The sequence below is a fragment of the Trinickia sp. Z7 genome (assembly GCF_056498045.1).
In genome coordinates, this window is the sequence record NZ_JAUEQW010000001.1 from 229,557 (window position 1) to 285,717 (window position 56,161).

Below are 56,161 nucleotides of genomic sequence, written 5' to 3' on the forward strand. Positions count from 1 at the left end.
CGCTGTCGACATGTTGGCTATAGTAGATTCGACATAAAGATTGTCAACAATTTATTTTGCCAAAGCGCACGCCCCGGGGTGCCTAAAAACCTCTGATTTATCCGCTACTTGGTGCATAGCGCAATGATTGAGTGCATTCTTCGGCGCCCGTTGCACCAACATCCAGCATCGAATGCGGCCGAAAATTGTCAACAATTCGGTCGTTCGGTGTCCGGAGCGCCTAGTCGCCGCGTCGCCTCAACTCAACGTGGGGTGTCCACTGACGGTTAGGGCGAAGCCGTCCCGCCCGGCTTGCAGCCTAGAGTGCGCACCAAAAGGAAGCGTGAGAATGTCCGCCCCATGGCCGAACCGTAGCCCCGTCACGATGGGCAATCCAGTGAGGCTACCGATCTGCTCGATCACCGATGACAAATCGAAACCGTTGTCATACGGCGAGAGCTTGCCTCCCGTGAAGTCGCCAAGCACGATGGCGTGCTGACGAGCGAGGATGCCGGCCAGATGCAGTTGATAAAGCATGCGCTCTACCCGGTAAGGATGCTCGTTCACGTCCTCGATGAATAAAATGCCGCCCTCGATGTGCGGCATATAAGGCGTGCCGACGAGGGCGGCGATCATCGCGAGATTGCCGCCCCAGAGCGTGCCGGTGACATCGACCTCCCGCGCTTGGGCAATCGCTTCTCGCACCGTGAACTCGGGGGATTCGAGCGCGCGCCAAAAATGCTCGAGGGTGAACTCGCTTTGTATCTGCGCACCGAAATTGGCGGTAAGCATGGGGCCGCCGAATGTCACCAGTCCCGAGCGTGCGAACAGCGCCAACTGAATCGCCGTGAAATCACTATGCCCGCAAATCGCAACGCGTTGGCCAGCGAGGCGGCGTGCGAGCCCAGCGTAATCGAGCGCATCGAGAAGGCGAACGGCGCCGTACCCGCCGCGCAGCGCCAAGACGATGTCCGGCAAGTCGCGGGCCGGATCGGCGAGACGATTCAAATCTTGGGCGCGCTCGGCGTCCGTGCCGCCGAAGCGCAAGTGGCGGCGCAACGCCGCCTCCCCGCCACGGACTTCGTGACCTTGCGCTCGCAGTCGATCCATGCCGCGTTCGGCGGCGAGGGCGTCGGGCGGGTAGCCGGAAGGAGCGACGATCTCTATCGTGCGGGAACGGGGCATGGTCGGTCTATTCGAGGGGAAAAATCGCGCACCGAGGACTCGCGTGACCTGGCGGCATCAGACGGGCTGCTGCGGCACACAGGCCTGGGCTCGGGCCGCCGCGGCCGCGCGTTCCGCTCGGATTGCCCGACGGCGATCGGCAAAAAACGACTTCAGCGTGTTGCCGCATTCGGTTGCGAGCACGCCGCCCGTGACCTGCGTATGGTGATTGAGCTGAGAATTGGCGAACGCATCGACGACGCTTCCGCACGCCCCGGTCTTAGGATCGCGCGCACCGAAAACGACGCGCGCAATGCGCGCATGCATGATCGCGCCGGCGCACATGAGGCACGGCTCGAGCGTCACATAGAGTTCGCACCCGGGCAAACGATAGTTTTGCAGCGATTGCGCAGCCGTGCGCAACGCGATCATTTCGGCGTGAGCGGATGGGTCGTGTGCGCCGATCGGATGATTGAAACCGGTTGCGATCACGTGGTCGCCGCGAACCAGCACCGCGCCGACGGGCACTTCCCCGGCTGCGCGGGCCGACTGAGCGGCATCGAGCGCCAACGACATATAACGCCGATCGCGCTCCGAATGCACCGGCCCCGCCTCTGCCGCGGTCAAGCCCCCGCTCGTGCCGATCGGGTCCTGCCGCTGCGGTAGCCCCGCGGCGGGCAGCGGCTCGTTCACGAAAGCCTCGCCGGCGGGGATGGGAGCGCCGCGGTTTCGCCGTCTTGCACCCGCTCCGACAAACGCTCGGCGATGCGGCGGCAATATTCGCGAGGAACGACCGTCGGCTCGCCGCGAAGCGACTCGAGGGCCATATCGAGCGCGAGCAGCTTCGCCTGCAGCCGACAGCGCGTAGCCCGATCTCCCGCCGCCTGCAATTCTTCTTGCAGGTGTCTGAGCGAGCGCAATTGTTCGACTGCCGGCGGCACGAAGCCGGCGTTCTTCAAAATGCGATTGGCGACACGAACCTCCTCGGGCACGAGCAAGTCGTCGTCGAGGTTCTGTGGCGCTCCGGCTCCCGGCAAGTCGTCGAACTCGCCACGGGCGGCGGCGGCGGCAATGCGCTGTTCGACCAAGGCATCAAGCAATTTCATCTGCGATCCACTACATTGCGGCGAGCGCATTTTAGCAGGGAGTCAATGCCCGCTTACTGGAGCAATCGCTCGGGAGCATCGTCGGCACTCGGCGTGGGCCGCTAAAAGCGTGTCGCAGGCCACCGCCGGAGACGGGCGCACTTGGCTGCCCGCTCGGCCGGCGCCCTGTAACCGGGCTACTTCCCGACTTTGGCGCGCAGCTCGCGCGCCGTCTCCAGCAAACCTTCGTAACCTGCGCGGCTATGCTCGGGCAGATCGGGATCGCCGACGAGTGCGCCGAGCGTCTCGATCAGGCTGTAGAGGATGCCCTTGGCTGCGCTTACGGCGATATTGCCCGAGGAGAGCAACGTATCGACGTGGTCGAGGGCGTCGTGGAGGTGGTCGAGTTCGGGAGAGGTGGGCTCTTGCTTCGGGTCGGTCGGATCGGGATTCGTCATGGCAGTCCTATGGGTCTATCGCGGTCGACGCCGCGACTTGCGTGCGGCGACCTCGCTCGACTCTTATATACCGGGCTGCGGGCATCGTCTACTGCCAATCGGCCGCCCCGCGGACGTCGCCTTGCACGGCTCGCTCGGGCGCTACGCGGCGGTCGGGCCGCAGGCATGAAGCGCGCGAAAACGAGGAGGCGGCGGCAACGGCCGCAGGCGGCGAGCTTGGGCGCTCAGCGCCACCCATGCGCGATCGCGATCTTGCCGAAATGTTGGCCACCCTGCGCAAGGTAAGCGTACGCCTCTTGCGTCTCGTCGCTTCCGAAAGTCTTGTCGATCACGGGCGTCATTTTGCTCGCCGCCACGGCGCGCGCGGCATCCCGCAAATCCGCAACCGAGCCGGTCGTGTTGCCCTGCACGTTGAGTTCCTTCCTCATGATCGCGAACAGATCGGCCGTTGCCGTGGTGCCGGTGACGAAGCCGATAACGAAGACGGTGGCGCCGAGCGCCGCGGCATTGATCGAGCGGCCGAACGTTTGCGTGCCGCCCGTTTCGATGATGAGATCCGCCCCGGCGCCGCCCGTCATCTCGAGAACCGCCTCGTCCCACGCCGGCGTGCGCCGGTAGTTGACGGTGAAGTCCGCGCCTAGCGCCCTTGCCCGCTCGAGCTTCTCGTCGGAGGACGACGTGATGATCACCGTCGCGCCTACCGCCTTTGCCAATTGCAAGGCCATGACGCTCACCCCGCCCGTACCGATTAGCGCAACGACCGACCCAGCGCGCGCGCCGGCCGCGCGCAGGCCGCGCCAAGCCGTCGTTGCGGCGATCGGGAGCGTGGCGGCCGCTTCGTCGGTCAGATGCGAGGGCGTCGGCACGAGCGCGCTCGCCGGCAAGACGACGTACTCGACCAACGAGCCGGGCAATACCACGCCCCGCGTGGCCGCGCTGATTTCGGCACGAGCGGGGCCGCCCGCCCAAAGCGGCTTCGAATGCGCAATCACGCGCTGGCCTACGACGAATTCCGTCACGCCTGCGCCGACGGCGGCCACCTCGCCCGCACCGTCGGCCACCGGAATCAAAGGAAATCGCGGAACGGGGTAGCCGCCGGTGGCGACGGCAAGGTCCACGAAATTCAGGCTCGCCGCCCGCATGGCGACCAACACTTCACCAGGGCCCGGCTCCGGCTGCGGCAATGTCACACGGCGGAAAGCATCGAGAGAAGGTGCGGAAAGTTCGACGGCATGCATGGTTTGTCTCCTCGGGTTGAATGGAAACAAGCTTACTGATGCATAGATATCCGATAAACTTACCAAACCACACGACAATCGTGCATACCATGCAGCAATGGCCCGATGGAAGTCATATTGCCGAGATGGCGGCGTTTGCCGCCGTAGCCGAGCTCGGTTCGTTCACGAAGGCCGCTTCGGCGCTGAGCCGCGACGCGACGGTTCTCTCACGCCGCGTGCAGTCGCTGGAGCGGCGGCTTGGCGTCAGGCTTCTGACGCGCACGACGCGCCACGTCGCAATGACCGAGGCCGGCGCGGGCTTCCTGGTTCAAGTGCAAGCGATCATGGCGGCATTGGCCGAAGCGCAGGAGGCGGCCTCGGCGCACGGAAGCGGCGAGGCGCGCGGCACGCTGCGCCTCGCACTGCCCGCCACGTTCGGGCGGATGTGGATCGCTCCATCGCTGCCCGACTTCATGGCCGCCAACCCGCAAGTGCGCATCGATGCGTCTTACGCAAATCGATTCGTCGACCTCGTGGCGGAAGGTTTCGACGCGGCCGTGCGCCTCGGGGAACTCGCCGATTCGCGGCTGGTGGCGCGGCGCATCGCGCCGCGGCGTCGCCTGCTGTGCGCGGCTCCCTCGTTTCTGGAGCGCTACGGTGCGCCCGAGCGCCCCGAAGATTTGGCGCGGCTGCCCTGCCTCGCCTTCACGGGGCTCGCCTCGCACCCTAATTGGACCTTCGGCAATGCCCATGGTGAGCGCGTGACGGTACGTGCCGACGGGCCGCTCGTCTCGGACGACGCCGAAGCGCTCGTTCACGCCGCCGTGCAAGGCTTGGGAATCATGCTCAGCACGGATTGGCTGGTCGGCCGGGAACTCGCGGCGGGCACGCTCGTGCCCACGCTTGCACAATGGCTGCCGCAAGACGAAGGCGCCATCTACGCCGTCGTGCCGTCGAACCGCCTGTTACCGGCAAAAACCCGCGCGTTCGTGGACTGGATCGCGCAGCGCTTTTCGCCGTCGCCGCCCTGGCGCGTCGAGTAGCACTCGAGTAGCATCTGCACGCACCAGGGCGAGCCGCATTTTTGCGACGTACGTGTAGCTCGGCGCCGGTCCGTCGTCGGTATGATTGGCAAGGCGCGCCTGCCGCGCTCGCGCATCACCCTCTTTCAACTTTGAAAAACCGCACCTGCATGGGCGGTGCGATCCCAAAGCCATGAACATCGACCCTTCTCTTGCAAGCGCGTTCGCGCCTACCGGCAGACTGCGCGCTTCGATCAATCTCGGCAACCCGATCCTCGCCAATCGGCACGCCGAGTCGGGCGAACCTTACGGCGTATCGATCGACCTCGCGCGGGCGCTCGCCCAAAGGCTGAGTGTCCCGCTCGAGTGGGTCATCTTCGACACGGCCGGAAAATCCGTCGAAGCCGTGAGCGAGGAACGCGCCGATTTCGGCTTTTTTGCCATTGATCCCGTTCGCGGCGAGAAAATCGCCTTCACCGCGCCGTATGTCTTGATCGAAGGCTTTTATCTCGTGCACAACGACTCCCCGATCCGGACGAACCAAGACGTCGATCGACCGCACAACCGGGTCGTCGTCGGCAAAGGCAGCGCATACGATCTATTCCTGACACGCGAACTCGAGCACGCGCAAATCGTTCGTGCGCCCAGTTCGTCCGCCGTCGTGCACACCTTCGTGGAGCATGGTCTGGAAGTGGCGGCAGGCGTAAAGCAACAACTCGAGGCAGATGCTCGCACGATCGAAGGTCTTCGCATGCTGGGCGAGCGATTCATGGTCATCCAGCAAGCCATGGGTATTCATAAAAGCCGAGGCGATGCCGCGGCCACGGCGCTCGGCGCCTTCGTCGAAGAAATGAAGGCATCCGGCTTCGTTGCGCAAGCCCTGAAGCGGCATGGGATCACCGGCGCGTCCGTGGCCCCGAGCGTTTGAGCGTTCGAGCGCGTTGAACCGCGCCTTGAACCTACTGGACGCGCACCTCCGTATGAACGACCTCGGGCGGCTTGGCAAAGAAGCCGCCAACCAAGCCTCGCCACACCTGAAAATCCTCCGATTGCCGGAAGTGGACCATGTGGTCCTCAACGGTCTCCCATCGCACGACCAACACATAGCGGGCATCGTGTTCGACGACACGATGCAATTGCGCTCCGCCGCAGCCTTTCGCGCGCGCAAAGAGCGGTAACGCCTGCTCGACGCGCGCCTCGAAGTCCGCGTTCGTCCCCGGCAGCACTTCGATGTGAGCCATTTCCAGTACCACGTTTCCTCCGTCAGTGTCTTGGTGACAAAGCGTTCGCCATCCAGCCAAGGCTCGGGCGCTCGCCTGGAACGCAACCTTACAACGCGCGCCGCCGCGAAGCCAGCGTCGCGCGGTGAACGCGGGTGTCTGCGCGTTTTTGAAATGAACGCATATGCACGTTTATGCACGTTTACATTCTCGTTTGTGCACGATATGCTACCCCCCATGAACGAAGACATCCCTCTTGCTCGACGCGATGCAATCGCAACCCGGCTTGCCCAGGGCCAGCCGGTGGTCGCGGCGGCGCTCGCGATCGAATTCGACGTGTCGGAAGACGCGATTCGGCGCGACTTGCGCGCGCTGGCGGCGCAAGGGCGCTGCCGCCGCGTCTACGGCGGCGCATTGCCGATTGCGCCGGGTTCGGCGCCGATGGCGGCGCGCCTCGATGAAGGCCGAGCGCGCAAGGCTGCATTGGCGCGCGCGGCCGTGCCGTTGATCGAGCCGGGCGAATTGCTGTTCCTCGATAGCGGCAGCACGAACGTGGCGCTCGTCGACTTGTTGCCGGAAGAGCGCGACCTCACGGTGGCGACCAATTCGATCGATATCGCAGCCGCTGTGCTGCGGCGATCCGATTTGCAATTGATCGTGATCGGCGGCACGGTCGATCACATGGTTGGAGGCTGCATCGATGCGAGCGCGGTCCAGGCCGTCGCGCAATTCGATTTCGATCGATGTTTCCTCGGTGCTTGCGCCCTGTCGCCGAAAACCGGCGTAGGGGCAACCAGCATTGCGGATGCGGTTTTCAAGCGCGCGGTTCTCGCGGCCAGCCGCAACAGCGTGACGCTTGCGACGGCCGACAAGTTTGCCGCGCGCGCGCCCTATCGCGTCGCGCCTATCAAGGCCATCGGTCATGTCGTCGTCGAATACGAGATCTCTGACATGCAGTGCGAAAGCCTATCGAAAGCGGGTACGTCGGTGGTCAAGGCCGAACGTCCCGAGCGCGAATGAGCGCGCCCGTTTCGCAAGCGCGCGGCGCCACGCCGGCCGACACGCCCGCCACGCGTCTGGCCACGCGCTTGGCCTTTCTCGTGGCCGGGTTCGGCGTGGCGTGCTGGGCGCCGCTCGTTCCCTTCGCCAAGCAGCGGCTCGGCGTCGACGAGGGCATGCTCGGTCTCTTGCTGCTTTGCCTCGGCCTGGGTTCCGTGATCGCGATGACGCTGACGGGCGCGCTTAGCGCGCGCTATGGCAGCAAGCCGATCATCGTGTCCGCCGGCATCGGGCTGGCGGTGTTCCTGCCTTTGTTGACCGTCGCCGACACCCCTCTTATGCTTGGTCTCGCGCTATTGGCATTCGGGGCATCGCTCGGCTCGCTCGACGTAGCGATGAATGTTCACGCCATCGAAGTCGAGCGTGCCGCCGGCCGGCCGTTGATGTCCGGATTTCACGGCCTATTCAGCGTCGGCGGATTCGCCGGATCGGGTTTGATGACGCTGCTGCTTTCCTTGCACATCGGGGCGCAGGCAAGCACCGTGCTGTGCGCGGTGCTGATGCTCGTCGCAATGGCGATCGCACAGCCACGCCTGCTCGAACGGGTTCAGCGCAACGGCGGCCCGCTGTTCGTCGCGCCGCGAGGGATCGTACTGCTGCTCGCGAGCCTCACCGCAATTACGTTCCTGGTCGAGGGTGCGCTGCTCGATTGGAGCGCGCTGCTCGTGACCGAGAAAGGACTCATGCTCGCCAGTCGAGGCGGGTTGGGCTATTTGCTTTTCTCCATCGCCATGACGGCGGGACGGCTCGGGGGCGACGCGATCACGGCGCGATTCGGCGATCGATCGACGCTGCTGTGGGGCGGCATTCTTGCGACGGCGGGCTTCGCGACACTACTCACCGCACCCATGGCCGCCCTTGCGATGACCGGATTTCCACTGATCGGTCTGGGCGCATCGAACATCGTTCCCGTTCTGTTTCGCCGCGCGGGATCGCAACGGGCGATGCCCTCTGCGCTCGCCGTCTCCGCCATCACCACCACCGGCTATGCGGGCATTCTCGTAGGACCGGCCGGCGTTGGCTTCGTGGCCAAGGCAATCGGCCTGCCTGGCGCATTCTGGCTACTGGCCGGCTTGTTTTGCCTCGTTCCGTGTTGCGCGCGCGTGGTCACGGCGAAGCGGTCTTGAGCAGGCCGACGATCGACTTCGCTCGATTCGCCGCCAGAAGTTCGTAGTGGTGGCTGCAGCGCCGTTGCCTTCGCCACCGCCCGGCCCGCGTTCCTGGTATGGTTGTTCGGCGCGACACGCCCCACGGCTGAGCGCCTTCCCGCATTCGACCAAGGACACCGCGCCTCATGAACGCCAGTCTTGCTCCCACCGAAAGATCGCCGGTCGCAGCACGCGACGCGATTCGCGAGTTACGTGCCTCACGCATCCGCGAAGTGGCCAACGCGGGCTTGGGCATACCGGATGTGCTGCCGTTTTGGTTCGGCGAGTCCGATCGCGTTACCCCCGACTTCATTCGAGCAGCAGCGACCGATGCGCTGTCGCGCGGCGCGACGTTTTACACGCACAATCTGGGCATCCCGGCCCTGCGCGGCGCACTGGCCGACTATGTCGGCGCATTGCACGGCGCCACCTCGGTCGATCATGTGGCCGTCACGAGCGCCGGCGTCAACGCGCTCATGCTGGCTGCGCAATTGGTCGTGGGGCCGGGCGCTCGCACCGTCGCCGTCACGCCGTTATGGCCGAACGTCGTCGAGATACCGAAGATACTCGGCGCTCAAGTGCGAACCGTCTCGCTCGACTATGCCGCACACGGTTGGACCCTCGATGTCGACAAGCTGCTGGCCTCGCTCACGCCCGACACCAAGCTCTTGACCATCAATTCACCCAGCAACCCGACGGGTTGGGTCATGCCGCGCGAAGCGCAACAGGCCGTGCTCGAACATTGCCGAAAGCATGGCATTTGGATCCTGGCCGACGAAGTCTATGAGCGGCTCTATTACGGCGGCCAACCGGCGGCGCCGTCGTTCTTGGATATCGCCGAGCGGGACGAACGCGTCATCTGCGTGAACTCGTTCTCCAAGTCGTGGCTGATGACCGGCTGGCGACTCGGCTGGATGGTGCTGCCCACGGCGCTGACGGGGGATCTGAGCAAGCTGATCGAGTACAACACGTCATGCGCGCCCGCGTTCGTGCAAGAAGCCGGAGTAGTTGCCGTGCGCGACGGTGAAGCGTTCGTGCGCAGCGAGCAATCGCGGTTGCGCGGCGCGCGCGATCATCTCGTCAATGCGCTCGCTGCGCTGCCGGGCGTGGACGTGCATACGCCCGAAGGCGCCATGTACGTGTTCTTCCGCGTGAGCGGCGCGCACGATAGCTTAGCGCTGTGCAAACGGCTCGTGCGCGAGGCGCGGCTGGGACTCGCGCCGGGAAGCGCTTTCGGTCCGGAGGGCGAAGGCTTTCTGCGATGGTGTTACGCGTGCGATGCCGCGCGACTCGACGAAGGCGTCGACCGCTTGGGCACGTTTCTATCGCGAGCGGCCGGTTGAAGGAGTCCTTCTGCGGTATCAGGCGGCCGGCTCACCGGCTAAGCCCGCTATCGACCACCCATCCGAGCAGTCGGCCGCAACGCAGGCGCGCAATGCCGCCATGACCTCCCGGTCGAGGCGATCGGCCGCGGGGAGACCCAGTCCCGCCGCGCAAAGCGCCTGCTGTACGCTGATCACGCGCCCGGCGAGGTAGTGCCTGCCGCTTCCGATAGCCGCTTCGAATGCATTCGCGCGTTGATTGATTTCCTCGGGATCAGCGCTGACCAGCAACACCGCATGCGCCAGCACCGCATGCAGCGGCGGCGACGTTCCGTCCGCCGCCGCGTCGAGACGACGCCAATATTGCGCGGTGCCGGCAATCTTGCGAACGTCATCCGGTGGCCCCCAAGCCAGATTGAAGCGGCCGTCGCAGAAAGAGCCTTCCACCGGCCGCCAATGCGTCTGCAACCCCAACATCCCAAGCGCCCTTTGCAGCAGTTCGCATAGATGCCGATACACGGCCTCGGAAAGCTCGCCCACCGTCCCCCGTACTTGATACGCAAGGCTCACATTGACGATGCCCGGCCCCTGTGGCACGAGCCCGCCGCCGGACATGCGCAAGAACACGGGAGAACCGCGCCGCGCGAACTCGGCCTGCGCCTGGTCGAGCGCCGCGTAGCGCCGGTAGCTGCGCGGCACCACGAGCGAGAGCGGAGCCTGCCAGAGATGCGCAACGCGCCGCCCCCCCGCAGCCAGCGACAGCAACTCCTGCTCGGCGGCGAGGGGGTCGTCCGAACCGATTGCGAAATCGACGATATCGAATGACATGGTCATCTGGATCGAGCGGTATTCGGCTGCAGCGCTCACACGGTCGCCAGTTGCCCCGGAGACACGATGATCTTCACGTTGTTTTCCTTATGGTGGACCAACTGTTCGAAACCCTCGTGCACGATGTCCTCCAACTGAATCCGGCCGGTGATGAATGGTGTCACGTCGATACGGCCATCGGCGATGAATGCAATCACATCGGCGAACTCCCCGTTGTAAGCGAGCGAGCCTATCACATGCTTCTCGGTGGACACGAGCTCGAAAAAGTTGAAGCTGCTCGGCTCCTCGAAGATGCCGACCATCACGCACGTGCCGGCTTTGCGGATCGTATCGATCGCAAGCTTTGCCGTGTCCTTGTGGCCGATACATTCGAAGCTCACATCCGCGCCAAGGCCTCCCGTCAAACGACGGATCTGAGCCAGCGCATCGCATGAGGACGGATCGATCACATGGCTCGCCCCCACCGCCTTCGCACGAACCTTGCGCGCCGCCGACATCTCGAGCGCGATGACTTGCGCCGCCCCGGCTGCGCGTGCACACGCGATCGTGCATAGTCCGATCGTACCCGCCCCGACGACCACCACATGCTGCCCCAGCAGGTTACCCGCCTTCTTCACGGCATGCATGCCGACTGCGAGCGGCTCGATCAACGCACCAGCCTCGGTCGGAAAATTATCGGGCAGCTTATAAAGCAGATTGGCCGGCACGTTGACGCGTTCTGCAAATGCGCCGTTGTTCATGAGGCCGGTGAAGGCGAGGTTCTCGCAGATGTTGTACATCCCGTGCGTGCAGTAATAGCAATGGCCGCAGTGCTGGCAAGCGTCCGCGGCCACGCGCTCGCCCACGGCGAACCCTTGCACGCCGGCGCCCAACGCGGCGATCTCGCCGCAAAACTCGTGACCGAGAATGCACTGGCCTTGGATACCGGTGAGCGGATGGGGCGTATCCACGGGGATGAACACCGGGCCCGCCAGATATTCATGCAGATCCGAACCGCAAATCCCGCACCAATGGACGCGGATTTGCACCCACCCTTCGGGCGGGGCGTCGGGCAGCGGGACGGTTTCGACGCGGATGTCGTGCCGGCCGTGCCAGACGGCTGCACGCATGGTGTCGCGTTGAGCGTCGGTCGAGCAAGTCATGAAGTGTCTCCAAACGTGTCATTGCCGCTCGAAGGGCATGGCGGCGCCAAACGCAAGCCGCGGCCGATTCGAACGATGAAAAGGAATCGAGGCCCGGCCGCTTCCCAGCGGCCGGAAGGACAAGACATCAACCGCCGGACAGATGGCGTTGCAATGCGGCGTTCACTTCGCTGGCTTTCTCGAGCATGGCCATGTGGCCTGTAGCGTCGAATCGAATCACCTTCGCATGCGACGGCGCATGGGCGGCCTGCTCGGCCGGAATCACGCGGTCCTCGTTACCCCAAAACACGAGCACCGGCTTGTCCCATGCCGCCAGGTCATCGGCTAGCACCGCCGATTGCTTGCCGCCGCCGAAGAGCGCCGCGCCCAATTGCGCGAGCAACGGCTCGACACCGTCCATGCGCTTGAACTTGAGCATGTCGTCGATCATTTGACGGCTCACCAGATCCTGATCGGCAAACAGCTGCTCCAATACCGGCTTGAGTTCGCGCCGCGATTGCGCCTGCACGAAGCCATCGGTATAGCCGCCGTTGATCTCGGAAGCCAAGCCGGCCGGGCTGACCAACGCCAAACTGGCCACGCGCTCCGGCGCGCTGACTGCCATCTGGATCGCAATGGCGCCCCCCATCGAATGTCCCACGAGGTGAGCGGGCCCAGTCACCTCGGCGGCGCGCAGGAATTTCAGAACGAACTCGGCCAGCGCGGCGATCGACGCGCCGGGCAGTTTGGCTTGACTCTGCCCGTGCCCGGGGAGGTCGAGTGCGATAACAGGATGTTTATCGGCCACGGCATCGAGGTTGAACAGCCAGTTGTTCAGGTCGCCCCCGAAGCCGTGAATGAACACCACCGGCGTGCCCTGCTCCGGTCCGCGCCTTGCATAGCGAATACGAACTCCGTCGACGTCGGCATACTCGAATGAAGGTCCCGTCTCGCCTTCATCGCCTCCGGCGGCCGGCACCTCGTATGCGGCGACGTAGGCCTCGATTTGCGCATCGCTCACTTCGCTCTCGGCCAGCACGCCGAGCAGCGCCTTGACAGGAAGCGTCTCGCCGCTTTGCGCGACGATCCGGCGCAGCAGACCCGCATCCGTGGCTTCGACGGCATTGGAGATCTTGTCGGTCTCCACATCGACGAGCGCCTCGCCCACGTCGATGCGCTGGCCTTCCTTGACGAGCCAGTCCTGCACGGTGCCTTCGCGCATTTCCAAGCCCCACTTGGGCATGACGATAGGGATGATCTGTGCGGCCATCAGTTCTTCCCTCCTTTGCCCAGCGTGCGGCGCGCCGCCTCGGCGATCTGCGCGCCGCTCGGGATGTAGAGATCTTCGAGCGTCGGCGAGAACGGTACCGGCACATGGGGCGGCGCGACCATCTCGATGGGACCCTTGAGCGCACCGAAAATGCGCTGCGCCACTTGTGCCGAAATGTCGGTTGCGATGTTGCAGCGCGGGCTGGCCTCGTCGACCACGACGAGGTGACCGGTGTTCTCCACCGATTCGAGCACCGTATCGATATCGAGCGGCGAAAGCGTACGCAAGTCGATCACCTCCGCTTCGATCCCTTCCTTCGCCAACTGCGCGGCCGCCTCGAGCGCGCGATGCACCATCAACCCGTACGTCACGATCGATACATGCTTGCCGTCGCGCACGACATTGGCCTCACCGAACGGAATGGCGTACGAGTTCTCCGGCACGTCGCCTTCGAATCCGTACAGATTCTTGTGCTCGCAGAAAATCACCGGGTCGTCGTCGCGGATCGATTGGATCAGGAGCCCCTTCGTGTCATACGGCGTGCTGGGGCAAACCACCTTCAACCCGGGGATGTGCGTGAACAGTGGGGTCAGCATCTGGGAGTGCTGCGCAGCCGCGCGGAAACCCGCACCGACCATGCAGCGGATCACCACCGGCGTCTGCGCTTTGCCGCCGAACATATAGCGGAACTTGGCCGCCTGATTGAAGATCTGGTCGAAACACACGCCCATGAAATCGATGAACATCAGTTCTGCGATCGGACGCATGCCGCACGCCGCGGCGCCGATCGCCGCGCCCACGTAAGCGCTCTCGCTCAACGGCGTATCGAGCAAGCGATCGCCGTGCTTCGCGTACAGGCCTTTGGTCACGCCGAGCACGCCGCCCCAGGCGTCTTTCTCGCCCTCGGCGCCGGCGCCGCCGACTATGTCTTCGCCGAGCATGATCACACTCGGATCGCGCGTCATTTCCTGATCGATCGCTTCGTTGATCGCCATCTTCATGCTGAGTTTGCGGGCCATGATGCGTATTTCCTTTGATTCGTCGAGTTCGCGGTTCAATACTTCACGTAGACGTCGGTCAGCAGATCGGCCGGCTCGGGATGCTCCGCGGCCTTTGCTTCCTGCACGGCACGCTCGATGAGCGTGGCGATCTCGCCGTCGATATCGTCGAGTTCGCCCTTCGTGAGCACGCCGGCCTGCGTGACGCGGGCCGAGAAAATCTTCAAGCAGTCGCGATGGGCGCGGATGTCGTCGAGCTCGCCGGGCGCCCGGTAAGTCTGTGCGTCGCCTTCGAAGTGGCCGTAAAAGCGCACCATCTTGCATTCGAGCAGCGACGGGCCGCCGCCCTCGCGAGCGCGTCGAATCACTTCGCCCGCCGCTTCGTGCACGGCGAAGAAGTCGGTGCCGTCCACCGTGACGCCGGGAATGCCGAAGCCGGCCGCACGATCGACATAGCTATCCACGGCGGTGCCGTACTCGCGCGCCGTCGCTTCCGCATAGCCGTTGTTTTCGATGACGAAGATGACGGGAAGATTCCAGACCGCCGCGAGGTTCAAGCTTTCGAGAAAGGTGCCCTGATTCGAGGCCCCATCCCCAGCGAAGGTAATTCCGACTTCACCTTTCCCGCGGAATTTCGCTGCCAAGGCAGCGCCGCAAATCAAGGGCGCGCCCGCGCCCAGAATGCCGTTCGCGCCCATCATCCCTTTGGACAGATCGGCGATGTGCATCGAGCCGCCCTTGCCGTTGCAAGAGCCCCCGGTCTTGCCGTAGATCTCCTTCATCATGCCGATCACGTCCACGCCCTTCGCGATGCAATGGCCGTGGCCGCGGTGCGTGCTGGCAATGCGGTCGCCGTCGTGCAGGTGGTGCAAGATGCCCACGCCGGCCGCCTCCTCGCCGGCGTAGAGATGGACGAAGCCAGGGATGTCGCCGCGCGAGAAATCGACGTGCAACCGCTCCTCGAACTCGCGAATCGTGCGCATCTTGCGATAGCAGTCGAGCAGTTCTTTACGGCCCAGCGGCAGGGCTGCGGGGTTCGCTGTCATGCGTGTCTCCTTTGGTGTGTGTTGCTTCAGGGTGCAAAAAAGTCAGAAGGCTGGCGCTCCCGCGCCTGACGCCGGCGAAAGTTGCGCGCGCAACAAGCCGTGCGTGGCGGCGTAGCGCAAGCAATCGGCCACCGCGATGGAACGGAACGCTCGCTCGCGTAAGGTGATCGCCATCCGATCGTTCGGCCCGAACGTGATCTCACGCTCACCGTCCAAGGCCACTACACCGGCGCGTTGGCTGACCATTACCGGCTCGCCGTCGACTAAGCGGCGCCAGCCGTACACAGGCACGGGTTGCAAAAGCCCTGGTGCGATCGGTGCATGAAGATGGAAAAGCGGATCGACTGCCTCGCCTCGCGTCGCGTGCGGCTCGGGGGGCGCCACTTGCACGTGCAGGCCACCGGGTGCGCGCCGGCCCACCGGTGCGAGCATCCCTCCGATCGCCGACAGGCCGATCGCCTCGGGATCGGCAAAGGCCATGTAGATGGCAGCGAGCGAATCGGTCCGCCATAGCGCCTTTGCGCCGATGTAATGTTCGTGCGCGATCGCCACGTCTACGAGCGCAATGTCGTGGTGCACGGCGCCTCCGCTCGCATACAGCGTTACGTCGAGCCGCTTGTTATAGACGAGCGCCTGATCGGCCGCGATGCGGTCCATCGCATAAAGCCCTACCGCGAGGCCTGCCGATGTGGCCTCGCGTAGCTCGGGATAAGCGTTATTGGTTCCGGTCGATAAACCGGCGATAGGAACCTGCCCGCACTCGCGCACGACGGCACGATGCGTACCGTCGCCGCCCAGGACGACGATGGCCGAGACAGCCGCCTCACGCATCAAGCGCGCGGCAAGAAGCGTATCGTCGACGCGGCCCGTCGCGCTCATCGCGAGCCACTCCAATCGCGGCCATATTTGGCTGCCGCTCGACGCCGAGCGCTCACGTTTCAGATGCCGCTCGAGCATCGGCATCAGGCCTTCGCGGTCCGGCATCATCAACACGCGTGTCACGCCGCAAGCGCCGAGCGCTGACATGGCGCGCAGCACGATATTGACGCGGTCGGCCAATTGCAGGCTGTTTGCGTTCGCCACGACACGGCGAATGTCGCGAGCAGAAACGGGATTGGCAATGATGCCGACCGCTGGCGGACGAACCGGTGAAGGCTCGTGCATGCCTGTCTCCTAATGTATTGGTATCGACAGGCTTAACTGCAATAGGTATGCCATGCTGATTCCGGCCAAAATCTTCGGGATTACCCCGAAGATTCAGCGGGAAAGTGCAGGCGTTTCGGCGGAAGCCGTAACAGGTGTCACAGCATCAGATGTATCGCGGTTGACAGGCGTATCGTGGGCCCGGGCAGGCCGCTGCGGCACCGCTAAGATCGTGAGTCATCCGGGCTGCCGGCGACGCGTGACGAAACGGCATCGCTACGGTTCGGCGATTGGATACCGTGGCGCGCCATGCGCCGGTACAGCGTCATGCGGCTGATCCCCAATTCGCGTGCGACGGCACTTAGGTTCCAGCCGTGGGCGCGCAGGTGCCGCGTGAGAAGCGCGCATTCGGATTCGCGCGCGTCCGGTTCGATGACGGCGGCTCGCACCTGCTCGGCCTTGCCGGGCGCCGAGGCATCCGGCAGGCCTAAGTTTCCCGGCCCGCCGATGCCATCTGGCAGATCGCTCGCCTCGATATGTTCGTCGTTGCAGACGGCACGGGCATATTCGAGCGCGTTGCGCAGTTCGCGCAGGTTGCCCGGCCAGCGATGCCGATGCAGTTGCGAGCGCGCCGATTCGGACAGTGAGAATCGCCGCGAGCCGTCGGATCCGGAGAGAAACTTGTCGATCAGCCAATCGATATCGCTGCGTTCGCGCAGCGGCGGCAGGAGGAGCCGCGCGCCGTTCAGACGGTAATAGAGGTCTTCGCGGAATCGTCCGTCGCCGATCAGCCGGTCGAGCGGATGGTGCGTCGCCGATATCACTCGAATGTCGACCGAGACGGGACGCGAAGCGCCGATCGCGAGCACTTCGCCTTCGGCGAGCACGCGAAGCAGGCGCGACTGCAGATCTCTCGGCATATCCCCGATCTCGTCCAGGAACAACGTGCCGCCATCGGCCTCTTGGATCAATCCGCGCTTGGCTTTAGACCCGGCGCCCGAGAAGCTATTGGGCAAGTGTCCGAACAGTTCGCTCTCGATCAGCGTTTCTGGAATCGCGGCGCAATTGACGGCGATGAACGGGCCGTCGCGACGCGCGCTTGCTCGATGCAAAGCACGCGCGAGGTACTCTTTGCCGCTACCCGTTTCGCCGTTGATGAGCAAATTGATGGGCGCATCGACAAGCCTCGCGGCCAGCTGCAATTGACGCTGCAGCGCCGCGTCGTCGCCGCACAGCGCGGCCAATTCGCGCGGCAACGGCGCTTGCGCATCGTCCGCCGCGCCCGTGGGCACAGGCAACATCGGCGGCATGGCGCTCAGATACAGGCGCTTGCCGCTCCCCGCCAAGCGGACGACGCGCTCCTCGCTCGGACGCGAATACACGAAGCGCCCCAATTGCTCGAGCGGCAATTCGAACAGTGCGTCGAACCGCATGCCGAGCGGCGGCGAACTCGCCGACTCCAAACTGGCCTCGGCCGTCAACATGTGCTGAGCGCGGCGGTTATGGCCGACGATACGGCCGCTCGCATCGAGCGCGATCAGATACTCGGGATTGACGTCGATGAATTCCGGGGCAGGACTCAGTTTGAGGATCCAGTCACGCCTGTGACGCCTGAGGAAATACGCATCCTCGATTCGGCTCGCGTAGGTCCGCACGAGATAGAGCGCGAAGGTTTGACTATCCTTTGCAAGCGGCGAACTCAACGCCGATATGTCCAAAATTGCATGGAGCTGGCCGTGCGAATCGAACAGCGGCGCCGCGGTGCAGGTCAAAGGAATGTGCGTGGCATCGAAGTGATCGTTCCGATGCACGGTGAGGGCATAGCCCGTCGCCAGCGCCGTGCCGACTGCGCAGGTGCCCGCCCCATCCTCGCTCCATTGCGCGCCGAGGTACAGGCCCGCGCGGCGCAATCCGGCATCGGCGCCCTCGTCGCCGAGGTAGTCGACGGCGACCCCGTCCGCATCCGTCAGCAGGACGACGTAGCCCGTCCCGGCGACCTGGCTGTAGAGCGTTTCCAGGCCATACCGTGCGATGCGGGCGAAATCGTCGATGCGCTGCTGATGCTCGCGCAGCCGCTGCGCCGGAACGATGCGTGCCTCCTGCATGCGAGTCGGATCGAGACCGTACTGGTGTACGCAACGCTGCCACGAGCTTTGGATGATGGCATCGTGCATCCGCGCCGCGACGGGGGGCTGGCCGGTGGTGGTTAGGACCACCGTTTCGATGTGATCGCGCTGCCGGACGTCCATGGTTGTCTCCTGTGTCCGGACGTACGTTGCTGGACACAATGGCACCGGCTCGCAGGCCGATGACCTTTCGGGCGCTGCCGCGGGGCGCACCCGATGTTTCGAGTTCGAACGCCTAATGTACCACCGCCGAGGGAAGAGTCGAGTGCGCTTCGGTCGCTGCGCGCTGCAGGCGGAGATCCGGCCGAGAGGCCGGGCGGCACTTGGCGACGCCGAGGCACGTCGGATGACGGCGCTAGCATGCGAGTCGGGCATCGCACGTGAAGCGTTGTACCGCTCGCACTCGTTCGAACGCTCTCCTCGATACCGTCACAACCGTAATGCGGCGGCTAGGTCATCGTGTTCGAAGGCACTCGCCATGCGGGCAATCTCTGCGCGCCTTGCACCGACCTCCTGAGCGACCGATTGCCATGTCCGCGTCACGTCGGCCACCTCCCGAATCGTGGCCCGAGCCTGTTTCAGCGACATTCAAAAGAACTCCGCGGCATTTTCTAGGAGGCCAACCGAACACGTTCCCTCGTCGAGATCGATGTTAGTCGTCAGGATGCGCGCTTTGACATCCGTTGGGGTGGGATTGAGGTCATAGGCCGGAGACAACTCCCGGCCATCGTGTCCCGTCCACAGGAAACCATGATTGCGCAGATGATCATCCACATTGGAGACGAGTACATTGAAGGCTACGCGACGATACAACTGCGCCGCATCGGCCCGCGCCTTCGCGCCGTGTTGCGTCAGCGCGTCAACCAGTTCGGGATAACTGCCGCGTTGGCCATCGCGCGATCCCGTCATCGACATGGCCGAGAGAAAGGGAATGCGAATGCCCCCGGCGCGATCGAAGCGACGCGACAGGAGCACGGTGCACCTCACCAGGAGCCTTGATGGAGTGATCTCTTCGAGCTTCAGCCGCCCGAACTCCGCTGCAAGATTCCGGTCGTAGACGGACTTCCTCATCGCACGGGTCGACTCTGCGAGCGTGGCTTCCGCAAAGTATTTTTCGGCCCACTTCCCGAACGTCATCGCTTCGACCGCTTCCACACGCTTTTCGACCTTCCTTCTGGACGGACTGACGCCCTGTTCTACTTCCCGACGAGCACGCTCGAGGAGCAGCCTTGCTTCCGCAAGACGCACCGACATGCCAAAGGAAAGCTCGTCGGCAGCCCGTGCGCCTCGTGCTGGCAGCGCGGGATCGTAGCGGCCAATGACAAGGGTCTCCCGACGTCCATTCAGACGATAGTCGAAGCGGAAACTCACTGCTCCGGCCGAGGTGACCGCCACGTAAAGGCCACGCTGGTCAGCGACCTTGTACATCCTGCCGGTCGGCTTGAGCGCCCGCAATTCGAAGTCCGTCAGCATGCAATCCTCCATAAACTGATACCGTGTTTGATACCGTCACGCGCAGTGACGGTATCAAAATGGATCGTCTGCAGAGAAAGATGCTATACCGTCGCTCATACCGTCGGCGACGCAGCGCTGCCGACGGACGGCAGCGGACCAAAATAGTCGATAAACACCTGTTTTTGTGTGGAAAATCAGGGAATCGACAGGCCTCTGCAGACCACTGCAGAGGATCCTAAATTACTCCCACTCGATCGTCGCCGGCGGCTTCCCCGAGATGTCATAAACGACGCGATTGATGCCCCGCACTTCGTTGATGATGCGGTTCGACACCTGCCCAAGCAGCTCATGCGGCAGATGCGCCCAATGCGCCGTCATGAAATCGAGCGTCTGCACCGCGCGCAGCGCAACCACATATTCGTAAGTGCGCCCGTCGCCCATCACGCCCACGCTCTTCACGGGGAGGAACACCGCAAAGGCTTGGCTCGTCAGGTCGTACCAAGACTTCCCCGTTTCCTTGTCGATCGAATTGCGCAGCGTCTCGATGAAGATCGCATCGGCACGCCGCAGCAAGTCCGCGAAGTCGCGTCGCACCTCGCCAAGAATCCGCACGCCCAAGCCCGGCCCGGGGAACGGATGGCGATACACCATCTCGTGCGGCAAACCAAGCTTCACGCCCAGTTCGCGCACTTCGTCCTTGAAAAGCTCGCGCAGCGGCTCGAGCAACTTCAGATTCAACGTCTCGGGCAAACCACCGACGTTATGGTGGCTCTTGATCGTATGCGTCGCCTTCTTGCCCTTCCCGGCCGATTCGATGACGTCCGGGTAGATGGTGCCCTGCGCCAGCCACTTGGCGTCGGTGAGCTTGCCCGCCTCCGTTTGGAACACCTCGACGAACTCGGCGCCGATGATCTTGCGCTTCTGTTCGGGATCGGTCACGCCCGCAAGCTTCGAGAGGAACGCTTCGCTCGCGTCGACGTGGATCACGTGCACCCCCAGGTGATCGCCGAAAGTCGCCATCACCTGCTCGGCTTCGTTCAACCGCAACAGGCCGTGATCGACGAACACGCACGTGAGCTGATCGCCGATCGCACGATGCAGCAATGCCGCCGCCACCGACGAATCGACACCGCCCGACAAGCCCAAAATGACGTGCTCGCTGCCAACTTGCTCGCGAATTTTCGCCACGGCTTCGTCGATGTAATGCCCCATCTCCCAATCGGGCTTGGCACCGCAAATCTGCAACACGAAGCGCTCAAGCATCGCGCGCCCCTTGACCGTGTGCGTCACTTCCGGGTGCCACTGCAAGCCGTAGAAATGCCGCGTCTCGTCGGCCATCGCTGCAATCGGACACGACTCGGTGGATGCCATCAGCGCAAAGCCTTCCGGCATCTGCGTGACTTTATCGCCGTGACTCATCCACACCTTCAGCATCCCATGGCCTTCTGCCGTGCGGAAATCCTCGATGCCTTCCAGCAGGCTCGTGTGATTGCGCGCGCGCACTTCGGCATAGCCGAACTCGCGCACGTGGCCAAGATCCACCTTGCCGCCCAGTTGCTGCGCCATCGTCTGCATGCCGTAGCAGATGCCAAGCACCGGCACGCCCAATTCGAACACCGCTTGCGGCGCACGCGGCGTCTCGGCTTCAGTGACAGAACTCGGCCCGCCCGAAAGAATGATGCCCTTCGGGGCGAACTCGCGAATGAACGCGTCGTCGACGTCGTACGGATGGATTTCCGAATAGACGTGCGCTTCGCGAATGCGGCGGGCGATCAGTTGGGTGACTTGCGAACCGAAGTCGAGGATCAGGATCTTGTCATGCATGGCAGGCACGGTCGATAGTGGACGAATGCAACGTACAGCGCGCGCGGCGCTGCACATGAACGGTCAAACAAAGCGCGCCGCGCACCCGTGGGGCGCGAACGCAAGCGATGAGCGGGGCGAAAGCGCCGATGCGAACGATGGCGCGCTCAACCATGAAACGGCGGCCGCGGCGCGGACGTGCTTCGACTCGAATGCACGTCGTCGCTACCGCTGGCCGCCCGCGCGGAAGCGGCGGTCTCCCGGGCGCTCGCTTCCGTGCGCGCAGCCGCATCGCCCTCAGCGGTTGAGGCAGGCGCGGAAGGGGCCGCCGGGCGTACGGCCGCCGGCGCAGCAGGCGCTGCCCCGGCCGCGCCGCGTTCCGGCGCGGGCCGAAACACCGGTTCGACCGGTGCCGAAGGCGCCGCGGCCGGCACGTCAGCAGTAGTTCGTCCCTTGGCGCCCGCCGCCTGCGCGGCTTTGGCGACTTCGCGCCGGCGCACAGCTTGGGCGAAGCGGGCGCCCCCGAGGCCGATCACGACCAGCAATCCGCCGACGAGCAGATTCGGCACCATCCCGAGGGCGGGAAACCATAACGTATGCGGCGGCGCTAACGTCCAAACGAGCACGAGCGCGCCGGCGAGCCAGGTCACATGGCCGACGATTTTGGCCACGGCGATCGTCATCGCGCCCTCCAGAGCGCCGCGCAACGACAGCCAAGCAAGCCCCAGCAGCGCGAGCCCCAACATCTGCCCGACCATTGCCGGTTCGATCGCAGTCAGTTGCAGCGCGCGCTGCACGCCCGCGAACGGTGTGAGCAGCAGCACGGCGCCCGAACTCAGGTAGAGCCCGGCGTCGAGGACGAGAACGGCGCGCAGCAGCGGTTTCATCGGCGGTTAGTCGACGTGATAGTTCGGCGCTTCTTTCGTGATCTGCACGTCATGCACGTGCGACTCGCGAATGCCGGCCGCCGTGATTTCGACGAATTGCGCCTTTTCGTGCATTTCGTCGATCGTCCTGCAGCCGCAGTAGCCCATGCTGGCGCGCACCCCGCCGATCAGTTGGAAGATGATCGCGCCCACCGAGCCCTTGTAAGCCACCCGGCCTTCGATGCCTTCGGGCACGAGCTTATCGATGTTCGCAGAATTGTCTTGGAAATAGCGATCGGCGGCGCCATCCTTCATTGCACCGACCGAGCCCATGCCGCGATAGGACTTGTACTGGCGGCCTTGGTAGAGGAACACGTCGCCCGGCGACTCTTCCGTGCCGGCGAACATGCTGCCCATCATGACCGCGTTGGCTCCGGCTGCCAGCGCCTTGCTGACATCGCCCGAGAAACGCACGCCGCCATCGGCGATGACCGGCACGCCCGTGCCCTTCAATGCTTCGGCGACATTGGCGATGGCCGTGATTTGCGGCACGCCCACACCCGCCACGATGCGCGTCGTGCAGATCGAACCCGGCCCGATTCCGACCTTGACGCCGTCCGCGCCATATTCGATGAGCGCTCGCGCAGCATCCGCGGTGGCGATGTTGCCGCCGATGACTTCGACGTGCGGGAAATTCTTCTTGACCCAGCGCACGCGCTCGAGCACGCCCTGGCTATGACCGTGGGCCGTATCGACGACGATGACGTCGACGCCGGCGCCCGCCAGCGCCGCAACGCGCTCTTCGTTTTCCGGGCCCACGCCGACCGCCGCGCCCACGCGCAGCTTGCCATGTTCGTCCTTGCAGGCGTCGGGGTGCTCGGTTTGCTTCGTGATGTCCTTGACAGTCATCAGCCCGCGCAACTCGAACGCATCGTTCACGACGAGCACGCGCTCGAGGCGATGGCTGTGCATCAGCGCTTTGGCTTCGGCGAGCGCCGTGCCTTCCTTGACCGTGACGAGCCGCTCGCGCGGCGTCATGATCGTGCGCACCGGCTCATCGAGCCGCGTTTCGAAACGCAGGTCGCGGTTCGTCACGATGCCCATCAACTGCGCGCCTTCGACCACCGGAAAGCCCGAAATGCCATGCTGCTGCGACAGCGCAATGACATCGCGCACCTTCATTTGCGGCGGTACCGTGATCGGATCGCGTACGACGCCCGATTCGAAACGCTTGACCTTCGCCACTTCGCGCGCCTGCTCGGCCGCCGTCAGGTTCTTGTGAATGATGCCGACACCGCCTTGCTGCGCCATCGCAATCGCGAGCCGCGCCTCGGTAACGGTATCCATCGCCGCAGAGACGAGCGGCATGTTCACGGAAATGTTGCGGGTCAGCCGGGTTTTGAGGCTGGTGTCGCGCGGCAGAACGTTGGAGAACGCCGGGACGAGGAGCACGTCATCGAACGTGAGTGCTTTTTGGATCAGACGCATGGCAAATCCTATAGGCGCAAAAGCGAATTATACGCGATACCTCCCTGCTTTTCACTGCGCGAACAGTAAGTTAGCCGTTTTTCTGCGTCCGCCGCGGCCACGCGTTTCGGTTTTTGGTTCGACCCGCGTTCGGGTGAGTTTCGTTTGCCCGCGGCGCGCGTTCGCAGTCACGAACGCAAGAAATGCGCGCGAAAAGCTGCGCACGAACGTATCGCCGGCACCGCCCCTTCGCTTCGCTCGCCTCGCAATTGCAGAATCGAACAAGACCGATCTGCCGCTCGCCGGTAATCTGCCTCCTCGACTGACGAAACGAAAGGGCCAGCATGAGGCGCGGAGTGATGTACGGGGTGTTCGCGGGCGCGATATGGGGCACGGTCTTTCTGGTTCCGCGCCTGCTGCCCGATTTTCCGCCGATGATGCTGGGCGCCGCTCGCTGCATGATGTACGGCCTCGTGTCGCTCGCCGCCGCTTTGCCGATGGCACGCCGGCTCGCGACCAAGCTGACGCGCGCCGATCTGATCGCGATCGGCAAGCTCGCGCTCGTCGGCAATGTGGTCTACTACGTGTTCCTGACCGCGGGCGTGCATCGGATCGGCATCGGCCCGACCTCCCTCATCGTTGGGGTGCTGCCGGTCACGGTAACGCTGGCCGGCAGGCGCGACGCCGGCGCCGTCGCGCTCGAGCGGCTGCTATGGCCGCTGCTGCTCGTCGTGGGGGGCATCGTTTGCATCAACTTCGACGTTTTTGCCGCCGGGCCCGTGCTGCGCGGCGCGGTGGGGGTGGCGGACAAGATCGTAGGCGTGCTTTGCGCCGCCGGCGCCTTGGCGAGTTGGACCTGGTTCGCCGTGGAAAACGCACGCTACCTGCGGCGCAACCCGCATTTCGACGGCAACGAGTGGTCGGTCCTGCTCGGCCTCGCGACGGGGATACTCGGCGCACTGCTGTGGAGCGCCTGCCCGATCATCCCCGGCGCAAGGCTGCCGGCACCGCCCGCACAAACCCGCTGGCACGCGTTCTGGTTACTCAATCTGGGGCTCGCTTTTGGCGCATCGTGGCTTGGCACGGGCCTGTGGAACGCAGCGTCCAAGCGCGTGCCGCTTACGCTGTCCGGGCAGTTGATCGTCTTCGAGACGCTCTTCGCCCTGCTCTATGGCTTCATCTACGACTCTCGGCTGCCGCGGCCGCTCGAAGCTGCCGCGATCGTGCTATTGCTGGCGGGGGTCACCTGGTCGGTACGACGTCACGATGATGGCTCGGGCCGTGCGGCACACGGTTCGGCTCAGCGCGAATCCTTGTGCAGCCATTTGCGGCCTTCGATCGACCCGGCGCGACGCGACTTTTCCACGCGGCGCTGACGCGCGAGCTTCGGGTCGACGATGAGGGGCCGATAAATCTCGACGCGATCGTGATCGGCAAGCGGCGTATCGAGCGTGGCGAGCTTGCCGAAAACGCCGACCTTGGCAGTAGCCGTATCGATTTCGGGATGGTGAGTCGAAATGCCGCTGGCGGCGAGCGCATCGCGCACCGTCGCGCCGGCCGGCAGCGTCAGCGCAATGAGCGTCTGCGCCTCGGGGCGCGCGTAGCAAACTTCGATCGAAAGCGCAGCGCTCATGATCGGCCGTAGCGCTCGTCGGCGCGCTTGACGAACGATTCGACGAACGTGTTGGCGATGTGGTTGAACACGGGCCCGATGATCTTTTCGAGGATCAAACTCGCAAATTCATAGTGCAATGCGAACTCGATCTTGCAGGCGTCGGTGCGCAGCGGCGTAAAGCGCCAGTACCCGGTGAACTTGCGAAACGGGCCGTCGGCGAACCGCATGTCGATGCGCGTGGGCCGCTCTTGCGTATTGTGCGTGGCGAAGTGCTGCTTGATGCCCTTGAAGTTGATGTCGATGCGCGCTTCCATCTCATGTTCCTCCTGCCGGCGGATATCGACGCCGCCGCACCAGGGCAGGAAGTTGGGATAGTCGGCCACGTCCGTGACGAGATCGAACATTTGCTCCGCCGAGTGGCGAATGAGGACGGTTTTCTGAACATCAGCCATAAAAAGCACGACGCGCGGCGAAAAAGGGGCGAGCTTGGCGGAATCGAGAGGCGCCGCTTTGCTAAAATCGTGATTTTAAACGAGTTGGGCGCCGTCCATATCCATGAGCATCATCGACAACAGAAAAGCGTTCTTCGATTACTCCATCGAGGAACGCTACGAAGCGGGGCTCGTGCTCGAAGGATGGGAAGTGAAGGCGCTGCGCGCCGGGCGCGGTCAAATCAAAGAAGGCTACGTCGTGGTACGCAACGGCGAGCTGTTCCTGATCGGCGCGCACATCAGCCCCCTACCCGAAGCATCGACGCACATCAATCCCGACCCGGTCCGCACGCGCAAGCTGCTCCTGCACGGGGACGAAATCAAGAAGCTGATCGGCAAGGTCGAGCAGCGCGGCTACACGCTCGTCCCCTTGAACTTTCACTACAAGGGCGGCCGCGTCAAATGCGAAATCGGCCTCGCCAAAGGCAAGAAGCTGCACGATAAGCGCGAGACCGAAAAGAAGCGCGACTGGGAGCGCGAGAAAGCGCGCCTCATGCGCACCGCAGGTTGAGCCCTGGGCGCAATCAGCGCATTTCCGCGGCGGCGGGGCTCTTGCCGCGGTTGACGATCGCAAGGGCCGACGCGACCATCGAACCCAAATCGGACAGATTGCCCGGCACGATCAAGGTGTTGCCCGCCTTCGCGAGATTGCCGAACGCGCTCACGTACTGTTCGGCCACCTTCAGGTTGACGGCATCCATGCCCCCGGTGGATTGGATCGCTTGCGCGATCTTCTGAATCGCTTGGGCATTGGCTTCGGCCACGGCCAGGATCGCCGCGGCCTGGCCCTGAGCCTGGTTGATCGCCGCCTGCTTTTCCCCCTCTGATTTCTGGATCGCCGCCTCGCGCCCGCCCGAGGCAATGTTGATCTGCTCCTGCCTGCGGCCCTCCGAGGCCGCGATCAACGCCCGCTTCTCGCGCTCGGCCGTGATTTGCGCCTGCATGGCGTGCAAAATCTCCTTGGGTGGCGTCAAGTCTTTGATTTCGTAGCGCAGCACCTTGACGCCCCAGCTCGACGCAGCTTCATCGAGCGCCGATACCACGCTGTGGTTGATGAGATCGCGCTCTTCGAACGTCTTGTCGAGCTCGAGCTTGCCGATGACCGAACGCAGCGTCGTTTGCGACAACTGCGTAATCGCGAACACGTAGTTGCTCGAACCGTAGGAGGCCTTCATCGCGTCGGTCACCTGGAAGTACAGCACGCCGTCGACCTGCAACTGAGTGTTGTCGCGCGTGATGCAGATCTGCCCCGGCACATCCAGCGGAATTTCTTTCAGCACGTGGCGATACGCGATGCGATCGGCAAAGGGCAGCACGATGTTGAGCCCCGGCGCCAGCGTGGCGTGATACCGGCCGAAGCGCTCCACTACCCACGCATGCTGCTGCGGGACGATCTTGACCGTTTGCGCTGCGATCACGATGACGACGATGAGCAGCACCGCCCCGACGATTGTCATATCCATCGTTTACTCCTTTGTTGTTGACACCGAATGATGCGTGCGTTTCGCGGCATGGCCCTTCTCGACCAGCACGAGACGATTGGCGCGCACGGCTGCGATCTCGTAGAAGCGAGCGTCTTCGCGCTCGCCCGGCGCGAGTTCGGCATCCCATTGCGAGCCGCGATAAGGCACACGCGCACAGCGGTCGTGCCAGTCCACGACTTCGAGCGCACTGCCTACGTCGAGCACGACATCGGGATTGGTCGATGCATCGCGCCGCTCGCGACGCCGCCCGAACCGCGAGCGCCGCAGCAAGACGACCGCGGCCAACGCGACGAGCGCCGCGGATAGGTACTGCACGGCCAGGCTAGCCCCGCCCCACTTCGCCAATGCACCCGCGATGAAACCGAGCGCAACCATCAGCAAATAGAACGTGCCCGTCAGCAACTCGGCGACGACCAGCGCTCCGGCGCCGATCCACCACAGAAAATCGTTCGGCGTCATGCCTGGTCCCCCCGAAAATAGAAACGCCCCGGATATACCGGGGCGTTATAGCACGAAGCAGGGTCCGCATACGCGGGCGGACCCTCGGGCGGACGCGATTACTTCGCCGCCTTGGCCAAAGCTTGCCAAGTATCGATGATCGTGTCGGGATTGAGCGAAATCGAAGCGATCCCTTCGTCGGCCAGCCACTGCGCGAAATCGGGATGATCCGACGGGCCTTGACCGCAGATGCCGACGTACTTGTTCAGACGGCGGCACGCTTCGATTGCCCGCTTGAGCAGGAACTTGACGGCTTCGTCGCGCTCGTCGAAGTCGACCGCCAAGAGCTCCATGCCGGAATCGCGATCGAGACCGAGCGTGAGCTGCGTCAAATCGTTCGAACCGATCGAGAAGCCATCGAAGTGTTGCAGGAACTCATCGGCGAGAATCGCATTCGACGGCACCTCGCACATCATGATGAGCCGCAGGCCGTTTTCGCCGCGCTTGAGGCCGAACTTTTCGAGCAACCCGACCACGCGCTCGGCTTGCTTCACCGTACGCACGAACGGCACCATGATCTCGACGTTCGTCAAGCCCATGTCTTCGCGCACGCGCTTGAGCGCCAGGCACTCCATTTCGAACGCCGGCGCAAAATCTTGCGCGATGTAGCGCGAGGCGCCACGGAAGCCCAGCATCGGGTTTTCCTCGTCAGGCTCGTAACGCGAGCCGCCGATGAGCTTCTTGTATTCGTTCGACTTGAAGTCGGACAAACGCACGATCACAGGGCGCGGATAGAAAGCCGCCGCGATCGTCGCGATGCCTTCGGTCAACTTGTCGACATAGAACGCTCGCGGCGACGCATGCCCGCGCGCGACGCTCTCGACCGCCTTCTTCAGATCCTGATCGACGTTCGGGTACTCGAGAATCGCCTTCGGATGCACGCCGATGTTGTTGTTGATGATGAACTCGAGCCGCGCAAGACCGACGCCGGCATTCGGCAACTGCGAGAAGTCGAACGCGAGTTGCGGGTTGCCGACGTTCATCATGATCTTGACGGGGATGGGCGGCAGTTCGCCGCGCGACACTTCCGTCACTTCCGTTTCGAGCAGGCCGTCGTAGATCTTGCCTTCGTCGCCTTCGGCGCACGAAACCGTCACGAGCGCACCGTCCTTCAGGACGTCGGTGGCGTCGCCGCAGCCGACCACCGCGGGCACGCCCAATTCACGCGCGATGATCGCCGCATGGCAGGTGCGGCCGCCGCGGTTCGTGACGATCGCCGAAGCGCGCTTCATCACCGGCTCCCAATTCGGGTCCGTCATGTCCGCCACCAGGACGTCGCCCGGCTGCACGCGCTCCATTTCCGACGGATCGTGGATCACGCGCACGCGGCCCGCGCCGATCTTCTGCCCGATGGCGCGTCCCGTGGCCAGCACCTGCGATTGGCCGCGCAGCTTGAAACGCTGTTCGACCTTGCCGGCGCCTTGGCTCTTCACCGTTTCCGGACGCGCTTGCAGGATGAAGATCTTGCCGTCGCGGCCGTCCTTGCCCCACTCGATGTCCATCGGACGCTGGTAGTGCTTCTCGATGATGACGGCGTACTTGGCCAGCTCGATCACGTCTTCGTCGGTAATGGAGAAGCGGTTGCGCTGCTCGTGCGGCACGTCGACCGTCTTGACGCGGCCCGCCTCGCCCGGCTTCGCGAACTCCATCTTGATCAGCTTCGAGCCGATCGAACGACGGATGATCGGATACTTGCCCTGCTCCAGCGTGGTCTTGAAGACGTAGAACTCGTCCGGATTCACGGCGCCTTGCACGACGGTCTCGCCCAGGCCGTAGCTGGACGTGATGAACACGGCGTCCTTGAAGCCCGATTCGGTATCGAGCGTGAACATGACGCCGGCCGCGCCCACGTCGGAACGCACCATGCGCTGCACTCCCGCCGACAGCGCGACTTCGGCATGCGTGAAGCCTTTGTGAACGCGGTAGGAGATCGCGCGATCGTTGTACAGCGACGCGAACACGTGCTTCATGCGATCGAGCACATCCTCGACGCCGACGACGTTCAGATAGCTCTCCTGCTGGCCGGCGAACGAAGCGTCAGGCAAATCCTCGGCCGTCGCCGACGAACGGACGGCGAACGACAGTTCCTCGGGCGAGCTTTTTTGCAACGTGTCGAACTGGGCGCGAATTTCGACTTCCAGGCGCGGCTGCATCGGCGCGTCGACGATCCACGCGCGAATTTCCTTGCCGGCGGCCGCGAGCGCCTTGACGTCGTCGACGTCGAGCGTCTCGAGCCGAGCGGCGATCCGTTCGGTCAGATTGTTGTGTGTGAGGAAATCGCGAAATGCCAACGCCGTCGTGGCAAAGCCCGTCGGCACGCGCACACCGGCCTCGGCCAGTTGGCTGATCATCTCGCCGAGCGACGCGTTCTTGCCGCCCACGATCTCCACATCGGTCATCCGTAGCTGTTCGAACGGAATTACATACGCCTGATCCTTCGTGATGTTTGCTGCGTTAGTCATACAAGCCCCTAAGTGTGAAAAAAATACTCGGTCGCGCGTGTGGGCTTGGTGCGCGCGGGCCATTGGAGCCCGGGACGCGCAGCACGCGCAACCTGTTGGAGAAGCAATCGCTTCGCATAGCCGATTGCAATTGCTTATCCAACAGGTTGCCGCTATTCTACCCTGCTTCTAACCGGCCGCCCGCTCTGCTGCGACGGTCGCATGTCAAACGCCGGCACACTGCTCGCGAAAACGCGCGAAAATCGCGTTTCCTCCCGCAGCGCCCGCTGCTTTCAGAAGCGTTAGCCGATGCCGCCTACCGTATTTATCGTCTCCGACGGAACGGGAATCACCGCCGAAACGTTCGCGCACTCGATCCTGTCCCAATTCGACCAGAAATTCCGCCTCGTACGGGTGCCGTTCGTCGATTCGGTCGACAAAGCCTACGCCACGATCGAAAAGATCAGCGAATCGGCCGAACTCGACGGCCGCCGTCCGATCGTCTTCACCACGCTCGTCGATAGCGCGTCCAACGCGGTCGTCAAGAATTCGAACGCCCTCGTGCTCGATATCTTCCAGCAGTTCGTCGAGCCGCTCGAGCAAGAGCTCGAAATGAAGTCGACACACGCTATCGGGCGCGGGCACCAGAATGCCGACACCGAGGAATACAAGACCCGGATCGAGGCGATCAACTTTTCGCTGGCGCATGACGACGGGCAGTCGAACCGTAATCTGGCCGGCGCCGATGTCATTCTCGTGGGCGTCTCGCGCAGCGGCAAAACGCCGACGAGTCTCTATCTCGCGATGCAATACGGCGTCAAGGCAGCCAACTATCCGCTGATTCCCGAAGATTTCGAGCGCGGCAAACTGCCCACGCCGCTCATCGCGCACCGGGACAAGTTGTTCGGCCTGTCGATCGACCCCCAGCGCCTATCGGAAATCCGCAACGAACGCCGCCCCGGCAGTAAGTACGCCGCGCCCGAAAATTGCCGTTACGAGATCAACGAGGCCGAAGCGCTGATGCGGCGCGAAGGAATCAAATGGCTATCGTCGACGCACAAGTCGATCGAGGAAATCGCGACGACGATCCTGCAGGAAATCAAGCTCGACCGGCCGACTTATTGAGCGGGGAATGCGCGTGCTCGGTCCGGGTTCGAGCCCAGCGACCCAACGCCGCGCAGGCCGTACACCGGGTGCGCGAGCCTACCGCGCGCCGGTCGATGGCCGATCAGCGAGAAATGCGTTGCTGGCGGCACTGCTCGAAAAGACAAATCGCCGCGGCCGCCGCCACATTGAGCGACTCCATGCCGCCCGGCTGGGGAATCGTCAGGCGATAAGCGACTGCGGCCCGCCATGCCGCCGAGACGCCCGCCCCTTCGTTGCCGAAGATCCACGCGATCGGGCCGGCCAAATCGCAATCGTAAAGCGCCTGCGGCGCATGGGAATCGGTCATGGCCGCGGGTACGGCCAGGCGCGGCATGAGCGTTGCCGCTTCGACGTCTTCATGCACATCGAGCAGGAAATGCGCGCCCATCCCCGAGCGCAGCACCTTCGACGACCATACGTAGGCCGTGCCCGGCGCGCAAAACACTTGCTTGACCCCCGCCGCCGCGGCGCTGCGCAGGATCGATCCCACGTTGCCCGCGTCTTGCACGCCGTCCAGCACGATGCAGGTCGCGTCCACGCGATCGGGCAACGGCACGCAGAGCTTGCTCACGACGAAAAGCATGCCGACGCCGTTGACCACGTTCGATAACTGCCCGAATAGCGCATCGGGCAGCGTGACGATGCGCTCGGCATCGACACGCGCGACGATCGCCTGCGCCTCGTCGTGCCGCAATGCGCCGTCGGTGACGACGCAGGTTTCCGGCTGGCCGGCCACGTCCAAATATGCCGACGCTAGATGAAAACCTTCCAGCAGCGCCCGGCCGGTCTTTTTCTGATGATGCGTCGAAGCCGCCAGCGCTTTTAGGCGCTTATAGAGCGGGTTGTCGCGCGAGGTAATCGCTTTCACGGGATTGGCTGCCAGAGAGACGGCCTTGCAGGCCTAAAAACTTCAAACGCGCTCGCCGCCATGCGAAGGCGAGGACGTCGACTCATTGGCCGGCGCCCGCACCGTCGGTATCGGCGCCGAACGCTTGGTCGTACAGCGCGGTTTCGTCGAAGGCATCACTGTCGACAGCCGCCTCGATCGCTGCCACACTCACGCCGCTCGGCAGCGACACGCGGATGCCCCGCTGCTCGAACGCGGCGCGCACCGGGGCGAACGAGCGCCGATGATGTTCGCACGGCCCATGCTCGTCCAGGGCGGCCAAATGCCGAGGGGTGCCATAGCCGACGTGCGCATCGAAACCGTACATCGGAAACTGCGCGTGCAGCTCGAGCAACATCCGATCGCGGGTGACTTTCGCCAGTATCGAGGCAGCCGAAATGGCCGGCACGAGTGCGTCCCCGCCGATCACGGCTTCGCTGCGCACGGCGAGCACCGGACAGCGATTGCCGTCGATGCGAGCCAGCGTCGGCACGATCGACAAGCCCTCGACGGCCCGCTTCATCGCGAGCATCGTCGCATGCAAGATATTGAGCCGGTCGATTTCCTCGACGCTCGCCGACGCCACACAAAAAGCGAGCGAACGCTCGACGATCTTCTCGTAGAGCGCCTCGCGCTTTTTCGCCGTCAGCGCTTTGGAATCGTCGAGCCCTCGAATGCGGCGCTTCGGATCCAGAATGACCGCCGCGGCAACGACGGGCCCAGCCAACGGCCCGCGGCCGGCTTCATCGACGCCGCAGACGATGTCGCACGCCGAATTGAAATCGAGCGCGCTTTGCGCCGACGCGGTGCGAGGCTGGCCGCGCGACGGCGCACCAGCCGACGTATCGGACGCGTCGCCCTTTTTTTTTGCGCGCGATGGTCGCAGGGTCGTCATAACCGCGGCTTCCTCGCCTCGATGACGCGTGCGACGGCTTCGGCCGCACATTCGGCCGTATTCCGGCGCAGCGTCAAATGCATCTGCGTGAATATGTCGGTCAGCGTGCGCCGATTCGCATCGTCGTGCAACTGGACGAGCACCGCGTCCGCGAGCGCCTCGGGTGTCGCGAAATGCTGCAGCAGTTCCGGGACGACAAACCGGCCCGCCAAGATGTTCGGCAAGCCGACGTACGGCAAATATCCTTGCCGGCGCATGATTTGGCCTGTTAGCCAGGGCACCTTGTACGAAATCACCATCGGCTTTTTCAGCAGCGCGGCTTCGAGCGTGACCGTGCCACTCTTGACGAGCACGGCGTCGGCAGCGGTCATTGCGCGTTGCGCGTCGCCGTCGATAATCGTCAGGGCAAGTTCGGGATGGGCCGCCACGAGCGGTTGCAGCAGCGCTCGCAGCGCGGGCGTGGCGGCCGGCATGACGAACCGCAAACCCGGCTCGCGGCGCTGCATGATCGCCATCGCCTCGAAGAACGTGGGACCGATCAGGCCGATTTCCGAGCGTCGACTGCCCGGCAGCACCGCCACGACAGGCCCTGCCGCGGGCAAGCCCAGCACGGCGCGCGCACCGGCGACATCGGGTTCCAGCGGGATTTCATCGGCCAGAGGATGACCGACGTAGGTGGCGGGTACGTGAGCTCTTTCGAGCAACGCCGTTTCGAACGGGAACACGCAAAGCATGTGATCGACCGCCTTCGCGATCGTTTTGATGCGGCCCCCGCGCCATGCCCAGAACGACGGGCAAACGAAATGAATCGTCGGGATTCCCGCTGCGCGCAGCGCGTGCTCGAGCCCGAAGTTGAAATCGGGCGCATCGACACCGATGAATGCGTGCGGCGGTTCGGCGAGCAGTTGGCGTTTCAGTTCGTTGCGAATGCCGAGAATTTCAGGGATGTGGCGCAGCGCTTCGACGTAGCCCCGAACGGAAAGCTTCTCCATCGGCCAATGCGCTTCGAAACCCCGCGCCTCCATGCGCGGGCCGCCGATGCCGAAGTAGCGCGTGCCTTCGGGCAACCGGCGCGCGAGGCCACCGAGCAGCGAGGCCGCCAACAAATCGCCCGACGGCTCGCCGGCAACCATGGCGATGCGCGGCGCATTCGATTGAGGCGTCATCGCCTAACGAATGATGCCGCGCTGCGACGACTCGATGAACGTGATGAGCTTGCGTACGGGCTCGTCGCCGTCCCCGCCCGCCGACGCCAGTTCCGTGAGCTGCACCTTCGCCTCTTCGAGCGACAGGCCGTTCTTGTAAAGCAGCCTGTAGGCACTTCGCAACGCGGAGATCGCATCGGCCGAAAAGCCGCGCCGCCGCAGCCCCTCGACGTTGATGCCATGCGGTTCGGCCTTGTTGCCCGCGGCGATCACGAAAGGCGGAATGTCCTGCACCAGCGCCGATGCGCCGCCGAGCATCGAGTGCTCGCCGATCTTCACGAACTGATGGACGCCCGACATGCCACCGACGATCGCCCAATCGCCGATGATGACGTGCCCCGCCATCTGCGCGTTGCTGGACAAAATCACGTGGCTGCCGACATGGCAATCGTGGCCGACGTGGACATACGCCATGATCCAGTTGTCGTCGCCGAGCGTCGTCACCCCGCCGTCCTGCACGGTGCCCGTGTGGATCGTGGTGAACTCGCGAATCGTGTTGCGATCGCCGATCACGAGCCGCGTCGGTTCGCCTTGGTACTTCATGTCTTGAGGGCGGCCGCCGACGGACGCGTAGTGCCCGATCCGGTTATCGGCGCCGATCGTCGTATGACCTTCGATGACACTATGCGAACCGACCGACGTACGTGCACCAATCGTCACGTTGGCGCCGACGATCGCATACGGGCCGATCTCGACGTCTTCTCCGAGTTGCGCGCCCGGCTCGATGATCGCGGTGGGGTGAATCCTGCTCATGCGTTCTTGGCCTTTTTCACTCGTTCGTGTGCTTGACCGTGCACATCAACTCGGCTTCGGCGGCGATCACGCCGTCGACTTCCGCGTGGGCTTTGAATTTCCAGATGTTGCGCATGCGGCGCTCGAACGTCGCATTGAGAATCAGTTGATCGCCGGGTTCGACGACGCGCTTGAAGCGCGCTCCATCGATGCCGACGAAGTAGTACAGCGTCGTTTCGGGATCGTGCGGTTCCTCGGCGAAGGTCAGGAGCGCCGCCGTTTGCGCAAGCGCCTCCATGATCAGCACGCCGGGCATCACGGGGCGCTGCGGGAAATGCCCCATGAAGTAGGGTTCGTTGATCGACACGTTCTTGAGTGCCTTGATGCGCGTGTGCGGCTCGAGTTCCAGCACCCGGTCCACGAGCAGGATCGGATAGCGATGCGGCAGCAGCTTAAGAATCTGGTGAATGTCGAGATTGATTTTTTCAGTGCTCATGGTGTGTCTGCTCCACGCAAGCTGCCTCGCGCGGGTAATTACTACGGATGCGGATCGCGGCGAACTACGCCGGCTTGCCGGCGCTCACGCTTGCCAGCGCGCCGCGCCTGCTGTTCTCAAACCTCGCCCCCTCGCTGGGCAAGCGTGGCTTCGAGCGCCTTGATGCGCTCGCGCATCTTATCGAGGTTGCGCATCAACGCCGCGCTCTTGTTCCAATGCGCGTGGTCGACAGCCGGGAACGCGCTAGTGTAGATGCCCGGCTTGAGCAGCGACTTCGACACGCCCGACTTGGCCGTGACGATCACGTAATCGGCAAGCGTCACGTGCCCCGCGATGCCTACGGCGCCGCCGATCATACAGTGGCGGCCTATCGTCGTGCTGCCCGCGATGCCCGCGCAACCGGCGATCACGGTGTAGGCGCCGATCTTGCAGTTATGACCGATCTGCACCAGGTTGTCGATCTTCACGCAGGCTTCGATCGTCGTATCGGCCATCGCGCCGCGGTCGATCGTCGTGTTGGCGCCGATTTCGACGTCGGCGCCGATCGTCACACCGCCCACTTGCGGAATCTTGACCCAGCTTCCGGTACGTTCATCGCCGTCGCCGACGAAGTCGGGGGCAAACCCGAAGCCATCGGAGCCAATGACCGCCCCCGCGTGCACGATGGCTCTCGGACCGATGTTGCAACCGTGATAAACGGACACGTTCGGGTAGAGATGCGAGCCCTCGCCAATGCTCGTACCGCGGCCGATCGTAACGTTCGCGTCGAGCCGCACATGCTCGCCCACCACGGCCGACGCCTCGATCACCACGTGCGGGCCGATCACGGCGCTGGCCGCAACCCGCGCGCTCGGATCCACGACGGCGCTCGGATGCACGCCCGCGGGCGTTTTCGGCGCAGCCAGATCGATGAACAGCTGCGCGACTCGCGCAAAATAGGCGTAAGGATTCGGCGTGACGATGAAGGCGCGCGCCTCGCGCGAGGCCACCTTCTCGAGATCGGCCGGGGCGATCAACACCGCGCCAGCCTGCGTCGTATCGACTTGGGATAGGTATTTGGGATTGGCGAGAAACGCCAGTTGATGCGGCTGAGCCTGATCGAGCGGCGCCAGGCCCGCCACCTTCAGGGTCGCGTCGCCCACGACTTCACCGCCTAAGCGTTGGGCGATTTGCCCGAGCGTCAATGCCATTCGCGTGCTGCTCCGTCGTTCAGTTCGTCCCGCTCGAGCCCGCCAGCGCCTTGAGCACTTGGTCCGTGATGTCGATACGCGGGCTCACGTAGACGGCTTCCTGCACGATCAAATCGTAATGCTGCTGCTCGGCAATTTGCTTGATGACCTTGTTCGCCTTCTCCAAGACGGCCGCCAATTCCTCGTTGCGACGCTGGTTCAAATCTTCACGGAACTCGCGCTGTTTGCGCTGAAGATCGGTGTCGAGCTGAGCCAAATCTTTCTGCTTTTGCGCGCGATCCGTTGCGGACATCGAGTTGCCGCTCGAGTCGATCTGATCGGATAGCTTTTTCATCTTTGCCGCGAGCGCCTGCAAGTCTTTGTCTCGCGCGGCAAATTCCGCCTCGAGCTTGGCTTGGGCGGCTTTTGCGGCACCGGATTCGCGCAGAATGCGGTCCGAGTTGACAGCGGCGATCCGGGCCTCTTGCGCTTGCGCGACGCCACCCAAGAGCGCCCCCGTCAGTGCCACCACACCCAACACGCGTTTGATAAACATACCGGTTTGCAAAATCGTCCTCTCGTTGCTGGACAGAGCGCGGCGCGCTGTTAGAACGCCGTCCCGATCTGGAATTGGAATTTCTGGTATTGGTCGCCGTTGTGCTTCTGCACCGGGAAACCCAAGCTGAGCTTGAGCGGCCCGATAGGCGAAATCCACGCGAGACCCACGCCATAGCCGTAACGCAAGCCGTTCGACCCGGTCGTGCTGATGCCGGGAGCGGTATCGCCCCACACATTGCCGCCATCGAAGAACGTGAACACGCGCAGCGTACGATCGTACCCGGTGCCCGGCAGCGGGAACGTGAGTTCGATATTGCCGACGACCATCTTCGAGCCGCCGATCGGGTCGTTCGTCGACGTATCTCGCGGACCGAGCGAGCTCGGTTGATAGCCGCGCACCGAACCGATACCGCCCGCGAAGTAGTTCTTGAAGATCGGGAACGGCTTGCCGCCAAGGCCGTTGCCGTAGCCGCCCTGGAAGTTCAATCCAAGCACGAAGCCGCGCGCGAACGAGTAGTAATACTGGGCCTGCAGATCGGCCTTGTAATACTGCGTCGCGCCCACCGGCGTGCCGTACTCGGCGTTCGCCTGCGTGAAATAGCCGCGGCTCGGCACGAGTGCGCTATCGCGCGCGTCGCGGGACCAGCCTACCGTCAGCGGGATGTTGTTCGAGACGCGGCCGAATTCGTTGACGTAGTTCTTATAGCTTTGCGGCGTGGTCGAATCGACATCGAGCTTGTTCTGCTCGAAGCCCGCACCGAAAAACACCGTATCGACTTCCGAGAACGGAATCCCGAACTTCAGATCGCCGCCCGCGGTGATGATGCGAAAGCTCGAATTGGTCGAGTAGTACAGCGGCTGCGTCGTACGGTAGTAGACGTCGGTGATCCGCTTGATGCCGTCGACCGTGAAGTACGGATCCACCTGCGTGACGGTCAGCGTGCGATACGTGCGCGCCGTGTTGACGTTGACGGCCAAGCTCGTGCCCGAACCGAACACGTTGTCTTGCGAAATGCCGGCCGACAGCACTACCTTGTCGGTGGACGAGAAACCGGCGCCGAGCGTGATTGCGCCCGTCGGTTTTTCGGTGACTTTGACGTCGACGTCGACCTGGTCGGCCGTGCCCGCCACGGGCACCGTCGTCACGTCGACGTCGGTAAAGTAGCCGAGGCGGTTGATCCGGTCCTTCGACAGCGCAAGGCGGCTCGAATCGAACCACGAGCTTTCGAGCTGACGCATCTCGCGGCGGACGACTTCGTCGCGCGTCCGGGTATTGCCGACGACGTTGATGTGCCGGACATAGACGCGACGGCTCGGATCGATCTGCAACGTCAGCGCGACCTTGTGATGGACCTGATCGATCTCGGGCTGAGCATTCACATTGGCGAATGCGTAACCGTACTCGCCGAGCTTATCGACGATCGCTTTCGTCGTGGCTTGCAGCTTGGCGGCCGAGAACCGCTCGCCGGGCTTGACCGTGATGAGCTTTTGCAGTTCGGGGCCGCGATCGAGCAGATTGCCCGCCAGCTTGATGCTGGACACGGTGTACGGTTCGCCTTCGTGCACCGTCAACGTGAGGTACATGTCCTTCTTGTCGGGCGAAATCGACACCTGCGTCGACTCGATGTTGAACTCGAGATAGCCGCGGTTCAGATAGAACGAACGGACGTTTTCGAGATCGGTCGTGAGCTTGTCTTTCGAATAAAGGTCGTTTTTCGTGTACCACGAGAACCAGTTCGGCGTGGACAGCTGCATTTCGTCACGCAGCGTGCCCGTGCTGAACGCCTTGTTGCCGATGAAATTGACCTGGCGAATTTTCGCGCTCGGGCCTTCGTTCACCGCAAACAAGATGGACACGCGGCTGCTGTCGAGCGGCGTGACGGTGGTCGTGACTTCCGCGGCGTAAAAGCCGCGCGTCAAATATTGGCGCTTGAGTTCCTGCTCCGCGCGATCGACGAGCGATTTGTCGTAGTAACGACCCGGCGACAACCCCACGCCTTTGAGCGCCTTGTCGAGCGCTTCCTTGTCGAATTCGTGCAGACCGGAGAAATCGATGGCGCCGATTGCCGGGCGTTCGGCGACGTTGACGATGACGACGTCACCCTCGGTGGCGATGCGCACATCGCTGAAGAAGCCCGTCGCGTAAAGCGCGCGGATCGCTTCGGACGCTTTGTCGTCCGTGAACGTATCGCCTTGCTTGATCGGCAGATAGGAGAACACCGTGCCGGGCTCGATCCGTTGCAAGCCCTCGATCCGAATGTCTTTTACGACGAAAGGCGCCGTCGCCGCGTGCGCGACGAGTCCGTGAGCGGCGAGCGCCGCGACCGCAACCGACTTAGGAACAAAGCGATGAGGTTTGAACAACGTGCTTCCCCAGTGTTTTTAGCTACATCTGTCCGCCGCGGCTCTCGCTTGCGCGTGCCGCCGGACACTTTAAAAATGGATTAACCGAGCCAGATCGTTGAAGAGCGCGATCGCCGACAGCACGACGATGCACACGAGGCCAGCCCGTTGCAGAACGAGTTGCCAGCGTTCCGACACGGCTTTGCCAGTTGCGGCTTCAACCAAATAATATAACAGATGCCCCCCGTCCAATACCGGAATCGGCAATAAGTTCAGCACGCCGAGGCTGATGCTCACGAGCGAGAGGAACGAAAGAAACGGCGCCCAACCCAGTTGCGCGCTTTTACCGGCATAGTCGGCGATGGTGACGGGCCCGGACAAATTCTTCAGCGAAGCCTGCCCCGTCACCATGCGGCCGAACATCCGCAGCGAATAGACGGCGATGTCCCATGTGCGCCGCACGCTGCGCGCCACGCTCTGCCCCAAGCCGTAGCGCACGTTCACGGTTTGAACCTGAGTGGCGAGCGCCGCGCCGATGCGCCCGGCCGCCGCACCCGTTTGCGCGTCTTCGCGAGAATCGGGCACGACTGTCAGCGACCGCCGCTGCGCGGGTGCGCCGCGATCGATACCGAGCACGATCGGACGTCCGGCGTGCGCTTTCACATAGGCGATGAACGCCTGCGCGCCGTCGATTGGCGCGCCGCCCACCGTGCGCAGCGTGTCTCCGGCTGCGAGCCCCGCTCGCTCGGCGGCGCTGCCCGGTTCCACCGCGGCAACGGACAGTGTGCCGCCTTGATCGAAGCCGAGCTTGCTCGGGAAGTCGTCGTCGAGGTCGCGGTCGGTCACGCCGCGCAAGTCGACTTGAAAATCGTAGGTCCCGCGGCCATCGTGCGCCCGCAGCACGATGCGCCGATGGTCGAACGCCGCATCGAGCAGCTTCCAGCGCAAATCCGACCACGACCGCACCGCTTCGACGTCCGCGCCCTGCATGTCGCCGATCGATACGATCGTCTCCCCGCCGTCGAACCCCGCGCGCGCAGCGACGCTGCCGGCAGGCGGCGTAGCCAGCCGCGCGACCGGCTCGACCACCCCGGTGGCGAAGACGATCGAGAACAGCGCCACGGCCAACAGAAAATTGGCCAGCGGTCCGGCCAGCACGATCGCGATCCGCTTGGCGACATGCTGACGGTTGAATGCGTACGGCAGATCCGCCGGAGCGATGCCAGGCCCGGGATCGCGCTCATCGAGCATCTTGACGTAGCCGCCGAGCGGAAGCGCGGAAATAGTCCACTCGGTGCCCGATTTGCGGCCGACCCAACTCGCGAGCGGCCGCCCAAAGCCGATCGAAAAGCGCAAGACCTTGACGCCGCATAACCGCGCGACGCTGTAGTGGCCATATTCATGGACCACCACGAGCACGCCGATGGCGACGGCGAATGCTGCGACCTCGATCAGCAGGTTCATCACGCTCTCACTGCACGGCGCGATCGACCGAGCTCGTGCGATTGGCCGGCGGGGCTGGTAGCGGGCGGCCCGCAATGAACGCGTCGGCGGCGCGCCGGGCGTCGGCGTCGGCGCCAAGCACCTCGTCCAGGCCGCTCGGCGCATAGTTGGACAAGTCATCGAGCACCGCTTGCACCGTGCGCCCGATGTCCGTAAAACCGATGCGGCGTTCAAGGAAGGCGCCGACCGCAACCTCGTTGGCCGCATTGAGCGCCGCGCTGGCGACGCCGCCCGCGCCGAGCGCCTGCATCGCGAGCGCGAGGCACGGGAAACGCTCGTAGTCCGGCTTTTCGAACTGCAGCGAGGCGATCTGCGCTAGGTCCAGTTGCGCCACGCCCGAGTCGACGCGGTCGGGAAACGCCAGCGCATGGGCAATGGGCGTACGCATGTCGGGATTGCCGAGCTGCGCGAGCACCGAACCGTCGGCGTACGACACGAGCGAATGAATGACGCTTTGCGGGTGAATCAACACGTCGATGCGATCGCCCGTCAAGCCGAACAGCCAGTGTGCTTCGATGACCTCCAACCCCTTGTTCATCATCGTGGCCGAATCGACGGAAATCTTGCGGCCCATGACCCAATTCGGATGCTTGCAAGCTTCCTCAGGGGTCACGGCGACGAGCGTGGCAGGCTCGCGCGTCCGGAACGGACCGCCGGAGGCGGTCAGAATGATTTTCGTCACGCCGCCGTGCTCGGCGAGATCGCGCGGCAAGCATTGGAAAATGGCGTTGTGCTCGCTGTCCACCGGCAACAGCGTCGCGCCGTGGTCGCGCACCGCATCCATGAAGATCGCGCCCGACATGACGAGCGCTTCCTTGTTGGCCAGCAAGATGCGCTTGCCCGCGCGAGCCGCCGCGAGCGTGGGAGCAAGACCCGCCGCACCGACGATAGCGGCGACCACCGTATCGCATTGCGCGCTTTGCGCCGCTTGCACGAGGGCATCGGGTCCATAAGCCACTTGCGTGCCGCAACCCGCGTCGCGCAGTTGGGCCTCGACGCGCGCCGCAGTCTCGGCGTCGCCCACTACGGCAACATCGGGCCGGAAACGCAGGCATTGAGCGACGAGCTTGTCGCCGTTGCGATGCGCGGTGAGCGCGTGCACCGTGAAACGCTCCGGATGGCGAGCGACGACGTCGAGGGTGCTATCGCCGATCGAGCCGGTGGAGCCGAGCAATGTCAAACGTTTCTTCATATCCCTATCTCTAACCGATGAGCAGCATCGCAAGCGGCAGCACCGGCAGCAGTGCGTCGATGCGGTCGAGCACCCCGCCGTGCCCCGGCAACAGCGCGCTCGAATCCTTTACGCCCGCTTGACGTTTGAGCATCGATTCGAATAAATCGCCAACGATGCTGAACGCGACGAGCACGGTCAGCGCGAGCAGCGTGCGCGCGAAACCGATGCGCAGCGCGAGTTGCGACACGAGCGTCGGAGCGAATGCGTGCGACGCCATGACGGCAACGGCCGCGATCATGACCGCGAGCCAGCCGCCCAGGGCGCCCTCCCAGGTCTTGCCCGGGCTGATCGCCGGCGCGAGCTTGTGCTTGCCGAACGCCTTACCGGCAAAGTATGCGCCGATATCGGCCAGCCAGACCACGACGAGAACGGACAGCACGAACGCTACGCCCAGTGCGCGAGCCGCAACGAGGGCGTGCCAGCAAGCGACCAGTACGACGAGCCCGGCCAGAATCAAAAACAACCGCCAAGCGCCATGCGCGAGCGTGGGCTTTCGTATGAGCACGTACGGCCCAGCCAGAATCCAGAACACGGCGGCGGCTTCGAATAACGGCCGCGCCGCGCGCACCCCTATGCCGAGCCGCGTGCTGACGGCTAGCGCCAAGGCAGCCAGTACGGCATAACCCACGGGGGCCAGCCCCGGCAGCTTGAGCAGACGTGCCCATTCCCACGCGCCAAATACGAGCGCCAGCGCCATCAACGCGCCGAAACCGGCCACCGGCGCGAACAGCGTAACCGGCAGCAGCACCGCCAACAGGACCAAGGCGGTGATGACCCGAGTTTTCAGCATGGAAGGGAATCGGCGTTTTGCGAAGGCGCGTCGTGCCGTTGGGGCTCGAGCTGCGCGCTCGTACGGCCGAACCGGCGCTCGCGCCGGGCGTACGAGGCAATAGCGTCGAACAACGTATTGGCGTCGAAATCGGGCCAATACGTGTCGGTGAAGTAAAGCTCGGTATAGGCCAGTTGCCAGAGCAGGAAGTTGCTGATGCGCGTTTCGCCGCCGGTTCGGATGAACAGATCCGGTTCGGGCGCGTAAGCCAGCGCGAGGTGCTGCGCGAGCGCAGCTTCGTCGATCTCGACGACTCGCCCTTCGCTGACCGATTGCTCGGCCAGCTTACGGGCCGCTTGCATGATGTCCCAGCGCCCACCGTAGTTGGCCGCGATCGTCAGCGTGAGCCGCGTATTGCGCGCCGTTTTGGTTTCGGCCCGTCGAATCAAATCCTGGATGCGAGAGTCAAAAAGGGACAAATCGCCGACGACGCGCAGACGAATGCCGTTGGCGTGCAGCTTGCCGATTTCGCGTTCGAGCGCGGTGACGAACAGCCGCATCAGAAACGACACTTCCTCGATGGGCCGGCGCCAATTTTCCGAGCTGAAGGCGAACAGCGTCAGATATTCGACGCCGGCGCGCGCGCAGGCCTCGACCGCCGTGCGCACCGCCTCGACACCGCGGGTGTGGCCGGCCACGCGGGGCAAGCGGCGTTGCGTCGCCCAACGGCCGTTGCCGTCCATGATGATCGCGATGTGTCGCGGCACGGTCGCAACATCAGGCACGCGAACGGTAGAGCTGGTATAGGTCATGGCCGCCGGGACTTAGACTGCTTGAAAAAGAAGAACGCGCGAGACCGACAGCGTCAAACGGTCATGATCTCGGCTTCTTTCGAATGAACTAGCTTGTCGATTTCGGCAACGTATTTATCGGTGAGCTTTTGCACTTCGTCGCTCGCGCGACGTTCGTCGTCTTCCGAGATTTCTTTGTCTTTGACGAGCTTCTTGAGCTGTTCGTTCGCATCGCGGCGCAAATTGCGCACGGCAACCTTGGCCGTTTCGCCTTCGCTCTTGACGACCTTCGTCAGTTCGCGGCGACGCTCTTCGGTCAGCGCCGGCATCGGCACACGAATCTGGTCGCCTTGCGTCGCGGGATTCAGGCCGAGATCGGACTCGCGAATCGCCTTCTCGACCACGGCAACCATCTTCTTTTCCCAAGGCTGAACGCCGATCGTGCGTGCGTCGATGAGCGTCAGGTTGGCTACCTGCGAGATGGGCACGTTCGAGCCGTAATAGTCGACCTGAATGTGATCGAGCAAGCCCGTGTGGGCACGGCCGGTCCGGATTTTCGCCAAATCGCTCTTGAACGCTTCGATCGAACGTTGCATCTTTTGATCGGCGCCCTTCTTGATCTCTACCACACTCATTTAGACCTCCAAAACTTCATCACTGTGCGGACCCGCACGCCCCGGCGCCATACCGCACCGGGGACAAACGGGTCCCCGCCGCTATTGCGGGAGTTTACACGTGGACGAGGGTGCCCTCGTCCTCACCTTGTACGATCCGCTTGAGCGCGCCGGGTTTGACGATCGAGAACACGCGAATCGGCAGCTTCTGATCGCGGCACAGCGCGAAAGCCGTCGCATCCATCACTTGCAGATTGCGGCCGATCGCCTCGTCGAAGCTGATCGAGGAGTAGCGCGTTGCCGAGGGATCTTTCTTCGGGTCCGCGGAGTATACGCCGTCGACCTTGGTCGCCTTCAAGACGACTTCCGCGCCGACCTCCGAGCCGCGCAGCGCGGCGGCCGTATCGGTCGTGAAGAACGGGTTGCCCGTGCCGGCCGCGAAAATCACGACCTTGCCTTCCTCGAGTTGGCGGATCGCGCGCGGCCGGATGTACGGCTCGACGACCTGATCCATCCGCAGCGCCGATTGCACGCGCGCCTCGATGCCCGCGTGACGCATTGCGTCTTGCAGGGCGAGCGCGTTCATCATCGTCGCCAGCATGCCCATGTAATCGGCCGTTGCGCGGTCCATGCCCGCTGCGCCGCCCGCGACGCCGCGGAAGATGTTGCCGCCGCCGATGACGACGGCCAACTGCGTACCGAGCCGAACGACTTCGGCGATATCGGCCACCATCCGTTCGATCGTTGCGCGATTGATGCCGAACGCATCGTCGCCCATCAAAGCTTCACCGGAGAGTTTCAGAAGAACGCGTTTATAGGCTGTGGGCATAGCGGTATCCGATCGCGTCGAAGAGATCACGACAATGTGGAACTGTAGGGGTGAAACGTACGACGGGGCAAGCTCGGCCACCGCGCAACTGGAGTCGAACCCAATTGCGGCGGAAAACCGGGTTAACCCCGACTTCGCCAAGGGCGAACCTCCGCGGCGAGCCTGGCGCCCGCCGCGGGTACGGCAACTACCTTACTGCTGCTTCGCGGCGGCAACTTGCGCGGCCACTTCGGCGGCGAAATCGTCTTGGCGCTTTTCGATGCCTTCGCCCACCACGAACAACGCAAACTTCTGCACCGACGAGTTGGCCGCCTTCAGCATCTGCTCGATCGTCTGCTTGTCGTTCTTCACGAACGGCTGGTTCAGCAACGACACTTCCTTCAGGTATTTCTGGACGCTGCCTTCGACCATCTTGGCGACGATTTCGGCCGGCTTGCCCGATTCGGCAGCCTTTTGCTCGGCGATGCTGCGCTCCTTGGCGATCAGCTCGGCCGGCACGTCGCTCGACGACAGCGAAACCGGCTTCATGGCCGCGACGTGCATCGCGACGTCTTTGCCGACCTGCTCGTCCGCGCCCGTGTATTCGACGAGCACACCGATGCGCGTGCCGTGCAGGTAGGCGGCCAGCTTGTTCGACGTTTCGAAACGGGCGAAGCGGCGGATCGAGAGGTTTTCCCCGATCTTGCCCACGAGCGCGAGACGCACGGCGTCGACGGTCGAGCCGTTCAGCGGCAGCGCCGATAGCGCGGCCACATCGGCCGGGTTCTGCGTCACCACGAGCTCGGCCACTTGCTTGGCGAACGCGTTGAAATCGTCGTTCTTGGCAACGAAGTCGGTTTCGCAGTTCAGTTCGACGAGTGCGCCGGCGCCCGCGCCGATGTGCGAGGTGATCACGCCTTCGGCCGTGACACGCGAGGCTGCCTTGCTCGCCTTGTTGCCGAGCTTCACACGCAGCAATTCTTCGGCGCGACCCATGTCGCCATCGGCTTCCGTGAGCGCCTTCTTGCATTCCATCATCGGCGCGTCGGTCTTCGCGCGCAGTTCTGCAACCATGCTTGCGGTAATTGCCGCCATCATTCGCTCCTTGAGTCTGTCTTTCATACGCCGCTCGCTTTCGATGCGAACGGCAGGCATTCGTTCGCGGCGCATGGAACGCGCCGCGCATTGCGCCGGCACTTAAAAAAAGGGGGCCTATCGAAAGCCCCCTTGTTTGCCGGTAGCGGGGCTGCTTTATTGCTCCCCGCCCACCTCGACGAATTCGTCGCCTTCGGCGCCGCGCGCGGCTTGCACGACTTCATTGACGGCGTTCGCGCGACCTTCGAGGATCGCGTCCGCCACGCCTTGCGCGTACAGGGCCACGGCCTTGCTGGCGTCGTCGTTGCCCGGGATCACGTAATCGATGCCTTCGGGCGAGTGGTTCGTATCGACCACGGCGATGACCGGCACGCCGAGCTTGTTCGCTTCGGTCACGGCGATCTTGTGGTAACCGACGTCGACGACGAAGATCGCGTCGGGAATGCCGCCCATGTCCTTCACGCCGCCGATCGACTTTTGCAGCTTGGCGATTTCGCGTTCGAACAGGAGCGCTTCCTTCTTGCTCATCTTCTCGAGCTCACCGGCCTCGACCGCCGCTTCCATGTCCTTCAAGCGCTTGATCGACACCTTCAGCGTCTTGAAGTTGGTCAGCATGCCGCCGAGCCAGCGCGCGTTGACGTACGGCATACCGGCGCGCTGCGCCTCTTCGGCGATCGTGTCGCGCGACTGGCGCTTCGTGCCGACGAACAGAATCGTGCCGCGATTGGCCGCCAATTGACGCACGTACTTCAGCGCGTCGTTGTACATCGGCAGCGTCTTTTCGAGGTTGATGATGTGAATCTTGTTGCGATGACCGAAGATGAACGGGGCCATCTTGGGATTCCAGAAGCGCGTTTGGTGACCGAAGTGGACGCCGGCTTCCAGCATCTGACGCATAGTGACTGCCATGAAATTCTCCGCGAGGGTTGGGTCTTAAGCCGGCTGCCGTACCGGGTGCGATGCGCGAAACGTTCCGAGAACGCCCTTGCAGCGCAACCCAGCACCCTGGGTGCGCCGGCTTGCGAGTGACTACGAGTGACTACGAGACTACGAGTGACTACGAACGGTTACGACTAGCCCGAAAGTATATCACGCGGCGGCGCGCGCTCTCAAGCCACTGCGTGGCCCGGGCCGCTGCACGCCTATGCGCGGGGGGTTTCGCTCCGGCGCGCCCGGTCCGATCGACGCTGCCAGCGGTCAACGGCACCCCGCCGGCAGCCGGGCGCCGGCCGCCGGGGCGGCAGTCGCCGGCCCGCCCCCGGAAGGGATTTCAGCGCCGCGGCGGCCTGCCACAGCGCCCATATGGTGCGATAATCGCGACATTGTCGGCTAACCGCACCTTTCCCGTATATACCGTTTCAGGCTCGCATCCATGGCTATTACGATCAAAAACGAAGACGACATCGCGAAAATGCGCGTCGCGTGCCGCCTCGCGAGCGAAGTGCTCGATTACATCACCCCGTTCGTCAAACCAGGCGTGACCACCGCGGAGCTCGACCGGCTCTGCCACAACTACATGCTCGACGTGCAGGGTACGGTCCCGGCGCCGCTCAATTATCAGCCGCCCGGCTACCCGCCCTACCCCAAGGCCACCTGCATCTCCGTAAACGACGTCATTTGCCACGGGATTCCGGGCGACAAGATCGTCAAGGCGGGCGACGCGCTGAACATCGACGTCACCGTCATCAAGGACGGCTACTTCGGCGACACGAGCCGCATGTTCATCGCGGGCGAAGGCTCGATCCTCGCCAAGCGCCTCGTGCAAACGACCTACGAATGCATGTGGCTCGGCATCGAGCAGGTGCGCCCGGGCGCGCGGCTCGGCGATATCGGCCACGCCATCCAGCGGCACGCCGAAGCAAGCGGCTACAGCGTGGTGCGCGAATACTGCGGCCACGGCATCGGCACGGTGTTCCACGAAGACCCGCAAATCTTGCACTATGGCCGCCCGGGCACCGGGCTCGAGTTGCAAAAGGGCATGATCTTCACGATCGAGCCGATGATCAACGCCGGCCGGCGCGATATTCGCACGATGCCCGATCAGTGGACGGTCAAGACGAAAGACCGCAGCCTCTCGGCCCAATGGGAGCACACCGTGCTCGTGACCGACACGGGGTATGACGTCCTCACGGTCTCGGCGGGCACGCCGGCCAAGCCCTCGATCGCCGTCGCCGCGTGAGCGGCGGTTCGCGCCGCCTTATGAGCGAAACCGCCGTCGTTGCCGATCCCGCATCGGTCAAAGCAGACTACCGCGCCGCGAAGGCGCAACTGCTCGCGAAGTTCAAGTCGGCGAGCCGCGTCGATGCGCTGATGCAAACGCTCTCGCATACGACCGACGACGCGTTGCGCCGCGCTTGGCAAAGCTGCGAGCTGCCGGCTTCGTGCGCGCTCGTCGCTGTCGGCGGCTATGGCCGCGGCGAACTCGCGCCCTACTCCGACATCGACATCCTCGTGCTGCTGCCGGACGGCGCGCCGCCCGAACTGGACGCGCGCATCGAGCGCTTCATCGGCATGGCGTGGGATCTGGGGCTCGAACTCGGCAGCAGCGTACGCACCGTCGCGCAGTGCATCGAGGAAGCGGGCAACGACATCACCGTGCGCACATCGCTGCTCGAAGCTCGGCGCATCGTGGGCAGCACGGCGTTGTTTCAGCGTTTCGTCTTACGCCTGAACGAGACGCTCGATGCGCGAGCGTTTTTCCAGGCGAAGGTCCTCGAAATGCGCCAGCGGCATGCGAAATTTCAGGACTCGCCCTACAGCCTCGAACCGAACGTCAAGGAAAGCCCGGGCGGGTTGCGCGATCTCCAACTGATCCTGTGGATCGCGCGCGCGGCGGGGTTCGGCCACAGTTGGCGCGAGCTGGACGAGCGCGGCCTCATCACGGCACGCGAAGCGCGCGAGCTGCGCCGCAACGAAGGCTTCCTGAAAATGCTGCGCGCGCGGCTGCACGTGATTGCCGGGCGGCGCCAGGATGTGCTCGTGTTCGACTTGCAAACGGCGGCGGCGGAAAGCTTCGGCTACACCGCCACCCAGACGCGCCGTGCGAGCGAGCAACTCATGCGCCGCTACTACTGGGCCGCCAAGGCGGTCACGCAGCTCGCGACGATCCTCATTCAAAACATCGAGGCGCAGTTGTTCCCGCGCACGAGCGGCGTCACGCGCGTCTTGTCCGAGCGCTTCGTCGAAAAGCAAGGGATGATCGAAATCGCGAGCGACGACGTCTTCGAACGCACGCCCTCGGCGATCCTCGAAGCGTTCCTGCTGTACGAGACCACGCGAGGCACGAAAGGCCTGTCGGCGCGCACGCTGCGCGCGCTCTACAACGCGCGCGAAATCATGGATACGCGCTGGCGGCGCGATCCCGAGAACCGCCGCCAATTCATCGAGATCCTCAAGCAGCCGCAGGGCATCACGCATGCGCTTCGGCTCATGAATCAAACGAGCGTCCTCGGCCGCTATCTGCTCAATTTCCGGCGGATCGTCGGGCAGATGCAGCACGACCTCTATCACGTCTACACGGTCGATCAGCACATCCTGATGGTGCTGCGCAATCTGCGCCGCTTCGCGCTGGCCGAGCATGCGCACGAGTATCCGTTCTGCAGCCAATTGATGGCCAACTTCGAGCGGCAGTGGGTGCTTTACGTCGCGGCGTTGTTTCACGACATCGCCAAGGGCCGCGGCGGCGATCATTCGACGCTGGGCATGGCCGATGCCCGGCGTTTCTGCCGCGAGCATGGCATCGATGGCGAGGATGCCTCCCTCGTCGTCTGGCTGGTTCAGCATCACCTGACGATGAGCCAAGTCGCGCAGAAACAAGATACGAGCGATCCGCAAGTCATCAAGCAGTTCGCGGAATTGGTGGGCAACGAGCGCCGGCTCACGGCGCTCTATCTGCTGACCGTCGCCGATATCCGCGGCACGAGCCCGAAGGTTTGGAACACCTGGAAAGGCAAACTGCTCGAAGACCTCTATCGCATGACCCGCGCCGTGTTGGGCGGCGCGAGCCCCGACGAGCATTCGGAACTGAAGACGCGGCAAGAGCAGGCGCTCGCGCTGCTGCGCCTCGAGACCGTACCCGAGCATGCGCAGTGCGCCTTGTGGGACGAACTCGACGTCGGTTACTTCCTGCGCCATGACGCCGCCGACATCGCCTGGCAAACGCGCGTGCTCCATCGGCACGTTCGCACCGATACGCCGATCGTGCGGGCACGTCCGTCGCCGATCGGCGAGGCGCTGCAGGTGCTCGTCTACGTGCGCGACCGCTCGGATCTGTTCGCCGGCATTTGCGCCTATTTCGATCGCAACGGCCTATCGGTGCTCGACGCGCGCATCAACACGACACGCCACGGCTACGCGCTCGATAACTTCATCGTCGCGCACACCGAGCACGACGACGTGCAGTACCGCGATATCGCCAATCTCGTCGAGCAGCAGCTCGCCGCTCGACTCTCGTCCGATGCGCCGCTGCCCGAGCCCTCCAAAGGCCGCCTCTCGCGGCTTTCTCGGACTTTTCCGATTACCCCGCGCGTCGACTTGAGAGCCGACGAGCGGGGGCAGTATTACATCCTGTCCGTATCGGCCAACGACCGGCCCGGGCTTCTTTATTCGATCGCGCGCGTGCTGGCGGAGCATCGGGTCGGCGTCCATGCGGCGCGGATCAATACGCTCGGCGAGCGCGTCGAGGACGTGTTCCTGTTGGACGGACGCGGCCTTTCCGATAACCGCTTGCAAATCCAGGTCGAGACCGAATTGCTGCGCGCGATCGCCGTGTGAGACTTTATGCGCGTCAAACTGACAGCCAAGCATCCGCGCCCGGCATCGCCGAGCCGCGCCCCCGTTCGTACCGGCAGCCCGTCGGCGCGCAAGACCCCTCGGACGCGGGAGGGCGCGCATCCGGTCGCCCCCGGCAACGAGGCCAAAACAAGCGCGCGCGATAAGGCCGCGGCGCCCGCTTCCGCCGCGCCAAAGCGCAGCGGCGCGTCGGCAAAACCGCGCGACGGGGCTCCGGGCAAGCACGCTAGCGCGCCCGCAAAGGCGGCGCCGCACGAGCGCGCGACGGGAAGTCAGCTTGGGGGCGCGCAGCGGCGCCCAACCGATCGGCTTGCCGGAAAGGAAAGCGTACGTCGTTCGCCGCGGCCGGCTCAGGCGCACGACGCGCGACCGCCATCCGGTGAAAAAGCGCGCACGCCCCGGGATGCGGATCGCCCGCGCTACGCGGGCAAGCCGGGCGACGTGCCAGGCGCACGCAGCCGCGGCCCGGCCGAGCGCGATCCGAGGGCTGAGCGGACGAATCGCCCGGGCCGCAGCGCTGCCGAAAAAGCGGACCAGAAAGGCCGCACCAGCAACACCATCGAACGCGGTGACCGTCCTGCCCGACGCGCGGGCGAACGGGCCGAGCGCCCAGTCCGAAATGCGGCGGAACGAAGCGACCGCCCTGCGCGCACTGCGTCGGAACGGACGGACCGTCCGGCCCGACGCGCAGGCGAGCGCACCGACCGGCCCGCTCGCACCGCGGCAGCCGACCGTGGTGACCGCCCCACGCGAAGCGCAGCCGAGCGCACAGGTCGCCCCACCCGCAGCCCAACCGAGCGCACCGACGGTCCCGCTCGCCGCTCGCCCGACCGTGCCGACCGACCCGCGCGAAGCGCCGCCGAGCGCAGCGGTCGCGAGCCGGCATCACGCAAGATCGCAAGCCCGGTGAAATACGGTGGCGCGTCGACGAGCGAACCGACAGCGCGCAACGAAGTAAGCCGCGTCGGCGGTCGCCCGCCGCAAGGCGCCAAAGCACCCAGCGGCAATCGCGAACGGCGAGCTTCGTCCGAAGCTCACGGCCGAGCGCCCACCGGCAAGCGCGAAGATGCGGCAAGGAGCGCAACGACGGCAAAGCGCGGCGCCCCGCCCGTCAAAGGGGCGGCCGGTGCAAGCCGCGCCCCGGACATCGAACATGCCGAAGGCCTCGTCCGGCTATCCAAACGGATGTCGGAAATGGGACTGTGCTCTCGCCGCGAAGCCGACGAGTGGATCGAAAACGGCTGGGTGCGAGTGGACGGCGAACGCATCGACACGCTCGGCGCCCGCGTGCGCCCCGACCAGCACATCGAAGTGACACGCGACGCCCACGTCGCGCAATCGCGCCAAGTCACGATCTTGCTGCACAAGCCGATCGGATACGTCTCCGGCCAAGCGGAAGACGGCTACGAGCCGGCAATCACGTTGATCACCGCGGACAATCGTTGGGAAGGCGACCGTGCGACCACGCGCTTCGCGCCAAGCCACCTGCGCGCGCTCGCGCCGGCGGGCCGCCTCGACATCGATTCGACCGGTCTGCTCGTGCTGACGCAGGACGGCCGCATCGCCAAGCAGTTGATCGGGGAGCATTCGGGCGTCGAAAAGGAATACCTCGTACGGGTCACCTACGGCGATCGCGCGACCGACATCGACCAGCATTTCCCCGCCGACAAGCTAGCGCTGCTGCGCTTCGGGCTGTCTCTCGACGACACGGCGCTCAAGCCTGCCAAGGTCAGTTGGCAAAATGGCGAACAGTTGCGGTTCGTGCTGCGCGAGGGCAAGAAACGTCAAATTCGCCGGATGTGCGAGCTCGTGGGCTTGCACGTCGTCGGCCTGAAGCGGGTTCGCATGGGACGCATCTCTCTTGGCGCATTGCCGCCAGGCAAGTGGCGTTATCTCCTGCCTGACGAGGCGTTCTGAGCGAGCGGTCGGCCACGCCCGGATGCGCCGCGCGCCTGCCGTTCCCGGTTCGCCGCGGCGCAGCGACACGACAACGCCCGCATCACGCGGGCGTCGTTCGTTGCTGCGACGGCATGCGTCAAGACGGCACGCGACGCGCCGGCCTCAGTCGTCTGCGTTCGGATCGAGATCGGGGAACAACACTTCGGTAAAACCGAATTTCGAGAAGTCGGTGATCCGCATCGGATAAAGCTTGCCGATCAGATGATCGCATTCGTGCTGCACCACGCGGGCGTGAAAGCCTTCGGCGACGCGATCGATCGGTTGGCCGTATTGATCGAACCCGTGATAGCGAATCATCGAGAAGCGATTGACGACGCCTCGCATACCCGGCACCGATAGGCAACCCTCCCAGCCCTCCTCCATATCCTGCGACACTGGCGTGATGGTGGGATTGATCAGCACCGTCTCGGGCACGGGCGGCGCCTCGGGGTAGCGGTCGTTATGCCCGAACCCGAAGATGACGAGCTGCAAATCGACGCCGATCTGCGGCGCGGCCAGTCCCGCCCCGTTCGCGTGGTGCATCGTCTCGAACATATCGGCGATGAGCGCGTGCAACTCCGGCGTGTCGAAGTGCTCGACGCTTTGAGCGATGCGCAAGAGGCGCGGATCGCCCATCTTGAGAATTTCATGGATCATGGATTGTCGCCCTCCAACAGCTTGCGCATACCGTCTTCGTCGAGAATCGGGATGCCGAGTTCCTCGGCCTTCGTCAGTTTGCTACCCGCCTCGGCCCCGGCCACCACATAGTCGGTCTTCTTCGACACCGAGCCGGCCACTTTGGCGCCGGCAGCTTCCAGCATTTCCTTGGCTTGCTCGCGCGCGAGGTTCGGCAGCGTCCCCGTGAGCACGATCGTCTTGCCCGCCAACACGCCCTGCGGCTTGCGCGGCGCCGGCGGCCCCTCGGGCCAGCTGATATTCTCCCGCAACTGGTCGATCACGAGGCGATTGTGGTCTTCCTTGAAGAACTGATGAATCGATTCGGCCACCACGGGCCCGATGCCTTCCACTTCCATCAACGTTTCGATCGACGCGTTCAGCACCGGATCGAGCGAACCGAAATGCCGAGCAAGATCCTTGGCCGTCGATTCGCCGACATCGGGGATGCCGAGCGCGAAAATAAACCGGGCAAGCGTCGTATGCCTCGCCTTTTCGAGCGAGTCGATCAGATTCTGCGCCGATTTATCGGCGAAGCGATCGAGCGCGGCAAGTGTCGAGAAACCGAGGTTGAACAGATCGGCCGGTGTGCGGACGAGGTTTTGCTCGACGAGCTGATCGATGATCTTTTCGCCGAGGCCGTCGATATCGAGCGCGCGGCGTTGCGCGAAGTGCTCGAGCGAGCGCTTGCGCTGCGCGGGGCAGACCAGTCCGCCCGTGCAGCGGGCCACGGCCTCGCCGGGCAGCCTCTCGATGGCCGAGCCGCAGGCCGGGCATGCAGTCGGCATCACGAACGGCTGCGCGTGAGCCGGGCGGCGTTCGAGCACAGGACCGACCACTTCCGGGATGACGTCGCCGGCACGACGCACGATGACGGTATCGCCCGCCCGCAAGTCCTTGCGATGCACTTCGTCTTCGTTGTGCAGCGTGGCATTCGTCACCGTCACGCCGCCGACGAAGACGGGAGCGAGCCGCGCAACAGGCGTGATCGCGCCGGTGCGCCCGACGTTCACCCCGATGTCGATGAGCTCGGTCAGCGCTTCCTCGGGCGGGAATTTATGCGCGAGCGCAAAGCGCGGAGCTCGCGAGACGAAGCCGAGGATATCCTGATCGACGCGCCGGTTGACCTTATAGACCACGCCATCGATGTCGTACGGCAGGCTCGCGCGCTTCTCGCCGATGCGGCGATAGAACGACAGTAGCCCCGGCGCGCCTTGCACGACTTCACGTTCGGCGCAGACAGGCAAGCCCAGTTCGATGTACCAGTCGAGCACGGCGTCGTGCGTGTCGGGCATCTCCCCCCCTTCGAGCGCGCCGATGCCGTACGCGAAAAACGACAGCGGCCGTTGCGCCGTAATGCTCGAATCGAGTTGGCGCAAGCTGCCCGCGGCCGCGTTGCGCGGATTGGCGAACTCGCGTTGCCCAGCCTCGCGCTGCCGCTGGTTCAGGCGATCGAAATCACGTCTGAACATCAACACTTCGCCTCGCACTTCCAGCACGCGCGGGATTGTGCTGCCCTTCAGGCGCAACGGGATCGAGCGCACGGTCCGTACGTTTTGCGTCACATCCTCGCCTGTTGTGCCGTCGCCGCGCGTGGCCGCCTGCACGAAGCGGCCGTCTTCGTAGCGCAGCGCAATCGCAAGGCCGTCGAACTTCAGCTCGCAGGAATATTCGACGGAAGCGCGATCGAGCTGATCGCTCACGCGCTTGTCGAACGCGACGACGTCTTCGTCGGCGAAGCCGTTGTTCAGCGACAGCATGGGCAGCGCATGAACGACCGGCGCAAAGCCGCTGGCCACTTGTCCGCCGACACGCTGCGTCGGCGACTCGGGCGTAATCAGATCGGGGTGTTCGGACTCGATCGACTGCAACTCCGAGAACAGGCGATCGTATTCGGCATCGGGGATCTGCGGCTGATCCAGCACGTAGTACTGATAGTTGGCCCGCTCGAGTTCGGTGCGCAACCAGGCGGCGCGCTCGGCCGGTTGGTCGGCGGGAGGGGGCGATTCGGCGTGCTTGCGAGGCATGTCGTTGAGCTTGTCGTCGTTGCGTGCGTGTGGCGGCCGGCGGTTTTACTGGCTGAACAGACGCCGCGTCGCCGCCGAGCCCGCCGGAATGCCGGCCTCTTCGAGCCGTGCGTACAGTGTCATCAGTTGCTTTTCGATCGCGAGCAAGGCTTGCTCGGGA

Annotated in this window: 53 protein-coding genes (2 of these 53 only partly in view); 11 read left to right on the forward strand and 42 right to left on the reverse strand. The window is 64.0% G+C overall.

Features of this window, described 5'->3' with window-relative positions; all coding sequences use genetic code 11:
• The 6 genes from QQS38_RS01015 to QQS38_RS01040 form a co-directional block, all read right to left on the reverse strand.
• Nucleotides 1–12 carry the beginning of a GntR family transcriptional regulator gene (locus QQS38_RS01015; RefSeq protein WP_479643516.1) on the reverse strand. The gene continues 684 nt to the left of window position 1, outside the view, so 12 of the gene's 696 nt are visible here — the first part of the coding sequence; the start codon lies at nucleotides 10–12; its stop codon lies beyond the left edge, outside the window.
• Between the two features lie 225 nt (nucleotides 13–237).
• Nucleotides 238–1,164, reverse strand: coding sequence for a muramoyltetrapeptide carboxypeptidase (gene ldcA, locus QQS38_RS01020; protein ID WP_479643517.1), 927 nt, complete (start codon nucleotides 1,162–1,164; stop codon nucleotides 238–240).
• Nucleotides 1,165–1,221: 57 nt separating this feature from the next.
• A complete protein-coding gene (gene tadA, locus QQS38_RS01025) occupies nucleotides 1,222–1,836 on the reverse strand; it encodes a tRNA adenosine(34) deaminase TadA (protein WP_479643518.1) in 615 nt (204 codons plus the stop codon).
• On the reverse strand, nucleotides 1,833–2,249 hold the full coding sequence (locus tag QQS38_RS01030) for a DnaJ family domain-containing protein (protein ID WP_479643519.1): 417 nt from the start codon (nucleotides 2,247–2,249) through the stop codon (nucleotides 1,833–1,835). The genes tadA and QQS38_RS01030 overlap by 4 nt, the downstream gene beginning before the upstream one ends.
• A gap of 176 nt (nucleotides 2,250–2,425) precedes the next feature.
• The gene (locus tag QQS38_RS01035; protein WP_479643520.1) at nucleotides 2,426–2,686 is read right to left on the reverse strand and encodes a hypothetical protein; all 261 of its coding nucleotides are present in this window, start codon (nucleotides 2,684–2,686) and stop codon (nucleotides 2,426–2,428) included.
• Between the two features lie 224 nt (nucleotides 2,687–2,910).
• Nucleotides 2,911–3,924: a zinc-dependent alcohol dehydrogenase family protein gene (locus QQS38_RS01040; protein ID WP_479643521.1), complete on the reverse strand. Its 1,014-nt coding sequence runs from the start codon at nucleotides 3,922–3,924 to the stop codon at nucleotides 2,911–2,913.
• Nucleotides 3,925–4,013: 89 nt separating this feature from the next.
• Between QQS38_RS01040 and QQS38_RS01045 the strand changes: the two genes are divergently transcribed.
• On the forward strand, nucleotides 4,014–4,946 hold the full coding sequence (locus QQS38_RS01045) for a LysR family transcriptional regulator (RefSeq protein ID WP_479643522.1): 933 nt from the start codon (nucleotides 4,014–4,016) through the stop codon (nucleotides 4,944–4,946).
• Nucleotides 4,947–5,118: 172 nt separating this feature from the next.
• A complete protein-coding gene (locus QQS38_RS01050; RefSeq protein WP_479643523.1) occupies nucleotides 5,119–5,853 on the forward strand; it encodes an ABC transporter substrate-binding protein in 735 nt (244 codons plus the stop codon).
• Nucleotides 5,854–5,884: 31 nt separating this feature from the next.
• Here the strand turns inward: QQS38_RS01050 and QQS38_RS01055 are convergent, their stop codons facing one another.
• Nucleotides 5,885–6,166, reverse strand: a complete 282-nt coding sequence (locus QQS38_RS01055) for an antibiotic biosynthesis monooxygenase family protein (protein WP_479643524.1) — start codon at nucleotides 6,164–6,166, stop codon at nucleotides 5,885–5,887.
• Nucleotides 6,167–6,382: 216 nt separating this feature from the next.
• Between QQS38_RS01055 and QQS38_RS01060 the strand changes: the two genes are divergently transcribed.
• From QQS38_RS01060 to QQS38_RS01070, 3 genes are all read left to right on the forward strand, one after another.
• A complete protein-coding gene (locus tag QQS38_RS01060; protein WP_479643525.1) occupies nucleotides 6,383–7,165 on the forward strand; it encodes a DeoR/GlpR family DNA-binding transcription regulator in 783 nt (260 codons plus the stop codon).
• Nucleotides 7,162–8,331: an MFS transporter gene (locus QQS38_RS01065; RefSeq protein WP_479643526.1), complete on the forward strand. Its 1,170-nt coding sequence runs from the start codon at nucleotides 7,162–7,164 to the stop codon at nucleotides 8,329–8,331. Before QQS38_RS01060 ends, QQS38_RS01065 begins: the two co-directional genes overlap by 4 nt.
• A gap of 167 nt (nucleotides 8,332–8,498) precedes the next feature.
• Nucleotides 8,499–9,695, forward strand: coding sequence for a pyridoxal phosphate-dependent aminotransferase (locus QQS38_RS01070; RefSeq protein WP_479643527.1), 1,197 nt, complete (start codon nucleotides 8,499–8,501; stop codon nucleotides 9,693–9,695).
• Nucleotides 9,696–9,713: 18 nt separating this feature from the next.
• Here QQS38_RS01070 and QQS38_RS01075 read toward each other — a convergent pair whose 3' ends face one another.
• The 11 genes from QQS38_RS01075 to guaB all read right to left on the reverse strand — a co-directional run bounded on the left by QQS38_RS01075 (nucleotide 9,714) and on the right by guaB (nucleotide 23,818).
• Nucleotides 9,714–10,502 carry a lipoyl protein ligase domain-containing protein gene (locus QQS38_RS01075; RefSeq protein WP_479643528.1) on the reverse strand — a complete coding sequence of 263 codons (789 nt, stop codon included), beginning with the start codon at nucleotides 10,500–10,502 and terminating at the stop codon, nucleotides 9,714–9,716.
• A 35-nt stretch (nucleotides 10,503–10,537) separates the two neighbouring features.
• Nucleotides 10,538–11,611, reverse strand: coding sequence for a 2,3-butanediol dehydrogenase (locus tag QQS38_RS01080; RefSeq protein WP_479644071.1), 1,074 nt, complete (start codon nucleotides 11,609–11,611; stop codon nucleotides 10,538–10,540).
• Between the two features lie 160 nt (nucleotides 11,612–11,771).
• Complete coding sequence (locus tag QQS38_RS01085; RefSeq protein WP_479643529.1) at nucleotides 11,772–12,893, reverse strand: acetoin dehydrogenase dihydrolipoyllysine-residue acetyltransferase subunit; 1,122 nt, start codon at nucleotides 12,891–12,893, stop codon at nucleotides 11,772–11,774.
• Nucleotides 12,893–13,912 (reverse strand): alpha-ketoacid dehydrogenase subunit beta, encoded by a 1,020-nt coding sequence (locus QQS38_RS01090; RefSeq protein WP_479643530.1) that lies wholly within the window; start codon nucleotides 13,910–13,912, stop codon nucleotides 12,893–12,895. Before QQS38_RS01090 ends, QQS38_RS01085 begins: the two co-directional genes overlap by 1 nt.
• Nucleotides 13,913–13,947: 35 nt before the next feature.
• Nucleotides 13,948–14,937: a thiamine pyrophosphate-dependent dehydrogenase E1 component subunit alpha gene (locus tag QQS38_RS01095; RefSeq protein ID WP_479643531.1), complete on the reverse strand. Its 990-nt coding sequence runs from the start codon at nucleotides 14,935–14,937 to the stop codon at nucleotides 13,948–13,950.
• A gap of 42 nt (nucleotides 14,938–14,979) precedes the next feature.
• A complete protein-coding gene (locus QQS38_RS01100) occupies nucleotides 14,980–16,101 on the reverse strand; it encodes an ATP-NAD kinase family protein (RefSeq protein WP_479643532.1) in 1,122 nt (373 codons plus the stop codon).
• Between the two features lie 203 nt (nucleotides 16,102–16,304).
• Nucleotides 16,305–18,329, reverse strand: coding sequence for a sigma-54-dependent Fis family transcriptional regulator (locus QQS38_RS01105; protein WP_479643533.1), 2,025 nt, complete (start codon nucleotides 18,327–18,329; stop codon nucleotides 16,305–16,307).
• A gap of 465 nt (nucleotides 18,330–18,794) precedes the next feature.
• Nucleotides 18,795–19,679 carry an Arm DNA-binding domain-containing protein gene (locus tag QQS38_RS01110; protein ID WP_479643534.1) on the reverse strand — a complete coding sequence of 295 codons (885 nt, stop codon included), beginning with the start codon at nucleotides 19,677–19,679 and terminating at the stop codon, nucleotides 18,795–18,797.
• A 222-nt stretch (nucleotides 19,680–19,901) separates the two neighbouring features.
• Nucleotides 19,902–21,485, reverse strand: coding sequence for a glutamine-hydrolyzing GMP synthase (gene guaA / locus QQS38_RS01115; RefSeq protein WP_479643535.1), 1,584 nt, complete (start codon nucleotides 21,483–21,485; stop codon nucleotides 19,902–19,904).
• A gap of 146 nt (nucleotides 21,486–21,631) precedes the next feature.
• Nucleotides 21,632–22,351 (reverse strand): hypothetical protein, encoded by a 720-nt coding sequence (locus tag QQS38_RS01120; protein WP_479643536.1) that lies wholly within the window; start codon nucleotides 22,349–22,351, stop codon nucleotides 21,632–21,634.
• Between the two features lie 6 nt (nucleotides 22,352–22,357).
• Nucleotides 22,358–23,818: an IMP dehydrogenase gene (gene guaB, locus QQS38_RS01125; protein ID WP_479643537.1), complete on the reverse strand. Its 1,461-nt coding sequence runs from the start codon at nucleotides 23,816–23,818 to the stop codon at nucleotides 22,358–22,360.
• Nucleotides 23,819–24,141: 323 nt separating this feature from the next.
• Between guaB and QQS38_RS01130 the strand changes: the two genes are divergently transcribed.
• Nucleotides 24,142–25,173, forward strand: coding sequence for a DMT family transporter (locus QQS38_RS01130; RefSeq protein ID WP_479643538.1), 1,032 nt, complete (start codon nucleotides 24,142–24,144; stop codon nucleotides 25,171–25,173).
• Here the strand turns inward: QQS38_RS01130 and QQS38_RS01135 are convergent.
• The gene (locus QQS38_RS01135) at nucleotides 25,098–25,430 is read right to left on the reverse strand and encodes an RnfH family protein (RefSeq protein WP_479643539.1); all 333 of its coding nucleotides are present in this window, start codon (nucleotides 25,428–25,430) and stop codon (nucleotides 25,098–25,100) included. The genes QQS38_RS01130 and QQS38_RS01135 overlap by 76 nt on opposite strands.
• Nucleotides 25,427–25,864, reverse strand: a complete 438-nt coding sequence (locus QQS38_RS01140) for a type II toxin-antitoxin system RatA family toxin (RefSeq protein ID WP_479643540.1) — start codon at nucleotides 25,862–25,864, stop codon at nucleotides 25,427–25,429. Before QQS38_RS01140 ends, QQS38_RS01135 begins: the two co-directional genes overlap by 4 nt.
• Nucleotides 25,865–25,967: 103 nt before the next feature.
• Between QQS38_RS01140 and smpB the strand changes: the two genes are divergently transcribed.
• Nucleotides 25,968–26,414: an SsrA-binding protein SmpB gene (gene smpB / locus QQS38_RS01145; protein WP_479643541.1), complete on the forward strand. Its 447-nt coding sequence runs from the start codon at nucleotides 25,968–25,970 to the stop codon at nucleotides 26,412–26,414.
• 13 nt (nucleotides 26,415–26,427) lie between these two features.
• On the opposite strand, the gene QQS38_RS01150 is transcribed toward smpB, so the two are convergent.
• From QQS38_RS01150 to ppsA, 3 genes are all read right to left on the reverse strand, one after another.
• Complete coding sequence (locus QQS38_RS01150) at nucleotides 26,428–27,366, reverse strand: SPFH domain-containing protein (RefSeq protein WP_479643542.1); 939 nt, start codon at nucleotides 27,364–27,366, stop codon at nucleotides 26,428–26,430.
• Nucleotides 27,367–27,369: 3 nt separating this feature from the next.
• A complete protein-coding gene (locus tag QQS38_RS01155; RefSeq protein WP_479643543.1) occupies nucleotides 27,370–27,846 on the reverse strand; it encodes an NfeD family protein in 477 nt (158 codons plus the stop codon).
• Between the two features lie 98 nt (nucleotides 27,847–27,944).
• Entirely contained in the window at nucleotides 27,945–30,347 is a 2,403-nt protein-coding gene (gene ppsA, locus QQS38_RS01160; protein WP_479643544.1) for a phosphoenolpyruvate synthase, read from the reverse strand.
• Between the two features lie 288 nt (nucleotides 30,348–30,635).
• Here ppsA and ppsR point away from each other — a divergent pair, with 288 nt between their 5' ends.
• A complete protein-coding gene (ppsR, locus tag QQS38_RS01165; RefSeq protein ID WP_479643545.1) occupies nucleotides 30,636–31,451 on the forward strand; it encodes a posphoenolpyruvate synthetase regulatory kinase/phosphorylase PpsR in 816 nt (271 codons plus the stop codon).
• A 103-nt stretch (nucleotides 31,452–31,554) separates the two neighbouring features.
• On the opposite strand, the gene QQS38_RS01170 is transcribed toward ppsR, so the two are convergent.
• The 16 genes from QQS38_RS01170 to rpsB form a co-directional block, all read right to left on the reverse strand.
• Nucleotides 31,555–32,340: a TrmH family RNA methyltransferase gene (locus tag QQS38_RS01170; protein ID WP_479643546.1), complete on the reverse strand. Its 786-nt coding sequence runs from the start codon at nucleotides 32,338–32,340 to the stop codon at nucleotides 31,555–31,557.
• Between the two features lie 82 nt (nucleotides 32,341–32,422).
• Complete coding sequence (rnhB, locus tag QQS38_RS01175; protein ID WP_479643547.1) at nucleotides 32,423–33,253, reverse strand: ribonuclease HII; 831 nt, start codon at nucleotides 33,251–33,253, stop codon at nucleotides 32,423–32,425.
• Nucleotides 33,250–34,419, reverse strand: a complete 1,170-nt coding sequence (gene lpxB, locus QQS38_RS01180; RefSeq protein ID WP_479643548.1) for a lipid-A-disaccharide synthase — start codon at nucleotides 34,417–34,419, stop codon at nucleotides 33,250–33,252. Before lpxB ends, rnhB begins: the two co-directional genes overlap by 4 nt.
• Before the next feature lie 3 nt (nucleotides 34,420–34,422).
• Complete coding sequence (lpxA, locus tag QQS38_RS01185) at nucleotides 34,423–35,211, reverse strand: acyl-ACP--UDP-N-acetylglucosamine O-acyltransferase (RefSeq protein WP_479643549.1); 789 nt, start codon at nucleotides 35,209–35,211, stop codon at nucleotides 34,423–34,425.
• A 16-nt stretch (nucleotides 35,212–35,227) separates the two neighbouring features.
• On the reverse strand, nucleotides 35,228–35,686 hold the full coding sequence (fabZ, locus tag QQS38_RS01190) for a 3-hydroxyacyl-ACP dehydratase FabZ (RefSeq protein WP_277428005.1): 459 nt from the start codon (nucleotides 35,684–35,686) through the stop codon (nucleotides 35,228–35,230).
• 116 nt (nucleotides 35,687–35,802) lie between these two features.
• Nucleotides 35,803–36,876 (reverse strand): UDP-3-O-(3-hydroxymyristoyl)glucosamine N-acyltransferase, encoded by a 1,074-nt coding sequence (gene lpxD, locus QQS38_RS01195; protein WP_479643550.1) that lies wholly within the window; start codon nucleotides 36,874–36,876, stop codon nucleotides 35,803–35,805.
• A gap of 19 nt (nucleotides 36,877–36,895) precedes the next feature.
• A complete protein-coding gene (locus QQS38_RS01200; protein WP_479643551.1) occupies nucleotides 36,896–37,411 on the reverse strand; it encodes an OmpH/Skp family outer membrane protein in 516 nt (171 codons plus the stop codon).
• 50 nt (nucleotides 37,412–37,461) lie between these two features.
• Nucleotides 37,462–39,777: an outer membrane protein assembly factor BamA gene (gene bamA, locus QQS38_RS01205; protein ID WP_479643552.1), complete on the reverse strand. Its 2,316-nt coding sequence runs from the start codon at nucleotides 39,775–39,777 to the stop codon at nucleotides 37,462–37,464.
• A 69-nt stretch (nucleotides 39,778–39,846) separates the two neighbouring features.
• Nucleotides 39,847–41,220, reverse strand: a complete 1,374-nt coding sequence (rseP, locus tag QQS38_RS01210) for an RIP metalloprotease RseP (RefSeq protein WP_479643553.1) — start codon at nucleotides 41,218–41,220, stop codon at nucleotides 39,847–39,849.
• Nucleotides 41,221–41,227: 7 nt separating this feature from the next.
• Entirely contained in the window at nucleotides 41,228–42,451 is a 1,224-nt protein-coding gene (locus tag QQS38_RS01215) for a 1-deoxy-D-xylulose-5-phosphate reductoisomerase (RefSeq protein ID WP_479643554.1), read from the reverse strand.
• 10 nt (nucleotides 42,452–42,461) lie between these two features.
• Entirely contained in the window at nucleotides 42,462–43,283 is an 822-nt protein-coding gene (locus QQS38_RS01220; protein WP_479643555.1) for a phosphatidate cytidylyltransferase, read from the reverse strand.
• On the reverse strand, nucleotides 43,277–44,074 hold the full coding sequence (uppS, locus tag QQS38_RS01225; RefSeq protein ID WP_479643556.1) for a polyprenyl diphosphate synthase: 798 nt from the start codon (nucleotides 44,072–44,074) through the stop codon (nucleotides 43,277–43,279). The genes QQS38_RS01220 and uppS overlap by 7 nt, the downstream gene beginning before the upstream one ends.
• A gap of 53 nt (nucleotides 44,075–44,127) precedes the next feature.
• Nucleotides 44,128–44,688: a ribosome recycling factor gene (gene frr / locus QQS38_RS01230; RefSeq protein ID WP_479643557.1), complete on the reverse strand. Its 561-nt coding sequence runs from the start codon at nucleotides 44,686–44,688 to the stop codon at nucleotides 44,128–44,130.
• Nucleotides 44,689–44,782: 94 nt separating this feature from the next.
• Entirely contained in the window at nucleotides 44,783–45,496 is a 714-nt protein-coding gene (pyrH, locus tag QQS38_RS01235; RefSeq protein WP_479643558.1) for a UMP kinase, read from the reverse strand.
• A 192-nt stretch (nucleotides 45,497–45,688) separates the two neighbouring features.
• Nucleotides 45,689–46,570 carry a translation elongation factor Ts gene (tsf, locus tag QQS38_RS01240; RefSeq protein ID WP_479644072.1) on the reverse strand — a complete coding sequence of 294 codons (882 nt, stop codon included), beginning with the start codon at nucleotides 46,568–46,570 and terminating at the stop codon, nucleotides 45,689–45,691.
• A 156-nt stretch (nucleotides 46,571–46,726) separates the two neighbouring features.
• Complete coding sequence (gene rpsB / locus QQS38_RS01245; protein WP_325337722.1) at nucleotides 46,727–47,479, reverse strand: 30S ribosomal protein S2; 753 nt, start codon at nucleotides 47,477–47,479, stop codon at nucleotides 46,727–46,729.
• Nucleotides 47,480–47,942: 463 nt separating this feature from the next.
• Between rpsB and map the strand changes: the two genes are divergently transcribed.
• From map to QQS38_RS01260, 3 genes are read left to right on the forward strand one after another with little or no spacing between them, the layout of a single operon-like run.
• Nucleotides 47,943–48,749 (forward strand): type I methionyl aminopeptidase, encoded by an 807-nt coding sequence (map, locus tag QQS38_RS01250; protein ID WP_479643559.1) that lies wholly within the window; start codon nucleotides 47,943–47,945, stop codon nucleotides 48,747–48,749.
• Between the two features lie 20 nt (nucleotides 48,750–48,769).
• Entirely contained in the window at nucleotides 48,770–51,343 is a 2,574-nt protein-coding gene (locus QQS38_RS01255) for a [protein-PII] uridylyltransferase (protein ID WP_479643560.1), read from the forward strand.
• A 6-nt stretch (nucleotides 51,344–51,349) separates the two neighbouring features.
• Nucleotides 51,350–53,278 carry a pseudouridine synthase gene (locus QQS38_RS01260; protein ID WP_479643561.1) on the forward strand — a complete coding sequence of 643 codons (1,929 nt, stop codon included), beginning with the start codon at nucleotides 51,350–51,352 and terminating at the stop codon, nucleotides 53,276–53,278.
• Nucleotides 53,279–53,422: 144 nt separating this feature from the next.
• Here the strand turns inward: QQS38_RS01260 and def are convergent, their stop codons facing one another.
• The 3 genes in view from def to QQS38_RS01275 are tightly spaced (at most 45 nt apart) and all read right to left on the reverse strand, a layout consistent with a single transcriptional unit that may run on beyond the window.
• Nucleotides 53,423–53,956: a peptide deformylase gene (def, locus tag QQS38_RS01265; RefSeq protein ID WP_277427991.1), complete on the reverse strand. Its 534-nt coding sequence runs from the start codon at nucleotides 53,954–53,956 to the stop codon at nucleotides 53,423–53,425.
• The gene (ligA, locus tag QQS38_RS01270) at nucleotides 53,953–56,001 is read right to left on the reverse strand and encodes an NAD-dependent DNA ligase LigA (RefSeq protein WP_479643562.1); all 2,049 of its coding nucleotides are present in this window, start codon (nucleotides 55,999–56,001) and stop codon (nucleotides 53,953–53,955) included. The genes def and ligA overlap by 4 nt, the downstream gene beginning before the upstream one ends.
• A 45-nt stretch (nucleotides 56,002–56,046) precedes the next feature.
• Nucleotides 56,047–56,161, reverse strand: the end of a protein-coding gene (locus QQS38_RS01275; RefSeq protein ID WP_479643563.1) for a cell division protein ZipA C-terminal FtsZ-binding domain-containing protein. 1,139 nt of this gene lie beyond the right edge of the window; the window shows 115 of its 1,254 coding nt (coding positions 1,140–1,254); its start codon lies off the right edge, out of view; it ends in the stop codon at nucleotides 56,047–56,049.

What these genes read in the sequence shown, in the direction of transcription:
- rpsB (WP_325337722.1), bottom strand. Translation starts at nt 47,479, where the DNA reads ATGGCAGTCACTATGCGTCAGATGCTGGAAGCCGGCGTCCACTTCGGT.
- fabZ (WP_277428005.1), bottom strand. Translation starts at nt 35,686, where the DNA reads ATGAGCACTGAAAAAATCAATCTCGACATTCACCAGATTCTTAAGCTG.
- QQS38_RS01200 (WP_479643551.1), bottom strand. Translation starts at nt 37,411, where the DNA reads ATGTTTATCAAACGCGTGTTGGGTGTGGTGGCACTGACGGGGGCGCTC.
- rnhB (WP_479643547.1), bottom strand. Translation starts at nt 33,253, where the DNA reads ATGACGACCCTGCGACCATCGCGCGCAAAAAAAAAGGGCGACGCGTCC.
- def (WP_277427991.1), bottom strand. Translation starts at nt 53,956, where the DNA reads ATGATCCATGAAATTCTCAAGATGGGCGATCCGCGCCTCTTGCGCATC.
- QQS38_RS01150 (WP_479643542.1), bottom strand. Translation starts at nt 27,366, where the DNA reads ATGGATATGACAATCGTCGGGGCGGTGCTGCTCATCGTCGTCATCGTG.
- QQS38_RS01080 (WP_479644071.1), bottom strand. Translation starts at nt 11,611, where the DNA reads ATGCGTGCAGCCGTCTGGCACGGCCGGCACGACATCCGCGTCGAAACC.
- QQS38_RS01120 (WP_479643536.1), bottom strand. Translation starts at nt 22,351, where the DNA reads ATGAAACCGCTGCTGCGCGCCGTTCTCGTCCTCGACGCCGGGCTCTAC.
- QQS38_RS01220 (WP_479643555.1), bottom strand. Translation starts at nt 43,283, where the DNA reads ATGCTGAAAACTCGGGTCATCACCGCCTTGGTCCTGTTGGCGGTGCTG.
- QQS38_RS01215 (WP_479643554.1), bottom strand. Translation starts at nt 42,451, where the DNA reads ATGAAGAAACGTTTGACATTGCTCGGCTCCACCGGCTCGATCGGCGAT.
- QQS38_RS01075 (WP_479643528.1), bottom strand. Translation starts at nt 10,502, where the DNA reads ATGTCATTCGATATCGTCGATTTCGCAATCGGTTCGGACGACCCCCTC.
- QQS38_RS01090 (WP_479643530.1), bottom strand. Translation starts at nt 13,912, where the DNA reads ATGGCCCGCAAACTCAGCATGAAGATGGCGATCAACGAAGCGATCGAT.
- QQS38_RS01140 (WP_479643540.1), bottom strand. Translation starts at nt 25,864, where the DNA reads ATGGCTGATGTTCAGAAAACCGTCCTCATTCGCCACTCGGCGGAGCAA.
- QQS38_RS01040 (WP_479643521.1), bottom strand. Translation starts at nt 3,924, where the DNA reads ATGCATGCCGTCGAACTTTCCGCACCTTCTCTCGATGCTTTCCGCCGT.
- QQS38_RS01035 (WP_479643520.1), bottom strand. Translation starts at nt 2,686, where the DNA reads ATGACGAATCCCGATCCGACCGACCCGAAGCAAGAGCCCACCTCTCCC.
- QQS38_RS01255 (WP_479643560.1), top strand. Translation starts at nt 48,770, where the DNA reads ATGAGCGAAACCGCCGTCGTTGCCGATCCCGCATCGGTCAAAGCAGAC.
- ppsA (WP_479643544.1), bottom strand. Translation starts at nt 30,347, where the DNA reads ATGACTAACGCAGCAAACATCACGAAGGATCAGGCGTATGTAATTCCG.
- QQS38_RS01095 (WP_479643531.1), bottom strand. Translation starts at nt 14,937, where the DNA reads ATGACAGCGAACCCCGCAGCCCTGCCGCTGGGCCGTAAAGAACTGCTC.
- lpxB (WP_479643548.1), bottom strand. Translation starts at nt 34,419, where the DNA reads ATGACGCCTCAATCGAATGCGCCGCGCATCGCCATGGTTGCCGGCGAG.
- frr (WP_479643557.1), bottom strand. Translation starts at nt 44,688, where the DNA reads ATGAGTGTGGTAGAGATCAAGAAGGGCGCCGATCAAAAGATGCAACGT.
- lpxA (WP_479643549.1), bottom strand. Translation starts at nt 35,211, where the DNA reads ATGAGCAGGATTCACCCCACCGCGATCATCGAGCCGGGCGCGCAACTC.
- QQS38_RS01070 (WP_479643527.1), top strand. Translation starts at nt 8,499, where the DNA reads ATGAACGCCAGTCTTGCTCCCACCGAAAGATCGCCGGTCGCAGCACGC.
- ligA (WP_479643562.1), bottom strand. Translation starts at nt 56,001, where the DNA reads ATGCCTCGCAAGCACGCCGAATCGCCCCCTCCCGCCGACCAACCGGCC.
- QQS38_RS01100 (WP_479643532.1), bottom strand. Translation starts at nt 16,101, where the DNA reads ATGCACGAGCCTTCACCGGTTCGTCCGCCAGCGGTCGGCATCATTGCC.
- QQS38_RS01045 (WP_479643522.1), top strand. Translation starts at nt 4,014, where the DNA reads ATGCAGCAATGGCCCGATGGAAGTCATATTGCCGAGATGGCGGCGTTT.
- QQS38_RS01030 (WP_479643519.1), bottom strand. Translation starts at nt 2,249, where the DNA reads ATGAAATTGCTTGATGCCTTGGTCGAACAGCGCATTGCCGCCGCCGCC.
- smpB (WP_479643541.1), top strand. Translation starts at nt 25,968, where the DNA reads ATGAGCATCATCGACAACAGAAAAGCGTTCTTCGATTACTCCATCGAG.
- QQS38_RS01110 (WP_479643534.1), bottom strand. Translation starts at nt 19,679, where the DNA reads ATGCTGACGGACTTCGAATTGCGGGCGCTCAAGCCGACCGGCAGGATG.
- QQS38_RS01065 (WP_479643526.1), top strand. Translation starts at nt 7,162, where the DNA reads ATGAGCGCGCCCGTTTCGCAAGCGCGCGGCGCCACGCCGGCCGACACG.
- QQS38_RS01155 (WP_479643543.1), bottom strand. Translation starts at nt 27,846, where the DNA reads ATGACGCCGAACGATTTTCTGTGGTGGATCGGCGCCGGAGCGCTGGTC.
- tsf (WP_479644072.1), bottom strand. Translation starts at nt 46,570, where the DNA reads ATGGCGGCAATTACCGCAAGCATGGTTGCAGAACTGCGCGCGAAGACC.
- map (WP_479643559.1), top strand. Translation starts at nt 47,943, where the DNA reads ATGGCTATTACGATCAAAAACGAAGACGACATCGCGAAAATGCGCGTC.
- QQS38_RS01060 (WP_479643525.1), top strand. Translation starts at nt 6,383, where the DNA reads ATGAACGAAGACATCCCTCTTGCTCGACGCGATGCAATCGCAACCCGG.
- guaA (WP_479643535.1), bottom strand. Translation starts at nt 21,485, where the DNA reads ATGCATGACAAGATCCTGATCCTCGACTTCGGTTCGCAAGTCACCCAA.
- uppS (WP_479643556.1), bottom strand. Translation starts at nt 44,074, where the DNA reads ATGACCTATACCAGCTCTACCGTTCGCGTGCCTGATGTTGCGACCGTG.
- QQS38_RS01260 (WP_479643561.1), top strand. Translation starts at nt 51,350, where the DNA reads ATGCGCGTCAAACTGACAGCCAAGCATCCGCGCCCGGCATCGCCGAGC.
- guaB (WP_479643537.1), bottom strand. Translation starts at nt 23,818, where the DNA reads ATGCGTCTGATCCAAAAAGCACTCACGTTCGATGACGTGCTCCTCGTC.
- pyrH (WP_479643558.1), bottom strand. Translation starts at nt 45,496, where the DNA reads ATGCCCACAGCCTATAAACGCGTTCTTCTGAAACTCTCCGGTGAAGCT.
- QQS38_RS01055 (WP_479643524.1), bottom strand. Translation starts at nt 6,166, where the DNA reads ATGGCTCACATCGAAGTGCTGCCGGGGACGAACGCGGACTTCGAGGCG.
- QQS38_RS01085 (WP_479643529.1), bottom strand. Translation starts at nt 12,893, where the DNA reads ATGGCCGCACAGATCATCCCTATCGTCATGCCCAAGTGGGGCTTGGAA.
- ppsR (WP_479643545.1), top strand. Translation starts at nt 30,636, where the DNA reads ATGCCGCCTACCGTATTTATCGTCTCCGACGGAACGGGAATCACCGCC.
- QQS38_RS01130 (WP_479643538.1), top strand. Translation starts at nt 24,142, where the DNA reads ATGAGGCGCGGAGTGATGTACGGGGTGTTCGCGGGCGCGATATGGGGC.
- ldcA (WP_479643517.1), bottom strand. Translation starts at nt 1,164, where the DNA reads ATGCCCCGTTCCCGCACGATAGAGATCGTCGCTCCTTCCGGCTACCCG.
- lpxD (WP_479643550.1), bottom strand. Translation starts at nt 36,876, where the DNA reads ATGGCATTGACGCTCGGGCAAATCGCCCAACGCTTAGGCGGTGAAGTC.
- QQS38_RS01105 (WP_479643533.1), bottom strand. Translation starts at nt 18,329, where the DNA reads ATGGACGTCCGGCAGCGCGATCACATCGAAACGGTGGTCCTAACCACC.
- rseP (WP_479643553.1), bottom strand. Translation starts at nt 41,220, where the DNA reads ATGAACCTGCTGATCGAGGTCGCAGCATTCGCCGTCGCCATCGGCGTG.
- QQS38_RS01135 (WP_479643539.1), bottom strand. Translation starts at nt 25,430, where the DNA reads ATGAGCGCTGCGCTTTCGATCGAAGTTTGCTACGCGCGCCCCGAGGCG.
- QQS38_RS01050 (WP_479643523.1), top strand. Translation starts at nt 5,119, where the DNA reads ATGAACATCGACCCTTCTCTTGCAAGCGCGTTCGCGCCTACCGGCAGA.